The sequence below is a fragment of the Streptomyces sp. WAC 04229 genome, assembly GCF_003947455.1.
GTDB lineage: Bacteria > Actinomycetota > Actinomycetes > Streptomycetales > Streptomycetaceae > Streptomyces.
Genome location: NZ_QHJH01000008.1, coordinates 1 through 56,934, shown reverse-complemented (window position 1 = coordinate 56,934; position 56,934 = coordinate 1). Strand labels below are relative to the sequence as shown.

The window sequence follows — 56,934 nt, the reverse complement described above, 5'->3', positions numbered from 1 at the left end:
GCAGGAATGATCAACGCCACGGCCCGACACGGCGTAGTCCTCCTGCGCGGTCAGGAGAACACGTCCTCGCTATGACGAGGAGCGGAGGCATCCCTGAAAGGTCCCGGCCACCCCCGGTCCAGAGACGCGTCCATGTCGGCGTTGTCACATACGGTCTCGGTCATGGAGCGGAAGGTCGCAGCCAGCCGCTCAGCACCCAGGCCGCGGCCGTCGACTCCACGATCGCGCGTGGGCTCACCAGCACGTGGCAGGGAATCTCGGACGGGGCTCCTGCCGGAGTGTCAGACGACCATGCCATCGGTCGTGTCGGCCCCGCAGCGAACTGACCACGAAGTTCCGCTTGAGACCGACAGCCTCTGCCGACTACTCGCGTTGGCGCTCAGTGCCGGCCAGGTCGGCCACGCACCGCCCTCATGAAGGTCACGGACCGCCTGCGTGACCCGTCACCGGGCTGGTCCAGGCACCGGGAACGCGATGTCCGAGCGGTGACCCCCGTTCCGACCGGCCGGCGTGGCCATCGACTGCGTCGGGGCGGCCGTGGCGGCAGACAGAGGTACCTCCCTCTGGTCCGCCAAGCAATACCAACGAACTACCTAGAGTTCCTCGTCGGAACGACCACGCACGCCGTTCGAGCCCAGAGCTTGTAGGGTGCGACTCGGTCAGTGAGGACCACGTCGACACCGGCGGATTTCGCCGTCTCCCAGGCCGGTTCCCAGTTCGCTGTCCACACGTACACGCGCAGCCCCGCCGCGTGCCAGTCTTCGACAGCTTCCGGAGTGGCCAGGAAACGAGACACGTTCAAGGAAGTGCCGTACCGGGCCGCCTCCGCACCACTGATGGCCGTCTTTTCGTGCGTCAAGGCAGTGCGAAGCTCGGGTGCCGCTCGGCGTACGGCATCGACCGCCGCCCGATTGAAGCTGTGCACTACGACGTACTCAGCAGTCCCGGTCTTCCGGATGAGCGCCAGGAGCGACTGCACCTGCGCGGGTGTCGGCGTCGGCTTCAGCTCGACCATGCCCGTCATCCGCTGCTCCGCCACGTAACGCAGCGCCTCCTCAAGCGTGGGAACGGGCTGCCCCCTCTTGGTGCGCAACAGCCTGACTTGCGCGGCAGTCATGTCGGAGATCGCCCCGTGCCCCGTCGTGGTGCGGTCGACCGTCGCGTCGTGGGAGAGGACCGGCACACCGTCACTCGTCCACCACACGTCGAACTCAACGCCCCCAGCGCCGGCGCCCACTGCGTCCCGAAGCCCCTTCAGGGTGTTCTCGTCCTCTGGGGTGCCTCGGTGTCCGATCACCTCCGGTACGACGCATTCCGGCGCGACTGCTGCCGCCGCCGAGGCCGCGGCCGGAACAGTCTGTTCCGCACCCGGCCCCGCACAGGCACTCACAACAAGGGCCACAAACGCCATAAGAGTCGCTATTCGAACCGACTTTCGCTCTGTCACCAGAAGAGAGTAACGGCAGCCTCATGGCGCACACGAAGAACTCTTGAGATTGTCCGACCTGCCACCCACCCCACGACCGGACCGCCGAAGTTGGGGCGCACGATCGCATCGGTGATCACGCCCCTCCGCCCAAGTGAGGCCCGACCACGCTCTACCTCCGCACACTGCCCTCCAGTGCCCGAGTCCCAGACTGCAACACCGGGCGCATCACAGCGCTGACGCCTCCGAAGCTCAGCGAGCCAGGCCCGTCCCTGCTCATCGTCGTGCAGTGTCCGCGGCCCATAGCCGCGGGGCCCCAGGGCTGTTCGCCCCAAACGCGTTCGTCTGCAGTGCGGCGAGCAGCAGTCCAAACTGATGGATCGAAAGTTGCTCAGCCCCGAGTTGCTCGAGCCCGGTGTGTTGCCACCGTCGAGGGCTCGGCGGCGGTCGACGAGGTGACGAGCAGTAGGACCGCCACGTCGCGGTGCTCGTCGTCGATGAGATCGTCGCCCTCGTCGTCCCCGGACCCGCAACTGCCCCAGCAGACCACCCTAGTCAGGCGTACGAACCGTCAGCCGAACGTCAAATGACGGGAAACCAGGACGACAAGCGCTTTGCAATGACCGGTATATCGACGTTGTCCTGCGCGACGTCCTCGACGAACGGGCCGGCAACGGAGACGGGCGGCGGGACGGTGCCGGCGCTCACGCCGTTGAACCGCAGGAAGACACGCATGGCGAGCCAGGCGGTCCGCTTGTTGCCATCGATCAACGCGTGATTACGGGCTACGGAGTGCAGCAGTGCCGCAGCCTTCTCGTGCAGCGTGGGATACAGCTCGGCCCCGAACACATTCGTGCGTGGTCTCTCGATCGCCGAGACCAGAAGCCCCATGTCACGCACACTGTGCTCGGTACCGTTGACCGCGCGGGCGATGGCCAGGATCTCGTCGATCTGGAGGTAGCGCACGTCCGTCACTTCAGGTAGTCCAGAATCTCCGCATCACTGTCCATCAGCTCGGCCAGAACGTCATCGACCTTCAGCTCGGCCCGGTCCTGGGCATCACGGATGGCCTCGATAGCAAGCTCCTGCTTGCTACGGCCTTCCCGACGAGCCCGCTCGGACAGCTTCGCGTCAAGGTCATCAGGCAGTCGGAGTGTCATCGCCATGCATGCATGATACCTGACCGGTATCACGACTGTCTCGGTCGAGTCGCGATCCCCGAAGACCTAGGGCCCAAGGCGGCGCACAGCGCCTCAGGAGGGGCAGCAGAGGCTTCTGCTGCGAGCGTCATCCGAGCGTCAAGAATCTCCGAACGCCCCTCAAAGACGTCGCCGGTGCAACGCACCTCGCTCACGAATCTGCAGGTCAGCGAGTTATAGAGATCGATCCGCCCACTCGAACCGCTGCGCTTCGGAAAACAGGTCGAGTATGTCCAGCCGCGTATGAGAAACCCAGGAAAACAGCAGGTCAGAGACCCTTTGCAGCAGGCTCCAAGATAGCCACGCACTCCACGTGCGCAGTCATCGGAAACAAGTCGAACACCCGCAACATCCGCACCCGATACCCCCCATCCCGGAAGTACCCCAGATCCCGGGCCAGCGCAGCCGGATCGCACGCCACGTAGGCGATCCTCCTCGCTCCCAGTGACGCGAGGTGTTGCACCGTCTTCTTGCCCGCCCCCGCGCGCGGCGGGTCCAGGACGACGAGGTCGACCTCGTCGATGCCCGTCCGGGGCAGGACCGCCTCGACCTTGCCCTGCTCGATCCGCACCCGGTCGAAGGCCGCCAGGTTGTGCCGGGCGTCCTCGACCGCGCGCTTGCCGGACTCGATGCCGAGGACCGCGCCCTGGTCGCCGACCCGGTCGGCGAGGGCGCCGGCGAAGAGGCCCACGCCGCAGTACAGGTCGAGGGCCATGTCGCCCTTGCGCGGGAGGAGGCCCTGCATGACCGCGGTCACCAGGGTGTCGGCCGCCTTCGGGTGGACCTGCCAGAAGCCGCCGGAGCCGACCCGGTACGTGCGGCCGTCGGCGCGTTCGCGGACGAAGGGGCGGCCGTGGACGCGGTGGACGCCGCCGTCCTTCTCGCCGACCCGCATGACCGAGACCGGGCGGTCGAGTTCCACGATGGGGAGCCGTGCGCCCGGCCGCGGGGTCAGGATGACCTGGCGGTCCTGGGAGCCGGTCGCCGCGATCGCCTCGATCGACGCCATGCCGGGCCACTCCCGGGCCTCGATGCCCAGCTCGCTGACGCCCTCCGCGGCGATCATGCAGTGGTCGATCGGCTCGACCTCGTGCGAGCGGTGCTTGCGCAGGCCGGCACGGCCCTCGGTGTCCACCGCGTACTGCACGCGGGTGCGCCACGACGGGACCTGCCCGGCCGGCAGCTTGTCGCCCTCGGCGGGCATCACCGTGCCGTCCCAGCCGGCCTCCTCCGGAGTGAGGCCCGCCAGCCGCTTCAGCTGCTCGGCGACGACCTCGCCCTTCAGGCGGCGCTGGGCGCCCGGCTTGGCGTGCTGCCAGTCGCAGCCCCCGCAGCGGCCGGGACCGGCGAAGGGGCAGGGAGCCTCGACGCGGTCCTTGGAGGCGTCCAGGATCTCGACGGCGTCGGCGCGCAGGAAGCGGGCGCCCTCCTCGCCCTCCGTCACCCGGGCCACGACGCGCTCGCCGGGCAGCGCGTGCCGGACGAACAGCACCTGCCCCTCGGACGTACGGGCGATGCAGTGGCCGCCGTGCGCGACGGGGCCGATCTCGACCTCGTACTCCTCGCCGACGAGCGAGACCGCTCCGGACTCCGCCTGCGATTTCTTCGGTTCTGCCTGCATGGCGGGGTGGCTCCAGAGAACGGGGGTGTGAGGGACGGCGGGTAGGGACCGCAGCCGTCCACTCTACTTCGACGGCGAGGAGTCCTTCGCCCGGTCGTGGTGGAGCGGGCCGCGCCGCACCGCGCCGGGCGCGTTCCAGTCCTGCCGCTTGCGGGCCCGCTTCTTCGCGGCCTCCGAGGACTGGAGCTGGTACGGGACGGACGTGACCATGACGCCGGGCGTGAACAGGAGGCGGCCCTTGAGGCGCAGGGCGCTCTGGTTGTGCAGCAGGTGCTCGTACCAGTGGCCGACCACGTACTCGGGGATGACGACCGAGACCGCGTCGCGCGGGGACTCCTTGCGCAGGCTCTTGACGTACTCGATGACCGGCCGCGTGATCTCGCGGTAGGGCGAGTCCAGGACCTTCAGCGGTACGGCGATGCCGCGCCGCTCCCACTCGTCGCGCAGGGCCTTGGTCTCGGCCGGGTCGACGTTGACGCTGAGCGCCTCCAGGGAGTCGGAGCGCATCAGCTTGGCGTAGGCGAGCGCGCGCAGGGTGGGCCGGTGGATCTTGGAGATGAGCACCACCGAGTGGACCCGGGACGGGCGCACCATGTCGTCGCTCTGCGCCTCCTCCGGGTCCTCGGGGGCGGCGATCTCCTCGGAGACCCGGTCGTAGTGCTTGCGGATCGCCGTCATCGTGGCGAAGAAGATGCACATGCCGAGCAGAGCGACCCAGGCGCCGTGGGTGAACTTCGTGGCCAGTACGACGACCAGGACGAGTCCGGTGAAGAAGGCGCCGAAGGCGTTGATGGCCCGGGAGCGGATCATGCGGCGGCGCGCGGCCTGGTCCTTCTCCGTGGCCAGGTGGCGGTTCCAGTGCCGGACCATGCCGATCTGGCTGAGCGTGAAGGAGACGAAGACGCCGACGATGTAGAGCTGGATCAGGCGCGTGGAGTCGGCGCCGTAGATGAAGACGAGGAGTATGGCGGCGCCGGCCAGCAGGACGATGCCGTTGGAGAACGCCAGGCGGTCACCGCGCGTGTGCAGCTGGCGCGGCAGGTAGCGGTCCTGGGCGAGGATCGAGCCGAGCAGCGGGAAGCCGTTGTAGGCGGTGTTCGCGGCGAGGAAGAGGACCAGCGCGGTGGCCGCGGCCAGCACGATGAACAGGAAGCTGCCCTCGCCGAAGACGGCCTCCGCGACCTGCGAGATCACCGGATGCTGGACGTAGTCCGCGCCGACGGCGACACCGTTGTGGAAGAGGTCGGTGGCCGGGTTCTCCGACATGCGCACGTCCGTCGCGGACGCGAGCGCGATGATGCCGCAGAACATGGTGACGGCGAGCAGGCCCATCATCGCGAGGGTGTTCCCCGCGTTCTTCGACTTGGGCTTGCGGAAGGCCGGGACGCCGTTGGAGATCGCCTCGACACCGGTGAGCGCGGCGCAGCCGGAGGAGAAGGCGCGCAGGAGGAGGAAGATCAGGGCGAATCCGGCGAGACCGCCGTGTTCCGGCTTGATCTCGTAGTCCGCCGTCGGCGCGCGCATGGTGTCGCCGAGCACCAGGGACCGGAACGCGCCCCACGCGATCATGATGAAGACACCGCCGACGAAGACGTACGTCGGGATCGCGAACAGCTTGCCCGACTCCTTGACGCCGCGCAGGTTCATCAGGGTCAGCAGCAGGATCACGGCGACCGCGCAGAGGACCTTGTGCTCGACCACGAAGGGGACCGCGGAGCCGAGGTTCTCGATGCCGGAGGAGATCGAGACGGCGACGGTCAGCACGTAGTCGACCAGCAGGGCGCTGGCGACGGTCAGGCCCGCCTTGGGTCCCAGGTTGGTGTTGGCCACCTCGTAGTCGCCGCCGCCGCTGGGGTAGGCGTGCACGTTCTGCCGGTAGGAGGCGACGACCGTGAACATCAGGACGACGACCGCGACCGCGATCCAGGGGCTGAAGTGGTACGCCGACACGCCCGCGATGGACAGCACGAGCAGCACCTCGCCGGGCGCGTACGCCACCGAGGAGAGCGGGTCGGATGCGAAGACGGGGAGGGCGATCCGCTTCGGCAGGAGCGTTTCGCCCAGCCGGTCGCTGCGCAGTGCGCGCCCGATCAGGATCCGCTTGGGCACGTCGGTCAGTTTGGACACAACAGAGGATCGTAAGCGTTCGAACGGGCGCGCGCCCACCCGCCACCCCCGATCCACCCGCCGTCTGCTCTACGGGTGAATTCGACGGGTGGTCGGGCTGCGGATTCCGCAGGTCCGGGGCCTGGCATGCCTATATGACGAACACCGCGCAAACACCGCCCGATGCCCGGCCGTTGCCACCCTGGAGGTCTCATGCACCTGTCCGCGGAGCTGATCGGCGGCCTTCTCTCACTCGCCGGCCTCGGAATCCTCACTTTTGCCAGCATCCGCAGCATCGGGCGCCGGGGGTCGTCGGTGGAGAGCTGAGGCGGGACGCCCGGCCCTCCGCGTCAGTAGGCTCGGCCGTCGACGGGGCGTCGGGGGCCACCCGGACGGGGGCCGGACCCGCCGGACCGGCATGATGGTGGCCGGCGCCCCCGGACAGGGGCCGCACGTGTTGCCCGTCGAGCCGAAAGAGGAAAATGAGCGGGACGTACGCCTACGTCAGAGGGCTCGGAAGAAGAGTGGTGTAGAGCCGTGCACATTGTCATCATGGGCTGCGGGCGGGTGGGCTCCGCCCTCGCCCAGGCCCTGGAACAGCAGGGGCACACGGTCGCCGTGATCGACCGGGACCCCACCGCCTTCCGACGTCTCGGTTCCTCGTTCGGCGGCCGCCGGGTCACCGGCATCGGCTTCGACCAGGACACCCTGCGCGAGGCGGGCATCGAGGACGCGGGCGCCTTCGCGGCCGTCTCCAGCGGCGACAACTCGAACATCATCGCCGCCCGCGTGGCGCGCGAGATGTTCGGCGTGGAGAACGTCGCCGCCCGCATCTACGACCCCCGCCGCGCCGAGGTCTACCAGCGCCTGGGCATCCCCACGGTGGCCACGGTCCGCTGGACGGCCGACCAGATGCTGCGCCGGCTGCTCCCCTCGGGCGCCGAGCCGCTGTGGCGCGACCCCACCGGCGGGGTCCAGCTCGCCGAGGTGCACACGTCACCGTCCTGGGTCGGCCACAAGATCAGTCGGCTCCAGGAGGAGACGGGTGTGCGGGTGGCCTTCCTCACCCGGCTCGGGGAGGCGATCCTGCCCTCCTCGCAGACCGTGTTGCAGGAGGGTGACCTGGTGCACGTGATGATGCGCACCGACGAGGTCGACAAGGTCGAGGCGGCGTTCGCCAAGGGGCCCGAAGAAGGGGGCGGTCACTGATGAGGGTCGCCATTGCCGGAGCCGGCGCGGTCGGCCGCTCGATCGCGGGCGAGCTGCTGGAGAACGGCCACGAGGTCCTGCTCATCGACAAGGCGCCGACCGCGATCTCGGTCGAGCGCGTCCCGATGGCGGAGTGGCTGCTCGCCGACGCGTGCGAGATCACGTCCCTGGACGAGGCGGCCCTGCAGCGCTGCAACGTCGTCATCGCCGCGACCGGCGACGACAAGGTCAACCTGGTCGTCTCGCTGCTGGCCAAGACGGAGTACGGCGTCCCGCGCGTCGTCGCCCGGGTCAACAACCCGAAGAACGAGTGGCTGTTCAACGAGTCCTGGGGCGTGGACGTCGCCGTCTCCACCCCGCGGCTGATGTCGGCCCTGGTGGAGGAGGCGGTGAGCGTCGGCGATCTGGTCCGGCTGCTGCGCTTCAGCCACGGCGACGCCAACCTGGTCGAGCTGACGCTGCCGGAGGAGTCGGCCCTGGCCGGGATCCAGGTCGGTGACGTCGAGTGGCCCGAGGACACCTCGCTGGTGACGATCATCCGCGGCACCCGGGTGCTGACCCCGTCGCGGGAGGACTCGCTGGAGGCGGGCGACGAGCTGCTGTTCGTCGCGGCTCAGGCCCGCGAGGAGCAGCTGGAGGACCTGCTGTCGGCGCGGCGCGGCGATCCGGCGCGCTGACGGGTACGGCGGTACGACGGTGGGGGCGCCCGGAGATCTCCGGGCGCCCCCACCGTCGTACCGCCACAGGTTGGACGGCGCCGGACCGTCAGCTCTTGCGGTGTCTGCCGCCGTGCGTGTCGGCGGCGTCGCTCCCGGCTTCCGCGGGCTGCCACACGGCGGCCTTCTCGCGCTCCGCCCGCTCCTTCTCGGCCTTCTCCGCCTCCTCGGCGGCCTCCATCTCGGCGAAGACGTCGATCGGGGCGGGCGCCTTGGCCAGGAAGACCCAGGTCAGCCAGACGGCGAGCAGGAAGGGCGGGATCTTCAGGGTGACCAGGACCCAGCCGAGCTGCTCGGTGTCCGCCCACCAGTACAGCGGGAAGAGGATCGCGGATTTGGCGAGCAGGATGAGGCCCCAGGCGTAGCTGGCCTTGGTGTACGCCTTCTTGCGGCCCGGGTTGCGGGTGCGCCAGGAGAGGTTCTCCTTGAAGACCGGGCCGAGGATCAGGCCGATCAGCGGCACTCCGGCCAGCGAGGTGACGATGTACGCCATGGCCAGGCCGAGGGTGTAGAGCATGCCCGGCAGATAGAAGTTCTTGGCGTTGTCGGTCATCATCGCGAAGACCACACCGAAGGCGACGCCGAAGACGCCGCTGAAGGCGTGCTTCACGGTGTCCTTCATCACCAGCCGCACCACGACCAGGACCAGCGACACGGCGAGCGCCGCGATCGCGGACATGTGCAGGTCGTTGTTGAGCGTGAAGATGGTGACGAAGAGGAGGCCCGGCAGCACCGTCTCGACCATGCCCCGCACGCCGCCGAACGCCTCGAACAGCGCGGCCTCGGTCACCGCCCGGGAGTCGTCCGCCTCTTTCTCTTCGGTCGGCTTGTCGAGCGACGTCACCGGCTACTCCCGTCCGAGGGGTCTCAGTTCGTATTTCGGGTTGAAGAGCACCCGGCGGCCCCGGCTCATCGAGATCCGGCCCGATGCGATGAGCTTGCGCCCCGGCTCTATGCCCACGATGGAGCGTCTGCCCAGCCACACCACGTCCAGGGCCGCGGAACCGTCGAACAGCTCGGCCTCAAGGGCCGGAACGCCCGCGCGCGGTCGCAGGGTGACCGTGCGCAAGGTACCAGTAACCGACACGACCTGCCGGTCCTGACAGTCTCCGATGCGGGTGCAGCCGGCGGTGTCGGCGTCCTCGCGCAGTTCCTCCGACTCCAGGTCCTCCTGCGAGGAGGAGAGCCGGTCGAACATGCGCCGGAACCGGCCCACCGGCTTGTCGGAACGCGGAGCAGCACTCATATGTGAAGCGTACCGGGGCCCGCCGACAGGCACGCACCCTCCGGGGAAGGGATGGCGAGGCTCACTTCTCGAAGCGGTATCCCATGCCGGGCTCGGTGATGAAGTGCCGCGGGTGCGCGGGGTCCGCCTCCAGTTTGCGGCGCAGCTGGGCCATGTAGACGCGCAGGTAGTTGGTCTCCGTCCCGTACGACGGCCCCCACACCTCCTGGAGCAGCTGTTTCTGGCTGACCAGGCGCCCCGTGTTGCGCACCAGCACCTCCAGCAGGTGCCACTCGGTGGGCGTCAGGCGTACGTCCCTCCCGTCCCGGTGGACCTTCTTCGCGGCCAGGTCGACGCTGAACCGTTCGGTCTCCACGAGCACGTCGTCCCCGTCGCCGGGGACCGGTTCGGCGCGGCGTACGGCCGCCCGCAGCCGGGCCAGCAGCTCGTCCATGCCGAAGGGCTTGGTGACGTAGTCGTCGGCGCCCGCGTCCAGCGCCTCGACCTTCTCGTCGGAGGAGTGCCGGGCGGACAGCACCAGGATCGGTACCCGGGTCCAGCCGCGCAGGCCCTTGATCACCTCGACGCCGTCCATGTCGGGCAGGCCGAGGTCGAGGACGACCACGTCGGGGTGGCGGGCGGCGGCCAGCTGGAGGGCGCCCGCCCCGTCGTGGGCGGCGTCGACCTCGTAGTGGCGCGCCTTGAGGTTGATCACGAGGGCCCGCACGATCTGCGGTTCGTCGTCGATCACGAGCACCCGGGTCATCGGGCGGCCTGCCTTTCTGCCGGCGTGGGGCGCGGGGGCGCCGCGGGGGCGCCCGCCGCGCGGAGGGTGAGAACCATGGTGAGGCCGCCGCCGGGGGTGTCCTCCGCGTTCAGTGTGCCGCCCATCGACTCGGCGAAGCCCCTGGCCACGGCGAGCCCCAGCCCGACGCCCGCTCCGCGCGGGGCGTCGCCGTAGCGCTGGAAGGGCTCGAAGATGCGCTCCTTCGCCTCGTCCGGCACCCCGGGCCCCCGGTCGACGATTCGTACCTCGACGCGGTCCGCGAGGGCGCTGGCGGCGACCAGGACGCCCCGGTCGTCGGGGCTGTACTTGACGGCGTTCTCCACCAGGTTGGCCAGCGCCCGCTCCAGGAGCCCGGCGTCCACGGCCACCATGGGCAGCGTCTCCGGGATGTCCAGCTCCGCGCTCCCCTCGGGCACCCCGCCGAGCGCCATCGGCGCGACCTCGTCCACGTCGATCTCGCGGATCAACGGGGTGACCGTGCCGGTCTGGAGGCGGGACATGTCGAGCAGGTTGCCGACGAGGTGGTCGAGGCGGTCGGCGCCGGCCTCGATGCCCTCCAGCAGCTCCGCCTGATCCTCCTGGGACCAGGCGACGTCGTCGGACCTGAGACTGGTGACCGCGGCCTTGATGCCGGCCAGCGGGGTGCGCAGGTCGTGGCTGACGGCGGCCAGCAGCGCGGTGCGGATGCGGTTGCCCTCGGCCAGCGCCCTGGACCGGTCGGCCTCCTCGCGCAGCCGGCGCCGGTCCAGCACGACGGCGGCCTGAGAGGCGAAGGCGGCCAGCACGCGGCGGTCCTCGGCGGGCAGCACGCGGCCGGTCAGCGCGAGCGCCATGTGGTCCCCGACCGGCATGTCGACGTCCGCGTCCTCCGGGCGCTCCACCGGGGGCCCCGACCCGGCACGCCCGGCGCAGGTCCAGGGCGCCACGTCGCTCTCCCGTTCCAGCAGCGCGGCCGACTCCATGCCGAAGGTCTCGCGCACCCGTTCCAGGAGCGTCTCCAGGCTGGTCTCGCCGCGCAGGACGTCGCCGGCCAGGAAGGAGAGGATCTCGGACTCGGCGCGCAGCCGGGCGGCCTGGTGGGTGCGGCGGGCCGCGAGGTCGACGACCGAGGCGACGGAGAGCGCGACGCCGACGAATATGGCGAGCGCAAGGATGTTCCTGGGGTCGGCGATCGTGATCCGGTTGACGGGCGGTGTGAAGAACCAGTTCAGCAGGACCGAGCCGACCGCGGCCGAGGCCAGGGCCGGGTACAGCCCGCCGAGCAGCGCGGCGGCCACCGTCAGGGCGAGGTAGAGCAGGACGTCGTTGGCGAGCCCGAGGTTGACGGTGTTGAGCAGGAGGGTCAGCAGCACCGGGCCGACCAGGCCCACGAACCAGCCCCAGACGCTCCGGGAGCGCCCCAGGCGTGCGCCCCTGGCCACCGGGAGTCCGCGGCCCTTGGCGACCTCCTCGTGGGTCACGATGTGGACGTCCAGGTCGGGGCCGGACTCGCGGGCGACCGTGGCGCCGACGCCGGGGCCGAAGACGTACTGCCACGTCTTGCGGCGCGAGGAGCCGAGGACGATCTGGGTGGCGTTGACGCCGCGCGCGAAGTCGAGGAGGGCGGCGGGTATGTCGTCGCCCAGGACGTGGTGGAAGGTGCCGCCGAGGTCCTCGACGAGGGTGCGCTGGAGTGCCAGCTCCTTCGGGGACGCCGAGGTCAGCCCGTCGCTGCGGGCTATGTACACGGCCAGCACCTCGCCGCCGGCGCCCTTCTCCGCGAGGCGCGCGGCCCGGCGGATCAGCGTGCGGCCCTCGGGACCGCCGGTCAGGCCGACCACGATGCGCTCGCGCGAACCCCAGATCTTGGAGACGCGGTGCTCGCTGCGGTACTGCTGGAGGTACTCGTCGGCCCGGTCGGCCACCCAGAGCAGGGCCAGTTCCCGCAGGGCGGTGAGGTTGCCGGGGCGGAAGTAGTTGGACAGCGCCGCGTCGACCTTGTCGGGCTGGTAGATGTTGCCGTGCGCCATGCGCCTGCGCAGCGCCTGGGGCGACATGTCGACCAGTTCGGTCTGGTCGGCGCGCCGCACCACCTCGTCCGGCACGGTCTCCCGCTGCCGTACGCCGGTGATCGACTCCACGACGTCGCCGAGTGACTCCAGGTGCTGGATGTTGACGGTCGAGACCACGTCGATCCCGGCGGCCAGCAGCTCCTCGACGTCCTGCCAGCGCTTGGCGTTGCGCACGCCGGGGACATTGGTGTGCGCCAGTTCGTCCACCAGGGCGACCTGCGGTTTCCGGGCCAGTACGGCGTCCAGGTCCAGCTCCGTGAAGGTTCCGCCGCGGTACTCCAGCTCGCGGCGCGGCACCTGCTCCAGGCCGCGCAGCATCACCTCGGTGCGGGCCCTGCCGTGGTGCTCGACGAAGGCGACCACGCAGTCCGTGCCCCGCTCGACGCGGCGGTGCGCCTCGGCGAGCATGGCGTACGTCTTTCCGACGCCGGGGGCCGCCCCCAGGTAGATCCGAAGCTTGCCGCGTCCCATGGCCTCATTGTCTTCCGGTCACCGCTGACTGCGCAGCGTCGACCCTACGGCCCACAAACGCGACATAACGGGGCGGGGTGCGGCCGCGGGCCGTCTTTGACGGAACCCTGACGCCCGGTGTCACTGCCCGACGATCTCCCCGTCCCGCAGTTCGAGCACCCGGTCGGCGAGGTCGAGGAGGGTGGCGTCGTGGGTGGCGACCAGGGCGGTGACCCCTTCGCTGCGTACGACGGCCCGCAGCAGCTCCATCACGGCGTGCCCGGTCTCGGCGTCCAGCTGGCCGGTGGGCTCGTCGGCGATCAGCAGTGCGGGGTCGTTGGCGAGGGCGCGGGCGACGGCGACCCGCTGCTGCTGCCCGCCGGACAGCTCGCCGGGCCGCTGAGCCGCGTGGTCGGCGAGGCCCACCAGGGCGAGCAGGAGGGCGACGCGCTCCTCGCGCTCGCGGGGCGCGGCCCGGCGCAGCCGCATCGGCACGCCCACGTTCTCGGCGGCCGTGAGGATCGGGATGAGCCCGAAGGACTGGAAGACGAAGCCGACGCGGTCCCGGCGCAGGGCGAGCAGCCCGTCCTCGTCCAGGTCCGCCAGGTCGCGGCCGTCGACCTCGACCCGTCCGGCGTCCGGTACGTCGAGTCCGCCGACGATGTTGAGCAGCGTGGTCTTCCCCGACCCCGACCGCCCCTTGAGGGCGACCAGCTCGCCCCGCGGCACCTCGAAGGAGACGCCGCGCAGGGCGTGCACGACGGCGGTCCCCTGGGCGTACGACTTGCGCACGTCCTCGACCCGCACCATGGTCTCGGTGACCACCACCTGGCTCATGAGCCCCTCCCCCGCCGGACGACCGGGCGCCAGTATCGCCAGCGGAGGCCGCCGGATTCAACGGCCCGGCACCGCGGTCCGCCGGGCGGGCCGGCAGCACGAAGGGCCGCGTCCCCCTGGGGAAGCGGCCCTGGTGGCGCGCGTACGGAGAAACCGCACGAAGTTTTTACCTAGCGGACCTCGGTGATCTCCGGTCCGCGCTGGAGCTGGCCCATGCCTCCGGAGAAGCGGGAGCCCTCTTCCTGCTGGACACCCTCGGGCACCATCTGCGCGTCATCCGGCAGCTTGAGGACGATGGGGTCGCGGGGGGCCATGGGGCCGTCGCCACGGACCACGACCGTGTCCCGGAAGATCTGCTCCAGCAGGCCCGCGGCCTGCGGCTGCACCGCGCCCTGACCCGAGATCACGCCCCGCAGGAACCATCGGGGGCCGTCCACGCCGACGAACCGCACGACCTGGAAGCCGCCCGTGCCGTCCGGCAGCTGCACCGGCACCTGGGCCCGCAGCTCCCAGCCCAGCGGACCCTCGACCTCGTCGATGATGCCGCCCTGCTGGGTGATGCCGGCGCCGATCTCCTCGCGCACCTCGCCCCAGATGCCCTCGCGCTTGGGCGCGGCGAACCCCTGGAGCTGGATGGCGCTGTCGCGCAGCACGACGGTCGCGGCGACGATCGCGTCTCCGGCGACCTCCACCCGCAGTTCCATGCCCTCTACCCCGGGGATGAACATGCCGCCCAGGTCCACGCGCCCCTCGGCGGGGTCGCGGACCTCGGTGCTGTCCCAGGGCCCGTCGGGCCGGGGCTCGGGGTCGAGCCGCACGCGCTCGCGCTCTTCGTCCGCCTCGGTGTCGACGCTGTCGACGACCTGCTCGGTCTCGCCGGCCGCGTCCTCGGCGGCATCCCTCTTCTTGCGACGTCCGAACACGTCACTGTCCTTCCCGGTCGGATACGACCGAAGCGTATCGATTCCCACCCGTCGGGCCGCCCTCGGCGACCTGACCGCTTGTGCCGCTTGCACGGTCCGTCCCGGCGTGGCCGCCGGTGGACCCGAAGCCCCCCTCGGCCCGCGCCGAGCCGGGAAGCTCCGCGACCTGCCGGAAGCGGACCTTCTCGACCTGCTGGACGACCAGTTGGGCAATCCGGTCGAAGCGCTCGAACCGCACCGTCTCGCGCGGGTCGAGATTCACCACGATCACCTTGATCTCCCCACGGTACCCGGCATCAATCGTCCCCGGGGCATTCACGAGGGCGACACCGCAGCGCGCGGCCAGTCCGGAACGTGGGTGCACGAACCCCGCGTACCCCTCCGGGAGCGCCACAGACACGCCGGTGGGCAGTACGGCGCGCTCACCGGGGGCCAGCGCGCAGTCGACGGTGGTGCGCAGGTCGGCGCCCGCGTCACCGGGCTGCGCGTACGCCGGAAGCGGTACGTCGGGGTCGACGCGGCGGATCAGCACCTCGAGCTCGGCGCGGGTCATGGGTTCACCTCGAAGGCACGGGTGCGGCGGATCTGGTCGGGGTCGTCCATGGCCGCGCGGATCTCCTCCTCGCGGCCGTGGTTCACGAAGTGGTCGACCTTGACCTCGATGAACAGGGCGTCGGCACGGACGGCCACGGGGCCGTCCGGCCCGCCGATCCGGCCGGTGGCGGTGGAGTAGATCTTCCGGCCGGCCACCGCGGTCACCTCGGCCTCCAGGTACAGCGTGGTGTCCACGGGCACCGGCCGCCGGAAGTCGGTCTCCAGCCGTCCGGTCACCGCGATCGTCCGCAGCAGCCAGTTCAGCGAGCCCAGGGTCTCGTCCAGGGCGGTGGCGAGCACGCCGCCGTGCGCCAGACCGGGCGCGCCCTGGTGGGCGGGCCGGACCAGGAACTCGGCGGTGATCGACACGCCCTCGCCGGCCCGGGCCTGGAGGTGCAGTCCGTGGGGCTGGTCGCCGCCGCAGCCGAAGCACTGGCCGTAGTGGGCGCCGAGCAGCTCGCCGGGGGCGGGCGCGTCGGGGTGCCGTACGGGTTTCACGGCGTCGGCGGGAGGCTGAAGACCTGGGGAAATACCACTCACAGGCGCAGACCTTACCCGCGCGTCGGCCGAACACCGCCACCGTGCCAAGCTTGTTGCATGCAGCCCTCCCCCGCCCCGTACGAAGAACGCCTCACCGCGCCCCGCTCCTGGTGGCTGGTCTCCTTCCTGGTGGGGCTCGCGTTCGCGCTGATCCTGCTGCCCTTCGGCACGCTGCCGATGCTGGGCGGCCTGGCCGGCGGCACCGCGGTGGCGGCGGTGGCGGCCAGCTCGTACGGCGCGGTCCGTATCCGTGTCGTGGGCGACTCGTTGATCGCGGGCGAGGCGCGGGTGCCGCTCGCGGCGCTGGGCGAGGCGGAGGTCCTCGATCCGGAGGAGGCCCGCGCCTGGCGCACGTACAAGGCCGACACCCGGGCGTTCCTGCTGCTGCGCGCCTACATCCCGAGGGCCGTGCGCGTGGTCGTCACGGACCCGCAGGACCCGACTCCGTACCTGTATCTGTCGACGCGTGAGCCGGAGCGGCTGGTCGAGGCCCTCACGGCGGCGAAGGCGGCCGCGTAGCCGGATCGCACGCGCGCGCAGGCGCGCGTGGTCAGTGGTCCGGCCGGCCGACGGGTCCGGTGCCCAGCTCGCCCATCTCGAGGGCGTCCTTGGGCCGTTCCAGGGCCGGGAGGTCGCCGAGGGCGCTCCAGGGGACCTGGCGCTTGCGCAGGTCGTTGCGGATCTTGTCGGCGAGCTTTCTGGTGTCACGGCGGTTCATGACGGCTCCTACGGCCGCTCCCACCATGAAGGGCATCAGGTTCGGCAGGTTGCGCACCATCCGCTTCATGATCTGCTGGCGCAGCTGGCGCTTCATGTGGCTGTTCATCGCCGCGCCGAGGGTCGACGGCTTGGACACGTCGACGCCGCGTTCGTCCGACCAGGAGTTCAGGTACGCGGTGCTGCGCTGCCCGAGGCCACCGGGCGGGCGTACGCCGTAGACCTCGTGGAGTTCGGCGATCATCTTGAGCTCGATCGCCGCCACGCCGGTGACCTCGGCGGCCAGTTCGGTGGGCATCGCGGGCGGTACGGGCATCATCGCCGCAGCGCCGATCCCCGCTCCCACCGTCGCGGTGCCCTTGGCGGCGCCGGCCACGAGGCGGTCGGCGAGCTCCTCGGGGCCGAGGCCCGGGAACTGTCTGCGCAGCGTCGCGAGGTCCCGTACGGGCACGCGCGGGGCCAGATCGATGATCCGGTCGGCGAGGTGCCCCAGGGCGGCTCTTGCGCGGGTGCCGCCGTTGCGGACGCTCTGTCCGGCCTTTTCCCGGAAAGCCGCTGCCCGGCGCCGGGCAGCGGGCGCCGGGGTGTTCGTGGTCGCCGGGAGGTCACTCCGGCCGGCCACTGCTTCGAGCGAGGCCGTACCGGTGTCGGTCGTGCCTCGCTCGTCGTCACGCGCGCTGTGCGGACCGTCGGACGGTCCTTGGTCCGCTCCCCGCTGGGGGAAGCGGCGCTTCCAGGGAGGGGTCGAGCCGGTCACGGCCGACCCCGCCTCAGTCGCAGTCGCGGCAGATGGGCTGGCCGTTCTTCTCCCGGGCCAGCTGGCTGCGGTGGTGCACCAGGAAGCAGCTCATGCAGGTGAACTCGTCCTGCTGCTTCGGCAGTACACGGACCGCCAGCTCCTCGTTCGAGAGGTCGGCGCCGGGAAGTTCGAGGCCTTCCGCGGCCTCGAACTCGTCGACGTCGACGGCCGAGGCGGACTTGTCGTTCCGCCTCGCCTTCAGCTCTTCGAGGCTGTCCGAGTCGACGTCGTCGTCGGTCTTGCGTGGAGTGTCGTAATCGGTTGCCATGGTCGCTCTCCCCCTCTGGGTGTCTGCGGTGTCTCCAGCGCACGTAACGCGTGAGAGGCCGGACTTGTGCCCGACCTGAGGCGGAGATTTTGCCTCACATCAAGGTCTGTTACTCAATCGACACCCAACCGGACCCCTCATGAGTGATCGGCTTGGATGGCGATGGGGACCGTACACGGTCCCAATACCGCACTTCAAAGGCGTCTCACCGTGTACTTCCCGTGATCAAGACCCCTGAAAACCGGGATTTTCCCGGCTTTCCGACAGGGTGCATGATCACGGAGAGTAGATGGCGCGAAAGCCGCTGCTGTGATCGATCACACAGGCGACTCCAGGGCCGTTGGCCTGGAAATTCCGCTCAAAGCGAACATCCTCGGTTCTCGGTGAGATGTCGGGGGTCATGATCTCAGACGGGCAGCGTGACGCGCATGACGAGTCCCCCGCCCTCGCGCGGCTGCGCGTAGATGTGCCCGCCGTGCGCCCGGGCCACGGACCGCGCGATGGAGAGCCCGAGCCCCACGCCCTTGTCGCTGCCCGTCCGCTCGGTGCGCAGCCGCCGGAACGGCTCGAAGAGGTTGTCCACCTCGTACGCCGGTACGACCGGGCCCGTGTTGGTGACCACCAGGACCGCCTGGCCGCCCTCCACGGCGGTGGAGACCTCGACCCAGCCCTCTTCCGGCACGTTGTAGCGCACGGCGTTCTGGACGAGGTTCAGGGCGATCCGCTCCAGGAGGACGCCATTGCCCTGGACCACCGCGGCCTCGCGGGCGCCGCGGACCTCCACGCCCTTGCTCTCCGCCTCGGCGTGCACCTGGTCGATGGCCTGACCGGCCACCTCGGCGAGGTCCACCGGTTTGCGCTCGACGATCTGGTTGTCGCTGCGGGCGAGGAGCAGCAGGCCCTCGACCAGCTGCTCGCTGCGTTCGTTGGTGGCCAGCATTGTCCTGCCGAGCTGCTGGAGCTCCACCGGGGCGTTCGGATCGGACAGGTGCACTTCCAGGAGCGTGCGGTTGATCGCCAGGGGCGTGCGCAGCTCGTGGGAGGCGTTGCCGACGAAGCGCTGCTGGGCGGTGAACGCCCGCTGCAGCCGCTCCAGCATGTCGTCGAAGGTGTCGGCCAGCTCCTTCAGCTCGTCGTCCGGTCCGTCCAGCTCGATCCGGCGGGAGAGGTCGGAGCCCGCCACCGCACGGGCGGTGCGGGTGATCCGGCCCAGCGGCGACAGGACGCGCCCGGCCATGGCGTAGCCGAAGGCGAAGGCGATCACGGCGAGGCCGAGCAGCGCCAGCAGCGAACGGCTGAGCAGGTTGTCCAGGGCGACCTTGCGCTGGTGGTCTATGCAGTCGCTGATCGCGGCGTTGAACGCGGACAGCGACAGGTTGCCGTTGTCCACGACCGGACAGTCGCTGCTGGAGACCCTGAGGTCGGTGAAGTCGACGATCTTGTACAGGGGTTCGTTGCCGGTGCGCACCGCCTGGGCGGCGAGCAGATAGATGATCGACAGCAGCAGGATGCCGGCGATCAGGAACATGCCGCCGTAGAGCAGCGTGAGCCTTATGCGGATGGTGGGGCGCAGCCACGGCAGGGGCGTGGCCGAGCGCGGGTCCCACGTGGGCTTGGGGGGCGCCCCGGGGGGCGCGGGTGTCGTCGCCACGGCCGGTCAGATCCGGTAGCCGGAGCCGGGGACGGTGACGATGACGGGCGGCTCGCCCAGCTTGCGGCGCAGGGTCATGACGGTCACGCGTACGACGTTGGTGAACGGGTCGGTGTTCTCGTCCCAGGCCTTCTCCAGGAGCTGCTCCGCGGAGACCACGGCGCCCTCGCTGCGCATGAGCACCTCCAGCACGGCGAACTCCTTGGGGGCGAGCTGGACCTCCTTGCCGTCGCGGAAGACCTCCCGGCGGTTCGGGTCGAGCTTGATGCCGGCGCGCTCCAGGACGGGCGGCAGGGGCACGCTGGTGCGGCGGCCCAGGGCGCGCACCCGGGCGATCAGCTCGCTGAAGGCGAAGGGCTTGGGGAGGTAGTCGTCGGCGCCGATCTCCAGGCCCTCGACGCGGTCGCTGACGTCGCCGGAGGCCGTGAGCATCAGCACGCGCGTGGGCATGCCCAGTTCGACGATCTTGCGGCACACGTCGTCGCCGTGCACGAGGGGGAGGTCGCGGTCGAGGACGACCACGTCGTAGTCGTTGACGCCGATGCGCTCCAGGGCGGCCGCACCGTCGTACACGACGTCGACGGCCATGGCCTCCCGGCGCAGTCCGGTGGCCACCGCATCGGCGAGCAGTTGCTCGTCCTCGACGACGAGTACGCGCACGTCGCTTGTCCTTCCTGTGTCCACCCGCGTAGCGCCGGTCGGCGCACGAGGGCAGGGGCCTGGTGGGTGTGTTGCCTCCATCCTGCCCTTTTCGGCCATAAGTCGGCTGTAAGGCGGGAGACGGGGCGGCGACGCGGAAAGTCCCGCGGGCGGGAATGAAGGATTTTCTCGCGTGGTTGAGGTTTCCGCGAAGAGGAGCGGGGGGAGGACGGCTTTACACCCCGCGATCACGCTCTGCCTGTACCGCGTCACCGCGCGGTACGCCGCGGTCCGCTTCCGCAGAGCGGGCGTGGGTGTCCGGCACCGTCGCCGCCCAGCAGGGCAGCGCTGGGCACTCCACCGGAGACGTGATCGCCCCTTCCGAACGGCACACCCCCGTGCCAACGACCCACGACCCAGGACGAGGGGGCGCAGCATGGACGCTTTCACCGCAGGACTTCTGCAGCGCATACAGACGACCGAGTCCGACCTGTCCCGGGCCCGAGACGAGGGCGACGAGTTCCTTGTCGACGTGGAACTGGGAGAGCTCGACGACCTGCGCCGACTCGCCGCCGAGCACGGCGTGGAGGTAAGGGCGACCAACGCCTGACCGACCCGGGAATGACGAAGCCCCGGCGATCCAGCGCCGGGGCTTCGTCGTGTCCGGGTGCGCTGCCGGGCGGCCCCCGGGTCATGCCTTGCCGCGCCGATGGGCCCGGGGCCGACCGCCACCCCTGATCCACCGCCGGAGGCCTACGCCCCGAAGTCCGTCAGCAGGCGCTGGAGGGGTTCGAAGACGGACGGGGTGGCCGCGATGGTCAGGGTGCCGGAGGGGCGCTCACCCGGGCGTCCTCCGGTCACCGCGCCCGCCTCACGGGCGATCAGGTCGCCCGCCGCGAGGTCCCATGGGTGCAGCCCGCGTTCGTAGTAGCCGTCGAGGCGTCCCGCGGCCACGTCGCACAGGTCGATCGCGGCCGAGCCACCGCGCCGGATGTCCCGCACCAGCGGGATGAGCCGCCGCGCGATCTCGGCCTGCTCCGCGCGGACGTCGGCGACGTAGTTGAAGCCGGTGGAGACCAGCGCCTGGTCCAGCGGGGCCGCGGGCCGGCAGGCGAGCGCGCGTTCGCCCTCCCAGGCTCCGGTCGCCCAGGCTCCGCCGCCCAGCACCGCGTGGTAGGCCTCGCCCCGCATCGGGGCCACGACCGCAGCCGCCACCCGCTCACCGTCCTGCTCGGCGGCGATGGAGACCGCCCAGGTGGGCAGCCCGTACAGGTAGTTGACCGTGCCGTCGAGCGGGTCGATGACCCAGCGGACGCCGCTCGTGCCCTCGGCGGCGGCGCCCTCCTCGCCGAGGAAGCCGTCCTCGGGGCGGCGCTCGGCGATCAGCCCGGTGATCAGATTCTCCGCCGCGATGTCCATCTCGGTGACCACGTCGATCGGGCTGGACTTGGTCGCGGCGACCGCGAGGTCGGCCGGCCGGCCGTCGCGCAGCAGCGCGCCCGCGCGGTGGGCGGCCTCCCGGGCGATCGTCAGCAGCTCGGCGTGGAGCGGGTCGGTCCTCAGGTCGGTCACGGGCTTCCTCACGCGTAGGGGCTGTCGGCGCCCGCCGCGGCGGGCCGGGGTGCGCGGGCGGGGCAGCAGCCGACCGGGCACAGGTTGTGGCTCGCGCCGAGCGCGCCGAGCGCGCACGGGGCGGCCTCCTCGCCGCGTTCGTCGGCGGCCCGCTCCACGACGAGGTCGCGGACCGCAGCGGCGAACCGCGGGTCGGCGCCGACGGTCGCGGAGCGCCGCACCGGCAGCCCCAGCTCACCGGCCTTGGCGGTGGCCTCGGTGTCGAGGTCGTACAGGACCTCCATGTGGTCGGAGACGAACCCGATGGGGGCCATCACCACCGCCGGGGCACCGGCCGCGTGGCGCTCCTCCAGGTGGTCGCAGATGTCGGGCTCCAGCCACGGGATGTGCGGGGCGCCGGAGCGGGACTGGTAGACGAGCTGCCAGGGGTGGTCGACGCCGGTGCGCTCGCGGACGGCGTCGGCGATCACCTGGGCGACGTCGAGGTGCTGGCGGACGTAGGCGCCGCCGTCGCCGTGGGCCTCGACCGGACCGGAGGTGTCCGCGGCCGAGGTGGGGATCGAGTGGGTCGAGAACGCGATGTGCGCGCCGTCGCGGACCTCCTCGGGCAGCTCGGCGAGGGACCGGACCACCCCGTCGACCATGGGCTCCACGAAGCCGGGGTGGTTGAAGTAGTGCCGGAGCTTGTCGACCCGGGGCGGCGCCAGCCCCTCGGACTCCAGGGCGGCCAGCGCGTCCGCGAGGTTCTCCCGGTACTGGCGGCAGCCCGAGTACGAGGCGTAGGCGCTGGTCGCGAGGACCAGGACCCGGCGGCGGCCGTCGCGGACCATCTCGCGCAGGGTGTCCGTCAGGTACGGCGCCCAGTTGCGATTGCCCCAGTAGACCGGCAGGTCCAGGCCGTGCTCCGCGAAGTCCTTGCGGAGGGCGTCCAGCAGGGCGCGGTTCTGGTCGTTGATCGGGCTGACCCCGCCGAAGAGGAAGTAGTGCTGCCCGACCTCCTTGAGGCGTTCCTTCGGGATGCCCCGCCCGCGCGTCACGTTCTCCAGGAAGGGGACCACGTCGTCCGGGCCCTCCGGGCCGCCGAACGAGAGCAGGAGCAGGGCGTCGTACGGACTGACATCGAGCACGTCTGGCATGTCTCGATCCTGCCACCAGGCACTGACAGCGAGGAAACGGCGGGGTACCGACCGTGCGTTCCACCAGGTCCGCGGGGGTGTTTCCGGGCGTTTCGGCGAGTAATCTGTATCGACTGTGTTCGCACCTTACTGAGCGCGTTGCCGAGCCTTTTCCGGAGACCTCGTTGGCCAGCCCCTACCGCGCCCTGTTCGCCGCCCCCGGCAGCAAGGGCTTCTCCGCCGCGGGCTTCCTCGGCCGGATGCCGCTGTCGATGATGGGCATCGGCGTGGTGACCATGATCTCGCAGCTCACCGGGCGGTACGGACTGGCCGGGGCGCTGTCGGCCACCATCGCGCTCGCCGCCGCCGTGGCCGGACCGCAGGTCTCCCGCCTGGTGGACCGCTACGGGCAGCGGCGGGTGCTGCGTCCGGCGACCCTGGTGTCGCTGACCGCGGCGGCGGTGCTGCTGCCGGCCGCGCACTACGGGTGGCCGGACTGGGTGCTGTTCGCGGCCTGCGTCGGCATCGGCTGCGTGCCGAGCCTCGGCGCAATGGTCCGGGCCCGCTGGGCGGCCCTGTACCGGGGCACCCCGCAGCTGCACACCGCGTACTCCTTCGAGTCCGTGGTGGACGAGATCTGCTTCATCTTCGGGCCGATCATCTCCATCGGCCTGTCCACGGCGTGGTTCCCGGAGGCCGGGCCGCTGCTCGCCGCCTGCTTCCTGGCGACCGGCGTCTTCTGGCTCACCGCGCAGCGGGCCACCGAGCCGGTGCCGCACCCGCGTGAGCACAAGGGTGGCGGCACCGCGCTGCGCTCGCGCGGCCTCCAGGTCCTGGTCGGCACGTTCGCGGCCACGGGGACGATCTTCGGGGCCATCGACGTCGTCACCGTGGCGTTCGCCGAGGAGGAGGGGCACAAGGCCGCCGCCAGCCTCGTCCTCGCCCTGTACGCGGCGGGGTCGTGCACGGCGGCCATGATCTTCGGGCTGCTGCGCTTCGCCGGTCCGCCCGAGCGTCGCTGGTTGCTGGGCGTGTGTGCGATGGCCGTGAGTATGATCCCCCTGCTACTGGTCGGAAACCTGCTGTTTCTGGCCGCGGCGCTGTTCGTTGCGGGTCTGTCCATCGCTCCGACGATGATCACGACGATGTCCCTCATCGAAGAGCACGTACCACGCGCGCAGCTCACCGAGGGCATGACCTGGGTGAGCACCGGACTCGCGGTCGGGGTCGCGCTCGGCTCCTCCGGCGGCGGCTGGGTGATCGACGCCTCCGGGGCACGTGCGGGGTACTGGGTTCCGGCGGTGGCCGGGGCCGTCGCGGTCGCGGTCGGTTTCCTCGGGTACCGCCGGCTCAAGCGGCCGGATCCGCGTCGGGGAGGCACCGTTGAGCAGCACACGCACGGCGAACGGCCGGAACGGCACATGGCGTAACTGGGGCGGCAACGTCTCCGCGCGTCCCGCGCGGGAGGTCGCTCCCGCCTCCGTCGAGGAGCTGGCCGACGCGGTCCGCGCGGCGGCCGGGGAGGGGCTGCGGGTCAAGGCGGTCGGCACCGGGCACTCCTTCACCTCCATAGCGGCGACGGACGGCCTGTTGATCCGCCCTCAACTGTTGACGGGCATCCGCGACATCGACCGTGCCGCCATGACGGTCACGGTGGAGGCGGGCACCCCGCTCAAGCGGCTCAACCTGGCCCTCGCGCGTGAGGGGCTGTCGCTGACCAACATGGGCGACATCGTGGAGCAGACCGTCTCCGGGGCCACCAGTACCGGCACCCATGGCACGGGCCGCGAGTCGGCCTCGATCGCCGCCCAGATCCGGGGGCTGGAAATGGTCACCGCGGACGGCTCGGTGCTGACCTGTTCCGAGCGGGAGAACCCCGAGGTGTTCGCCGCCGCCCGGGTCGGCCTGGGCGCGCTGGGCGTCGTCACCGCCCTCACCTTCGCCGTGGAGCCGCTCTTCCTGCTCACCGCGCGTGAGGAACCGATGCCCTTCGAGCGGGTCCTCGCCGACTTCGACGAACTGTGGACCGAGAACGAGCACTTCGAGTTCTACTGGTTCCCGCACACCGGCAACACCAACACCAAGCGCAACAACCGCAGCGCCGGACCGGAGCAGCCGGTCGGCCGGATCCGGGGCTGGTTCGAGGACGAGTTCCTGTCCAACGGCGCCTTCCAGGCCGCCAACTGGATCGGCCGCGCCGCCCCCGGCGCCATCCCGGCGATCGCCCGCTTCTCCAGCAAGGCGCTCTCCGCGCGGACGTACACGGACACCCCGCACAAGGTCTTCACCTCGCCGCGCCGGGTGCGGTTCGTGGAGATGGAGTACGCCGTGCCGCGCGAGGCGGTCGTCGAGACGCTGCGCGAACTCAAGGCGATGGTCGACCGGTCACGGCTCAGGATCAGCTTCCCGGTCGAGGTGCGCACGGCCCCGGCCGACGACATCACGCTGTCCACCGCCTCGGGACGCGACAGCGCGTACATCGCCGTGCACATGTTCCGGGGCACGCCCTACCAGGCGTACTTCACCGCGGCCGAGCGCATCTTCACGGCGCACGAGGGACGGCCGCACTGGGGCAAGGTGCACACCCGGGACGCCGAGTACCTTTCCCGGGTCTACCCGCGCTTCGGCGAGTTCACTGCGCTGCGGGACCGCCTTGACCCTGACCGTCTGTTCCTGAACGACTACTTGCGCCGGGTTCTGGGGCCGTAGCCGAGTCGTCGGGGGCGGGGGTCGCGGAGTCGCCTGAGCCCTCGTCCCCGGTGGCGTCAGGGGTGGGCGTCGGGCTGGTCGCCGTACCGCCGTCCTGCCCGGCGTCGCCGCCCGGGAAGGTGTCGTCGCCGGTTCCGCTCGGGGTTCCCGACGGCGTGGCGGCCGGGGTGTCGCTCCCCGACCCGTTGTCCCCGGCGTTCCCGGAACCGCCCGGGTCGCCCTTGCCGTTCCCGGAGTTCCCGGAGTCCCCGGAATCGCCGGAATCGCCGGAATCATCGGAGTTTCCCGAGCCCGAAGCGGACTTGTTGTGACCGGAGAGGGCGTTGCCGACCGTCGTGCGGTGGCCTCCGCTCAGGTTCTCGCCGGAGGCGAGCTCGTACGTGGTGATCCCGGCCATGGCGACCCCGAAGACGAGGGCCGCCGCGAGCACCGGGCGCTTCCAGCCCGTGGTCCGCGCGCGGTAGACGGTGCCCTCGGAGAACTCGCCCGGCGCCGGAGCCGGTTCCGCTCCGCGCCCCGCCCCCTGGGCGACGGCGGCCGTGCGCTTCACCCGGAGCTGCTCCCCGGTGCGCTTGAAGAAGTGCTGGAGGACCGAGCCCCCGCACGTGGCGACCACGCTGATCACACCGGCGCCCAGGATCGTGCCGTAGACGCCGAACGAAGAGGCGAGTTTGGCGGCCACCACGGCGGCCAGCGCGCTGCCCGCGACCTGGGCGACGCTCAGGTCGATCCGCCTGGTTTCCCCCTCCGTACGCACGTCCGCCTCCCCGGCGCCACCGGACTTTTCACGCATCCTCTGACCTTGCCTGCCTTTCCCCTACGGGACCGATCAACTGCACGAGAAAGGGACGTGCGGCCGAAACCATTAGTTCCGTTTCTGGTGATTGCGTGAAGTACGCCACGTCCAAGATCGCGCAATTCACGGCGGGGACGGCCAAGCACCCCCTCTTGTCAGAAGTTGGGCGGCGTGCCAATCCACGCACGTGGCCCGAATGGAGTACTGTTGCGAGCCCTGGGTCCGGTCTCCCGACAGGGGGTTCGGCGCCTTGAAGGACCGCCGGGAGGGGGCTAGTTGCACAGGGTGACGGAGTTGGTCACTTAGCGTTGCGAACAGGTAACCGTGCCATAACGGCGATCCAGGGCCCGCGCCCGACACGCCGGGCAACTCGGCAAGGTTGTGGCAGGCTGCACCCGGGCAGGCCACACTCGACAGAGCGGAAGCAGCGACGCACGTGACGTCGGCAGGCACCACCCGGGAGGTCCCCATGCCCGAACTGCGTGTCGTGGCCGTCTCGAATGACGGCACACGGCTGGTGCTGAAGGCTGCGGACAGCACGGAGTACACGCTTCCGATCGACGAACGACTCCGGGTCGCCGTGCGCGGCGACCGTCCCCGCCTCGGCCAGATCGAGATCGAGGTGGAGAGTCATCTCCGCCCCCGCGACATCCAGGCGCGTATACGTGCCGGCGCGACCGCGGAAGAGGTCGCCCAGATGGCCGGCATCCCCGTCGACCGCGTACGGCGCTTCGAGGGCCCCGTGCTGGCCGAGCGCGCCTTCATGGCGGAGCGGGCCCGCAAGACCCCCGTCCGCCGCCCCGGCGAGAACTCCGGGCCGCCCCTCGGCGAGGCGGTCCAGGAGCGGCTGCTGCTGCGCGGCGCCGACAAGGACACCGTCCAGTGGGACTCCTGGCGCCGCGACGACGGCACCTGGGAAGTACTCCTGGTCTACGTGGTCGCCGGCGAACCGCACTCGGCGAGCTGGACGTACGACCCGCCCCGGCGGCTCGTCCAGGCCGTCGACTCGGAGGCACGCGCGCTGATCGGCGAGTCCGACGACCTCGCCGCGGCCGAGCCCAGCTTCCCGTTCGTGCCGCGCATCGCCCGGCTGCCGCGCGACCGGCCGCTTGACCGCTCCCTCGACCGGGAGCAGCGGGAGCGGCCGAGCCTGCCCCCGCCGCCGTCCGAACCCGCCGAGGAGACCGCGGTCACCGCCTCCGCCGAACGCGAACGGGACTCGCTCACCAGCCTCCTGGAAGCCGTACCGAGCTTCCGCGGCGACCTGGTGGTGCCCGAGCGCGCCCCGGAACCGGTGGTGGAGGAACCGGCCGAGGAGCCCGAGGTGGAGGAGCCCCCGGCGCCCGCCGCGTCGGCCGGTTCCGCCTATGCCGACGTGCTGATGCCGCGCTCGGTGGCCAGTCACCGCGACCGGCTCACCGGCTCCACCGACCGCCAGGCGGAGGCCGACGGCGTCCGGCCGGGCCGCCGCGCGGCGGTGCCGAGCTGGGACGAGATCGTCTTCGGCACCCGCCGCAAGAAGCAGGAGTAGGGCCCGGGCACCGCACCCTTACGTCCCGGACCGGGGCCGTACCCACGCGGGTGCGGCCCCGGTGCCGTGCGCGGGACCCTTGTGCTGTTCGGTCGCGGGGCCGCCCGGTCACCCGTCGGGTGCGCCCCGGCCGCCCCGCCCGCGCCCGCCTCCCTCGGCCGAGCGCGCACACGGCCCGTCCGCTCCGGTCGCCACCACCGAGAGGCGTCACCGGGGCCCGGCGTCCACCCCGCTCCGAGACCCGGCGACCGGACCCGCCCCGTACATGCCTTCCGCGCCCCTACTGCGGATCCGGTCCCACCGCGACCGGCCGGGACGGGTCCGAGGACCACTCCGACCACGAACCCACGTACAGCGCCGCCGGGATGCCCGCCACCGCCAGGGCGAGCACCTCGTGGGCGCCCGACACGCCCGAGCCGCAGTAGACGCCGACCTCGTCGCCCTCCGTGGCGCCGAGTGTCCTGAAACGCGCCCGGAGTTCCCCGGCGGGCAGGAAGCGGCCGTCCGCCGTCACGTTGTCCGTCGTCGGTGCGGACACGGCACCCGGGATGTGACCGCCGACGGGATCGATGGGCTCGACCTCGCCCCGGTAACGCTCCCCCGCACGGGCGTCGAACAGCACCCCGGAGCGGGCCAGCGCGGCGGCACCGTCCGCGTCCAGCAGCCCCGACGCGCCCGGCGACGGGGCGAAGTCGCCCTCCTCGGGGACCGGGACGTCCGTCGACAGCGGCGCCTCCCAGGACGGCAACCCGCCGTCGAGAACCCGCACGTTCGGGTGACCCGTCCAGTGCAGGAGCCACCACGCGCGGGCCGCCGCCCACCCCTGCCCACCGTCGTAGGCGACGACCGGCCGGCCCGACGACACGCCCGCCCGGCGCATCGCCGCGCCGAACTCGGCCACGTCCGGCAGGGGATGCCGACCGCGCCCGCCGGGCGCGGAGGCGAGTTCCCGGTCCAGGTCGACGTAGACGGCGCCGGGAAGGTGCCCGGCGGCGTACTCGGCCCGGCCGTCGAAGGGCGGGGCGCCCGCCGCCCCGGCCGTGCTCAACTGCCAGCGGACGTCGAGCAGGACGGGCGGGTTGGAGCCCGCCAGCTCCTTCATGAGTTCGGATGCGGAGATGATGGCGTTCATGGCCCCATCCTGGCGTACCGAGTGGCCGAGGCGTCGATGTCGGGCTACTCTGCCCGCCGGACAGTACCGATCACGAGGCGTGCGGGTTCGGGCACATGCTGTACCACCCGGGCGGCCGGACTGCCCCACGAGCGCACCCGGGGCGCACGGCGCCGGGACCGGCGCGGGGTCCGTCGGAGTGAAAGCGGACGCACGGCCCGCGCAAGGGCCGAGAAGAGAGTGACGATGACGGACGCACGGGGGTCGGTCGGCCGGAACGGTGGGACGAACGCCCGGCGCACACCCGGCGCACCCTGCTGGGTGAGTCTGATGGTGCACGGACCGGCCGCGACCCACGACTTCTACGGGGGCCTGTTCGGCTGGGAGTTCCGGCCCGGACCCCAGCAACTGGGCCCTTACGTGCGGGCCCTGCTCGACGGGTACGAAGTGGCGGGAATCGGCCAACTGCCGCCCGACCGCCAGCTCCCCATCGCCTGGACGCCCTACTTCGCCTCCGACGACGTGAACCGCACCGCCGAGACGGTGCGGCTGTGCGGTGGCACGGTCGGCGTCGGCCCGCTGGACGCGGGCGAGGCCGGCCGGCTGGCCATCGCCTCGGACCCTTCGGGTGCCGTCTTCGGCGTCTGGCAGGCGGCGGAACACCTCGGCACCGCCGTCACGGGCGTGCCCGGCACACCGGCGTGGAACGAACTGATCACGTTTGAGACGGCGAACGTCGCCAAGTTCTACGCAACGGTGTTCGGCTTCGAGCCGGCGCCGTCGGTCTCGGCCGGCTTCGACCATGTGACCCTGCGCCTCGACGGCCGCCCGGTCGCCGGCATCCACGGCCTGGGCAGCGCGCTCCCCCGGGACCGGGGGCCGCACTGGCTGACGTACTTCGAGGTGGCCGACGCGGACGCGGCCCTGGAGCGGCTCGTCGGCCTCGGCGGCCATGTGCTCGAGCCGGTCCAGGACTCGCCCCGGGGCCGGACGGCCATGGTCGCGGATCCGGAGGGGGCACGGTTCTCGCTGCTCCAGGCCGAGTGGTGACGTCGCGGTCCTCGGCCCGCACGACACGGCCGACAACCGCGCGGCGCACGGTCAGGGTGCCTCGTCCGTCCGCACGCCGTCGGCGGATCCCGTCTCGGCTCGTGTACCGGTTTCTTCGCCGGTCCTCTTCCTCAGCAGGGCGGCCAGTTCCCGCTTGAGGACCTTGCCGCTCGGCCCCAAGGGGAGGGCGCCGACGAACTCCACGCGGCGCGGGTACTTGTAGGCGGCCATGCGCTCACGGGCCCAGGCGATCACGTCCCGTGCCAGCGACGCGTCCGGCGCGGTGTCCGGGCGGGGGACGATCACCGCGCAGACCTCCTGGCCGTAGCGGGCGTCCGGTAGGCCGATCACCGCGGCCCGGGCGACGCACGGGTGGCGGGACAGCGCCTCTTCGACCTCGCGCGGGTACACGTTGTAGCCGCCCCGCACGATCATGTCCTTCTTGCGGTCGACGATGGTCAGACAGCCCTCGCCGTCCTTCGTGCCGAGATCGCCCGAGCGGAACCAGCCGTCCACGAACACGGCCTCGGTGGCCTCGGGGTCGTCCAGATAGCCGGCCATCACGTTGTGGCCGCGAATCACGATCTCGCCGATCTCTCCCGGCGGGAGCAGCACGACGCGGTCCTCGGTGTCCGCCCGGGCTATCTCCGCCTCCACGCCCCTGATCGGCCGGCCGACGGTGCCGGGCCGCCGGGGCCACGCCTTCTGGTTGTAGGCGACGCAGGGGGAGGTCTCGGTCAGTCCGTAACCCTCGTAGACGGGGCAGCCGAAGGTCGTCTCGAAGTCCTCCAGCACCCGGACCGGGAGCGCCGAACCGCCGGAGTACGCACGGGCGAGCGGCGGGCGGCGGGCGTCCCGGGCCGCGGCCTCGAGGAGCGTGATGTACATGGTCGGCACGCCCATGAGGACCGTGCAGCGTTCGCGCACCATCAGGTCGAGCGCCGCCTCGGGGGTGAAGCGGGGCATCAGGACGAGGGTCGCGCCGGCTCGGAAGCACGTCCCCATGCCGCAGACCTGGCCGAAGGTGTGGAACAGGGGGAGGCAGCCGAGGAGGACGTCGTCGGGACCCATGTCGAAGGGCGAGAGCATCGTCGTGTCGATGTTCGACAACAGGTTGAGGTGGCTGATCATGGCGCCTTTGGCACGGCCCGTGGTGCCCGAGGTGTACAGGATCAGCGCGATGTCGTCCGGCGCACGGGGCACCGGTGCCTCGATCGGCGCGGCCCGTGCCACGAGCCGGTCGAGCGCCGACCCGCCCGTGGCGCCGGCCTCCGAACCGACCGTCAGCAGCGGCACTTCGGCGCGCTTCGCCGCCGGCTCACCCTCACCGAGGAGCGACCCGGAGCACAGCACCGCACGCGCCCCCGAGTGCCGGAGTACGTACGCGATCTCCTCCGCCTTCAGGAGCGCGTTCACCGGTACGACGGTCGCGCCGAGCGCGAGGACGCCGAAGTACGCCGCGGGAAACACGGGTGTGTTGGGGAGCAGCAGCGCGACCCGGTCGCCGGGGGCGACGCCTCGCTCGCGCAGCGCCGCCGCGTACCGTCGCGCCGCCAGCCACAGGTCGCCGTAGGAGACGCGCTCGGGACCGGCCACCACCGCCGTGCTTCCCGGGGTGCGCCGCGCGGTGTCCGCGAGCACGTCCGCTGCCGAGAGCGTGGCACCGCCGGTCATCGGACCGGCCCGCCCATTCCGGCACGACCGGAAAAGGAACGGTGAAACCGCGAGAAGGAGATTTCACATTCGGTCATCGATACTCCGCTTTCACGCGAAGGCGCACTGTGCAGGGACCTCGGCGCATCCTACGATGAGGCCCGTCGAAGGGAAAGCGACAGAGAGCGAGCACAAGACATGTCGGAGTACCTGGACTTCTTCGCACGCCTTGCGCAGGAAACATCCGAGCGTAAACGGGAGTTTCTGGAGCTCGGCCGCATTGCGGGCCGCTTCCCCGCGGCCGACACGGCTCAGCATGGCGAAATATCGATCTGGTGCAGCAACGACTATTTGGGTATGGGGCAACACCCGGACGTGCTGGCGGCGATGAAGCGCGCCGTCGACGAATGCGGGGGCGGGTCAGGCGGTTCCCGCAATATAGGCGGGACGAACCACTATCACGTCGCCCTGGAGGCGGAACTCGCCGCGCTGCACGGAAAGGAGGACGCGGTGCTGTTCACCTCCGGTTATTCCGCGAACGAGGGCGCGCTCTCCGTGCTCGCCGGACACATCGACGACTGCGCCGTGTTCTCCGACCAGTTGAACCACGCGTCCATCATCGACGGCCTGCGGCACAGCGGGGCCGAGAAGTTCATCTACCGGCACAACGATTGCGCGCATCTGGAGGAACTGCTGTCCGGGGTGGATCCGCAGCGGCCGAAACTCGTCGTGACGGAGTCCGTGCATTCGATGCGCGGCGACATCGCGCCACTCGCGGAGATCGCCGACATCGCCAAGCGGTACGGCGCGGAGACGTTCATCGACGAGGTTCACGCGGTGGGCATGTACGGTCCCGAGGGCGCCGGCATCGCGGCGCGGGAGGGACTCGCGCCCGCGTTCACCGTGATGATGGGGACGCTGGCCAAGGGCTTCGGGATGACCGGCGGTTATGTCACCGGGCCCACCGTTCTCATGGACGCGGTGCGGGCCTTCGCCCGGTCGTTCATCTTCACCACGGCCCTGCCGCCCGCCGTGGCGGCCGGCGCGCTGGCCGCCGTACGGCATCTGCGCGGTTCCGAGCTGGAACGCGAGCGGCTGGCCGCCAACGCCGGCCTCCTGCACGGCCTGTTGCGGGAGCGGGGCATTCCGTTCCTGTCCGACCAGACCCACATCGTCTCGGTGCTGGTCGGTGAGGACCGCCTCTGCAAGCGGCTGTCGGCGCTGCTGCTGGAGCGGCACGGCGCCTACGTGCAGGCGATCAACGCGCCGAGCGTGCCGACCGGCGAGGAGATCCTGCGGGTCGCCCCCTCGGCCGTCCACGAGGCCGCCGAGGTCCGCGGGTTCGTCGAGGCGCTCGACGGGATCTGGTCCGAGCTGGGCGCGCCGCGGGGTGAGCGGCTGTCCTGATCGAGGAGCCGCCCGGTCGCCGCGTCACGGCAGGGCTCCGTCGGAAGGGCCCGGCCTCGGCTCCGGGTCCTGATCGGCCCAGATCCGGCGCATCTCGGCGGAGGCGTCGAGTACTTCGGGCAGTGTCCCGACCGCGTCCACGCGCCCGTCCTTCAGCACCACCACCCGGTCCGCCGCGCGCAGCAGCGTGGGCCGGTGCGACACCGCGAGGACGGTTACCGTGCCGTCCAGCAGCCGGTCCCACAGGACCTGTTCGGTGGCCGGATCCAGGGCACTGGACACGTCGTCGAACACGAGGAGTTCGGGGCGCCGGGCCAGCATCCGGGCGATGGCCGTCCGCTGGAGCTGGCCACCGGAGAGCCTGAGGCCCCGCGGACCCACGACGGTGTCGGCGCCGTCCTTCATGACCGCGACGTCGGGGGCCAGGACCGCGGTGCGAGAGGCGGCCTCGAAGATCCTCGGCCCGCCCTCACCGTCGCCGTCCTCCTCGCCGAGCCCCAGCAGGACGTTCTCCCGCAGCGACCCGCTGAACAGTCGCGGCTCCTGGGGCGTGTAGCCGCAGCGCGGCGGCACCAGGAAGGCCGCGGGGTCGGCGACCGGCTCCCCGTTCCACACGATGGTGCCCCGTTCGTGCGGCAACAGCCCCAGGACGGCCCGGAGCAGCGTCGACTTGCCCGAACCGACGCCTCCGGTGACCACGGTGACGGACCGGCGTACGACCGTGAGGGAGACATCCTCGATGCCGCGCTCCGAGCCGGGGTGCCGTGCGGTCAGCCCGTGGACGGTCATCTCCCGCAGCGCGGGGCCCGGGTCGGGCGAGGGCGTGGGCGCGGGCCCGGCCTCGGGCGCCGGCTCCACGGATGGTGTCAGAGGCCGTCTCCCGAGGAAGGCCGTGATCCGGCCGAGAGCCACCGAGACGCGCTGCAGCCGCACCGAGAGGATGCCGATCGAGGCCAGCGCCTCGGCGAGGATCTGCAGGTAGAAGGCGAACAGCGCCAGATCCCCGACGCTGAACGCCCCGCTGTGTGCCTGCCCCGCCGTGAGCAGCAGGACCACGCCGATCCCGAGCGGGGTCGCGTTGCCGATCACGGTCCGCTGCACCCCGGCGAAGAGTTCCTCGCGCACCGCCAGGCGGGCCCTGGCGGCGTTCAACTCGACGACGTGGGCTGCCACATGGTCCTCGGCGGCTGCCGCCTGCACCGCCTTTACCGCCCCGAACGCCTCCCGCAGGGCGCCGGCGACCTCGGCGGACGCGGTCCGGGTGGCGTTGCGCAGGCGCAGGAACCGGCCGTGGACCGCGGCCGTGACCACCGTGATGAGGACCAGCAGGGCCAGCAGCGCGATCGTGACCACCGCGTCGATCCGCACCATCACGGTGACCGAGGCGACGACGAACAGCCAGTGCGCGAGGTTGGTCGGCGCCCAGGCCACGAAGAATCCCGTCTCCTCGACGTCCTCCCCCGCCACCCGCAGGGCCTCTCCCGGCGTCGTCCGGGACATGGCGCCCCGGCCGCGCAGGGCGGTGCCCAGCAGGTCCCGTCGCAGCCGCGCCGTCGTGCCGTACTGGACCCGTGGCTCCAGCCGGTTGATCATCACGCCGAACTGCAGGCAGAGCCGGGCCACCTCGATCGCGGCCACCCAGGCGATGAGCAGCCAGACCCCGCCGCCGGCCCCGATCTCGTCGAACAGCCGCTGGAACAGCAGCCCCACCGCCAGGGTTCCGGCCCGCAGCAGCACCCACAACCCCGTCAGCGCCCAGTAGGCACCGGCGGAGCCGCGCAGCACGGCCCCGAGTCGCCCGAGCGTGCCCCCTGCGTCGATGTCGGTCACCCTTGTGTCCCGTCAGCCGACGCGCAGCAGTTCGTGGAAGCGCGAGGTCGGGTCGGCCGCCAGCACCGTCTGCTCCCCGTGCTCGACCACCGTCCCCGCGTCGAGGACGAGGATGCGGTCGACGTTGCGCAGGGTGTGCGGCCGGTGCTGGACCACGACGGCGGTCCGTCCGGCCAGCAGCCGGTCCATCGCGGGCATGAGCTGCCGTTCGGTGTGCGGGTCGAGGCGGGCTGTCGGTTCGTCCATCAGGACCACGGCCGGGTCCCGCAGGAAGACACGTGCCAGGGCGAGGAGTTGTTCCTCGCCCGCCGACATCCCGCGCGCTCCGCCGCCCAGCACGGTGTCCAGTCCGTCGGGCAGCTCCCGCCACCAGTCGCCGAGTCCGGCCTCGTCCAGTGCGCCCCGCACCCGGTCGTCGTCGACGAGGCGGTCGAAGAAGGTGAGGTTGTCCCGGAGGGTGGCGTGGAAGACCTGGACCTCCTGGGTGACCAGGGCGACGCGGCCGCGCAGCGCCTTGGTGTCGAGACCGGCGACGTCCTGGCCGCCGACGGTGACACTGCCGCTCGTGGCGTGGTGCAGCCCGAACAGCAGCCGTACGACGGTCGACTTGCCGCTTCCGGTCCGGCCGACGATGCCGAGCCGCTCCCCGGGGCGCAGCCGGAAGGACACGTCCCGCAGCACGGGCTCGCCCGGCTCGTACGAGAAGGACACGTGGTCCAGCCGGGTACCCAGCGGCCCGGCGGGCAGGCGCAGGGTACCGGTGCGGACGACGTCGTCGTCCTGGTCGAGCAGTTCCTTCAGGCGCCGCACACTGACCGCGGCCTCCTCCAGGTCGTGGAATCGGGTGGTCAGGGCGAGCAGCGGACGGCGCAGCAGCATGGCGTACGACAGACAGGCGAAGGCGGTCCCGATGGAGAGCTGTCCGCGGTCGTGCAGCCATACGCTGACCGCCAGGGCGAGGACCACGCTGGCGGTGGACAGGCCCTGGACGGTGGCGGGCCAGCGGGCCGAGACCCGCGCCGCGCGGCGGGCCCGCCCGTACAGGTCGGCCTGCCGTGAATCCAGCGTGCGCATGGTGTGGCCGAAGGCCCCGTTGGTCCTCAGGTCCTCGACGCCGGCCAGCCGTTCTTCCAGGAAGCCCAGGAGGTCGGCGGACGAGGCCTGCCGGGCGGCGACGAAGGGCATGGCCCGGCCCACGAGCCGGCGCAGCAGCAGCAGCGTGCCCGCGGCGAACGGCGCGAAGACCAGGGCCAGGCGCCAGTCGAGCTGGAAGAGGGCGCCGATGATCCCGACGACCAGCAGCATCTGGGCGAGGACCTCCAGGACCAGCGCGGACATCACCGCGGCGAGCCGGGTGACGTCGCCGTCGACGCGGTCGACGAGTTCGCCGGGCGGATGGCGCTGGTAGAAGCGGGAGGGGCGGCGCAGACAGTGGGCCACCAGGTCGGCGCGGAGCCGGTTGGTGGTGCGCCAGGCGAGCCGGGCGGCCACGGCGTCGCAGCCGATGGTCACCACCAGCAGTCCGAGGGCCGCCGCCAGATACCAGACGGCGACCGCGAGCAGCAGGTCCGAAGGGCTTCGGGAGAGCGTGTGGTCGATGAACCTGCGCATCATCTGCGGTGCCACGAGCTGGAGCCCGATGCCGAGCGGGACCAGCACCGAAAGAAGCAGGACGGAGGGGCGTTCGCCGCGCAGATAGCGGAAGAGTACGGACAGCTGCCGCAACGGACTGCCTGCCAACGCGTCCCTCCCCCCAAGGCGGCGGAAGGCCTCAGCATAAAGTCCTTGCCGACGGTTGGGAATGACGCGTGGAGTCCGTGCGGGAGTCCGGAAATGGCACGTCCGCATGCGGAATATGGCCCGCCGCTTGTTCCGGAGCACGGGGACCGGTAAGCCGTTGCTGCGGATTCCTCGCACTGTTAGACTCCACGGGTCCTCTGGGCAATTCGCCCTGCGCGCCATCGTCGTGCGCCAGCACTTCTCGGCCACATTCTCCGCACCCGCGCTTCGCAGGGGTCCGGCACCCGAGGGCAGCACCAGCACATAGCACCGCCTTGAACGACCGGATACCAACGGACCAAGGGGGATTCGCAATGTCGGGTGACACGCACGACGGTGTCGATAACACAAGAAAAGTCGTGGTCACCGGTGCCGCGGGTTTCATCGGTTCCCATCTCGTCGAGGCGTTGCGACGCGAGGGCGCGAACGTGACGGGCATTGATCGTAAATCGAGTTGGGCCACGGGTGAAATCGCGCCATCCGCGGATACGGGATCTCTCCACGCGATCCGCGCCGATCTCGTATCCGCCGATCTTTCGACCTGTCTCGAAAATGCCGAAACTGTCTTCCACTTAGCCGCGCTGCCTGGTGTGCGTCCGTCCTGGACACAATTCCCCGAGTATCTCCACTGCAACGTCCTGGCCACCCAGCGCCTCATGGACGCGTGTGTGCGCGCCGGGGTCCCCCAGGTGGTCATGGCCTCGTCCTCCAGCGTCTACGGCGGCGCGGAGGGCACGATGCACGAGAACGACCTCCCCCGTCCGTTGTCCCCGTACGGGGTCACCAAGCTCGCCGCGGAACGGCTCGCCCTCGCCTTCGCGGCGCGCCTCGACACCGCCCTGTCGGTGAACGCCCTCAGGTTCTTCACGGTCTACGGCCCCGGCCAGCGCCCGGACATGTTCATCGGCCGGGTCATCCGCGCCGCCCTGGAGAACAAACCGATCGAGGTCTACGGCGACGGCACCCAGCTCCGTGACTTCGTCCACGTGTCGGACGTCGTGCGCGCGCTGATGCTCGCGGCGGCGCCCCGGGGTCGGGGTACCGGTGTCCTGAACATAGGAACCGGCCAAGCCGTGTCGATGAACGAGGTCCTTGCCCTGACCGGCGAGCTGACCGGCCGGACCCCGGACGCCAGGTACGGCCCCGCACGCATCGGTGACGTCCGGGCCACCACGGCCGACATCGAGTGCGCCAGGCGCCGCCTCGGCTTCACCGCGCGGAAGGATCTGCGCGCCGGGCTGGCCACGCAGATCGAGTGGGCCAGGCGATCGCTCGCCCGGGCGGCGTCGCCCAGAACCGCCTCGCCGGCCGGTATGGCGCCCACCCGCCGGTCGTAGCCGTATGTGCGGCTTCGTGGGGTTCAGCGACCCCGGCGGTCCGGAGTCCGGACGTGCCACGGCCGAACGGATGCTGGCGGCGGTGGCGCACCGCGGCCCCGACGGCAGCAGCCGGTGCCACCACCACGGCGTGACCTTCGCGCACTGCGCCCTGACCTTCGTCGGCCCCGGCCGGCAGCCGTTCGTCTCGTCGAGCGGTGCCGTCGCGCTCGTGCTCAACGGGGAGATCTACAACCACCGGGAGCTGCGCCGCGAACTGCGCGCCGCGGGAGCCCGGCTGCGCACCGAGAGCGACACCGAGGTGCTGGTGGAACTGTACGAGCGGCACGGTATGAAGGTGCTGGACCGGGTGCGCGGCATGTACGCCTTCGTCCTGCACGACGCGCGTACGCGGACGACCGTCCTGGCCCGCGACCCGATGGGCAAGAAGCCGCTCTACTACACCCGCGTGCCCGCCGGGATCGCCTTCGCCTCCGAACTCACCGCGCTGCTGCGCCATCCCGACGCCCCGCGCACCCCCGACGTACGCGCTCTGGCCGGCTATCTGACCCTCCAGGCCTTCTGCGCACCCGGGTCGGCCGTGACGGGTGTGCACAAGGTCCGTCCCGGCAACTGGCTGGAGTACGCCGAAGGGCGACTGCGCGAAGTGGAGTTCTGGCGGCCCCGGCTGGAGACGTCCGGACGGGGTCCGGGCCGGAGAGAGGCGGCCGCGCGGTTCGAGGAACTGTTCCGCACGGCGGTCGCCCGACGGGTGACGAGCACGGAGCGCCGGCTCGGGGTGCTGCTGAGCGGGGGTCTGGACTCCAGCGCGGTGGCCGCCGTGGCCCAGCAGCTCTCGTCGGGGCGGCCGGTGCTGACGTTCAGCGCGGGCTTCGAGCAGTCCGACTTCGACGAGAGCGCGCACGCCGCCGCGGTGGCCCGGCACATCGGCGCCGAACACCACGTGGTCCGCATCGGCGGCCGCGACCTAGCCGAGGTGGTGGAGTCGGAGTACGCCCGGGCCGACGAACCCCTCGCGGACCCCTCCCTGCTGCCCACCCGCATCGTCTGCCGGACGGCACGGCAGCACGTGCGCGGGGTGCTCACCGGGGACGGCGCCGACGAACTCCTGCTCGGCTACCGCTACTTCCAGGCCGAGCGGGCGATCGAGATCCTGCTGCGGCTGATGTCGGCGCCCCGGCTGGAGGCCCTGCTGCGCACCCTCGTGCGCCGGCTGCCCGCGCGGTCCGGCAATCTGCCCGCCGCCGCGGCCCTGAGCCTGCTGGCGCGCGGACTGCGGGCGGCCCCGGAGCACCGCTTCTACCTGTCCACGGCCCCCTTCGGACCGGCCGAGCTTCCCGGCCTGCTGCGGCCGGACGCCCGTGCGGCGCTGACCGGTCACGACCCCTTCACCGAGATCTCCCGGCTCCTCGACGGCCCGTCGGGGCTGACCGGCGTCCAGCGCAGCCAGCTCGGTGTCGTCGCCCACTTCCTGCGCGACGTGATCCTCACCAAGGCCGACCGCGGCGGCATGCGCAGCGCCCTCGAACTGCGCTCCCCCTTCCTCGACCTGGATCTCGTCGAGTACGGCAACGCGCTGCCCACGGCGCTCAAGCTGCGCCGCTTCACCGGCAAGTTCCTGTTGCGCCGGATCGCGGCCGACTGGCTGCCGGGGGACATCGTCCGGCGGACCAAGCTGGGCTTCCGCGCCCCGCTGGCCGCCCTGCTGCGCGAGGAACTGCGCCCGCTGCTGCTGGACACGCTCTCCGCGTCCGCACTGGACCGCGGCGGGCTGTTCGACGCGAGTGCGGTGCGGAGGCTGGCCGACGACCATGTCAGCGGCCGGCGTGACACGTCCCGCAAGCTGTGGGCGCTGCTGACGTACCAGCTCTGGTACCAGGCGCTTCCCGCGCACGCGCCCGCTACCGCCCCAGCCTGCCTCGACCTCACCGAGGAGCCCCGCCATGCGCCGTGACCGTCCACACATCCAGGTGCTGTCACCGAGGACCTGGGGGGAGTTCGGCAACTACCTCGCCGCCACCCGGTTCTCCCGGGTACTGCGCGGGTCCGTCGACGCGGACGTGACGCTGCTGGAGGCCGAGCCGATCCTGCCCTGGCTGGGCGAGGCGGGGGCCGAGATCCGCACGATCTCCCTGGAGAGCCCCGACGCGACAGTGCGCACCGAACGGTACATGGGCCTGATGGCCCGCCTCCAGGAACGCTTCCCCGCCGGTTTCGAGGTCGGCCCCACCCCCGTTCAGCAGGCCGCTCTCGCCCCGCTGACCGAGCACCTGCGCAGCACCGCCCCGGACGTGGTGGTCGGCACGAAGGGGTTCGTGGCGCGGCTGTGCGTGGCGGCCGTAGGACTGGCGGGGGTCCGCACCCGGGTGGTCAGCCATGTCACCAACCCCGGACTGCTCCAGCTGCCGCTGCACCGCAGCCCGCACCCCGATCTGACCCTGGTGGGCTTCGCATGGGCCAGGGACCGTCTCCTGGCGAGCACGGGCGGGGATCCCGACCGGGTGCGGGTGGTGGGGCCGCTCGTCGCCCAGCACGACCTGCGGGACTTCATGACCAGCGAATCCGCCGCTCCGACGGCCGGGCCCTGGGGCGGGGCCCAGGACTCCGGCCGGCCCCGTCTGATCATCTTCTGCAACCGCGGCGGTGACGTCTACCTGGAACTGCTGCGGCACATCGCCGCCCGCCACCCGGACACGGACCTGGTGTTCGTCGGCTACGACGACCCCGGCCTCGCCCGTCGCGCCGCGGCGGATGCCGAGCGGCTCGCGCACTGGCGGTTCCACAGCCGGCTCACGCAGGCCGAGTACTTCGACTACATCGACCGCGCGTCCAGGTCGCCGTACGGCCTGCTCGTCTCGAAGGCGGGCCCCAACACCACCCTGGAGGCCGCCTACTTCGGGATCCCCGTGCTGATGCTGGAGTCGGGGCTGCCGATGGAGCAGTGGGTGCCGGGGCTCATCCACGACCACGGTCTCGGCCGGGCCTGTGCCGAGCCCGAGGACCTGTTCCGGACCGTCGACGACTGGCTGGCACGGCCGTCGACGATCGAGGAGCACAAGAAGACCACCATCGGCTTCGGCGAGTCCGTGCTCGACCAGGATGCGGTGGCCCACCGGATCGGGGACGCCGTGCGGCCCCTGCTGGACGCCCGGTGAAGCCCCGTATCCGGCTCGTCGCAGGCCCGGGCGGGGTCCGGGCCGAGGGCGAGGGGCAGGCACGGCTCGGACACGCCCTCGGCGCGGATCCACTGGCCGGGGGGCCACCGCCCGAGGGGGTCTTCGCCGCCTGGAACTGGGACGGCGAACGCCTCCTGGTCCGCACCGACCGGTACGGCATGCACCCCCTGTACTACCGCTCGGACGCCAACTCGCTGACGCTCTCCCCCGATCCGCTCGCCCTGCTCAGGCCCGGTGAGCACGCCGCCCTCGACCACGACGCGCTGGCCGTCTTCGTCCGGCTGGGCTTCTTCCTCGCCGAGGACACCCCCTTCGCGGCGATCCGGGCGCTGCCCCCCGCCGCCACGCTGACCTGGACCCGCGACGGACCGCGCCTCGACGCTCCCGCCCTTCCCGTGCCCGGCCCCGCCGACCTCACCCGGGGCGAGGCGGTGGACGGCTTCATCGACCTGTTCCGCGCCTCCGTGGCCCGCCGGCTGCCCGCCCGGCCGTATGACCTGCCGCTGAGCGGCGGCCGGGACTCGCGCCACATCCTGCTGGAGCTGTGCCGCCAGGGCGCCCCGCCGCGACTGTGCGTCAGCGGCGCGAAGTTCCCGCCCGATCCGGGCGCCGACGCGCGTGTAGCCGCCCTCCTCGCAGGGCACCTGGGACTGCCGCACCGCACCGTCGGCCGGCCGCGCTCGCAGTTCCACGCGGAGCGCGCCGCGGGCCCGGCACAGGGCATGGGCACGCTGGACGGCGCCTGGGCCCTGCCCCTGCTCAGCTTCCTGCGCCGCCGGAGCGGACTGTGGTACGACGGGCTCGGGGGTGGCGAGCTGGCCCAGAACCCCAGCATCGAACTGATCCGGAAGAACCCCTACGACGCGACGGACCCGCCGGGGCTGGCGGACCGGCTGCTGACCGCCGGCCGCACCGGCGGGCACGTCGAGCATCTCCTCGGCCCCCGCACCCGCGGCCTGTGGAGCCGGGAGAGGGCCCGCGCCCGGCTCGTGCGGGAACTGACCCGGCACGCCGACGCGCCCCTCCCGCTCGGCTCGTTCTTCTTCTGGAACCGGACGCGTCGCTCCATCGCCCTCGCCCCCTTCACGCTCGGCGGCGGACAGGCGTTGATCCACACCCCGTACCTCGACCACGCCCTCGTCGACCACCTCGCCTCCGTGCCGGGACGGTTCCTGGTCGACGGCACCTTCCACGACCAGGCGCTGCACAAGGCGTTCCCCGAGCACGCGGGCCTGGGATTCGCCGCGGCCGTTCCGCAGCGCCACGGGCTCGTCCTGGTCGGGCACCGGCTGGCGTACCTCACCCGGCTGCTCGGCCACACCCTGCACTCCGGACGGGGCTGGTGGCACAGCCGCGACCGGGTCCTGCAACGTCTGCTGGCGGCGGGCCGCGGCCCGGGGGCGCCGCAGCGCGTCAGCCGGCTCCAGCCGCTGGCCCTGTACCTGCTCCAGCTGGAGTCCCTCGCTGCCGGAAGAACCCCCTGAGTCCCCAGAACACCACTGCCCGCACGACCCCAGAAGGAGGGGACCTCATGCGGAAGACACTGCCCGTCATAAGTACCGGTACGGCGGCCGGGGCCGCGTCGGGCGGTTGCTCGACCGCCGTCGCCGAGAAACCGGGCCGCCCCGGCCTGCCGCGCTGGCGCAGGCGGAAACTGCGCATCGCGCTGGTCCGCCACCACGACCTGTGCCTCAACACCCGCCAGATCACCCAGATCCAGCGGCGCGCCGGCGTCCTGCCCCACCTCGGTCTCGGCTACATCCACACCGCGCTGAAGTCCGCCGGCTTCCACGACGTCATCCAGGTCGACACTCCGGCCCTCGGTCTGGACAGCGAGGGCCTGCGCGAACTCCTCGCCGACTTCGAGCCGGACCTGGTCGGCGTCAGCACCACAACTCCCGGACTGCCCGGTGCCGTCGAAGCCTGCCAGGCGGCGAAGAGCACCGGCGCCAAGGTCATCCTCGGCGGGCCACACACCGAGGTCTACGCGCACGAGAACCTCTTCCACGACTGCATCGACTACGTCGGTGTCGGCGAGGGCATCACGATCATGCCGGAGCTGGCCGAGGCCCTGGAGCAGGGCGAGAAGCCGGAGGGCATCCGGGGTCTGGTCTCCCGCGAGCACGACGGTGGGGCCGCGCCGATGGTGAACCTGGAGGAGGTCGGCTGGCCCTCCCGCGACGGGCTGCCGATGAACAGCTACTACTCGATCATGGCTCCCCGGCCGTTCGCGACGATGATCTCCAGCCGCGGCTGCCCGTTCAAGTGCAGCTTCTGCTTCAAGCAGGCCGTCGACAAGAAGTCGATGTACCGCTCCCCCGAGGACGTCGTCGGCGAGATGACGGAGCTGAAGAAGCGGTTCGGGGTGAAGGAGATCATGTTCTACGACGACGTGTTCACGCTGCACCGCGGCCGGGTCCGGGAGATCTGCGCGCTCATCGGCGAACAGGGCCTGAAGGTGCGCTGGGAGGCACCGACCCGCGTCGACCTGGTGCCGGAACCGCTGCTGAAGGCGATGGCCGGGGCGGGCTGCGTGCGGCTGCGGTTCGGCATCGAGCACGGCGCGCCGGAGATCCTCGAGCGCATGCGCAAGGAGAGCAACATCGAGAAGATCGAACGGGCCGTCACCTCGGCGCACGAGGCGGGCATCAAGGGCTTCGGCTACTTCATCGTCGGCTGGCTGAACGAGACCCGGGAGCAGTTCCGCGCCACGGTCGACCTCGCCTGCCGGATCCCGCTGGACTACGCGAGTTTCTACACCGCGACCCCGCTGCCGGGCACCCCGCTGCACACCGAGTCGGTGGCCGCCGGGCGGATACCCTCCGACTACTGGGACCGGTTCGTGCGGGGCGAGTTCGACGCGCGGATCGGCTATCTGGTGCCCGACGCCCAGCGCCGCGCGCAGGCCGCCTACCGTGCGTTCTTCCTGCGCCGCTCCATGGCCAAGCCGCTGCTGACCCACATGGCGACGACCGGTCAGTGGCGCAACACCGTGGACGGCCTGCGCAGCCTGGCCCGGTCGACCTCCAACACCGACCGTGACTTCTGAGACCTCCCGCCCGGCCGCGTCCCTGCGGCCGGGCCCCGCCGTCCGCCTCAACGAGCCGCTGCCGGACCGCGGCCGGCGTCGGCTCGGCGAGCCCTTCCTGACCCACCACGTCCGCCGCACCATGGCGCGGGGACTCCGTCCACAGCCGTCCTGGGCCGTGCCGGTGCGCTACGTCCTGCCCGACGGTCCGGCGGGGGAGGCGGTCGAGCTCTCCGACGCCCGGAGCGCCGCCGCCGCTCTGCGCCCCGGTTCACCGGCCCTCGCCCTGATCGCCCCGACCTATGTCGCCCGTGGCCCCCTCGCCGGGCAGCAGGAGCGGTTCGACGCCCTGCTGGACCGGATCGGCGAGCTGGCCGAGGAGCGTCCGGAGGCCCCCGTCGTGCTGTTGGTGGGCATGCAGTGGGCGTCGGCGCGGGAGGCGGGCGAATCCGTGGCGCGGCTGCGGGCGCTGCTGGGAAGGGCCCGCGCCCGGCTGCCGGACGTACCGGTGTGCGGCCTCTCGCTGCCGGGCCCGGGCAAGCCGCGTACGCTCAACGCCGCCATCGAGATCGCCGAGTCGCTCGGCTGCCTCGGCGTCGGCTGGGTCGACGACGACGTGCACCTCGATGCCGGCTGCCTGGCGCGCCTGGCGCGGGACTTCCTGGCGGCCGGCTGCCGGGGCGCGGTGGGCGCCACGAAGATCCCGCACACCAGGGAGTTCGCCACCTCGCACCTGCTGGCCCGCGCCAAGGCGATCGCGGCACCCGCGACCAACTACCCGCACGGCTGCTGCATCCTGGTGGCGACCGACGTCCTGGCCGGCGGCATGCCCGGCCGCTACGTGTCGGACGACGGCTACGTCTGCTTCCGGCTCCTCGACCCCGGCCTGCCCGATCCGCTGGCCCGGCTGCGTCTCGTACCGGACGCCCGCTGCCACTACTACGTCGCCGGTCCCGCGGGCGAGACCCGCCGCAGGATCCGCCGGATCCTCCTCAACCATCTCGTCGACCTCGCCGACTGGCCCCTGCCGGTGGTCCGCCACTACTTCCGCCACATCCTCTTCGCCGGCCTCTGGCCGCTGACCGCCTTCGACGCGAGCGGCGGGCGGCGCCGCGGGCTCCAGAAGGCGCTGATCAAGTGGCTCTACTTCGCGTGGTTCGCCGGGGTGGGGACGGAGCTGTACCTGCGCGGGCTCACCGGCCGGCCGCTGCGTGCCGTCGAGTGGGCGCCCTACTCGGCCGTTCCGACCCTCACACCCCCTGCCCAGGAGCGCTGATGAAGGTACTGTCTCTCCACTCCGCCGGCCACGACACCGGAGTCGGCTACTTCGAGGACGGACGGCTGGTCTTCGCCATCGAGACCGAGCGCCTCACCCGCGTCAAGCACGACCACCGCTCCGACATCGCGCTGGAGCACGTGCTCGCCCAGGAGTGCGTGGACGCGGACGGGATCGACCTGGTGGCGGTCAGCACGCCGGTCCGCAGCGCCCTGCTGCGGATCCCGGACCTGGACCACGCGATGGAACGGATCGGCGCCGGAGCACCGCACCACCGCACCACCTGCGACCTGCTGGGCCGGACCGTGGACTGCGTGGTCGTCACCCACGAGGTGTCGCACGCCGCGCTCGCCGCCCACTACGCGGACCACGAGGACGGCACCCTCGTCCTCGTCAACGAGGGCCGCGGACAGCTCACCCGCAGCTCCCTGTTCCGGGTCGAGGACAACCGCCTGGAGTGGATCGCCAAGGACCCGCTCCCCTGGTACGGCAACGGCTTCGGGTGGACCGCGATCGGCCACCTGCTGGGCTTCGGCAAGAGCCCCAGCGTTGCCGGGAAGGTGATGGCCCTCGGCGGCTACGGACAGCCCGACGCCCGGATACGCGAGCAGCTGACGGCGGTGGACCCCCGGGTCATGCACGACCTGGAGCTGGCCGAGCGGGTGCGTGCCGAGCTTGCCGGGCGCCCCGAGTTCAACCCCGAGTTCGAGACGGCGGCCCATGTCGTCGCCACCTTCCAGGAGCTGTTCACCGAAGCGGTTCACGCCGTTCTCGACCGGCACGTCACCCGCACCGGCGGGGGCGTCGGCCCGATCGCACTCGGTGGCGGCTGCGCGCTGAACATCGTGGCCAACTCGTCGCTGCGCGAGGCCTTCGGCCGGGAGATCGCCGTCCCGCCGGCCTGCGGCGACGCGGGCCATCTTGCGGGCGCCGGCGTCTACGCCCTCACCTACGTCCTCGGCAGGCGGCCCGAACCGCTGAGTGTGTACGCCAACGGCACGGGCGAGGCCCGCACCGATGTCCTGGCCGCCCTGGACACCGCGGGCCTCAAGGCCGTTCCCTACGACGGCCCGGTGGTCGCCCGCCTGCTCGCGGACGGAGGTGTCGTGGCCCTCACCGAGGGCGCCGCCGAGCTCGGGCCGCGCGCGCTGGGGCACCGCTCGCTGCTGGGCAGCCCGGCCGTGTCCGGGATGCGCAAGCGGATGAGCGAGAAGCTCAAGCAGCGGGAGTGGTACCGCCCGCTGGGCGCGGTGATGCGCGACGAGCGCTTCGCCGAGCTGTATCCGGGCGGCCGGCCCTCCCCGTACATGCTCTTCGAGTACCAGTTGCCGGAGGGCACCGCCCCGCAGGCCCGGCACGTCAACGGGACCTGCCGGATCCAGACCCTGGGCGCCGACCAGCCGCTGCTGCACTCCCTGCTCGCCTCCTTCGAGGCGGAGACGGGTGTTCCGGCCCTGATCAACACCTCGCTCAACGGCCCCGGCCGGGCCATCGCGCACACCGCCCGGCACGTGCTGGACGACTTCGCGGACAGCGACGTCGACCTGTTCGTCTTCGACGACCTGATGGCCTACCGGGGCGAGCCCCGGTAGGCCGTCGGTCGTCGGTCAGCGCCCCGGGTGCCGCGGCAGCAGCCGGTCCAGTACGTCGTCGGTGTACACGTCGACGACGGGGACCAGCCCCGAGGAGGCCGGCTGCTCCCGTGCCGCGCCGAGCGCCTGGGCGCGCAGTCGCTCCAGCAGCGCCTCGACGTCCCGTGCGGGTACGGCCCCGGTGCGCATCAGGTGGCCGAGGTTCCCCTCCCGCTCGCCGTTGCGGTCGTAGTCGGTCAGGTCGTCGGCGATGGTGATGATCGTGCCGAACGCCTCGGCGAACCGCCGCGCGGGATCGACGGCGGGCTCCTCGCGGCCGCAGAGCGCCGCGAGGGAGCCGTAGCAGCCCAGGAAGGTGGCGCCGTAGGTGCTGGCGTTGGCGCACCACTCGTCGAGGGTCCGCGCCCGATGGCTCTTGGTGCGGATCTGTCCGGTGCAGACTTCGGTGAAATCGCGTTCGACCAGGTCGGTCACGGAGCGGGCGTCCTCGGCCAGCGCGCACATCTGCTTCAGCGCGGTCAGGTGCAGGTGGAGGCAGAGACAGGCGAGTTCGATGCGGTTGAGGCCGGTGTCGTCGTCCATGAGGTCGTCGAGCAGCTTCATGGCCACGATGTCCATGGCCAGGGCGCGGGCCACTTCGGCGCGCCGCTCCGGGTCGGTGATCCACTCGGTGAGGAAGTGCGGCACCCGCAGGTAGAGGCGCAACGCCGCGGTGTGCGCCACGAGGTCGGGTGAGCCGCCGCCCCGGGCGACGAACGCGGTGACGTGATCGCGGTTGGCGGACTCGGTGACCAGCATCGAGGCGGTGTAGTCCGCGGGCAGTGCCGCGGTCACGGGCGGGCCGCCGTCATCTCGGCCAGCGTCGAGCGCCAGTCGCCCTGTTCCAGTGCGCCGGCGAAGCCCACGTAGTCGGCGCCCGCCTCCAGGTACGCCGCGACGTGCTCCCGCCGCCGGACGTTGCCGCTCACGAACAGGATCTGGTCGGGGTCGAGCCGGCGGCGGAAGTGGCGGACCACGTCGGGGGGAACCTGTGCGTAGCGGGAGTACAGGTAGACCATGTGGAAGCCGAAGCTGCGGGTGACCGCGATGTACCGGTCCATCTGCTCGGTGGTCGTGGTGGCCACGGGCACGGTCCTGAGCAGATCGCCGGTCTTGTGGTCCTCGCCGAAGGTGAGGGCGACGGTGAGCAGGAGTTCCGGCCAGGCGTCGTCCCGGCCGGGCAGGTTCACCAGGGTCTCCAGGTAGCTCTTCCACACGTAGTAGTCGTCGCGGGAGCCGAGCAGCGCGGGCAGCATGACGGCGTCGGCGCCCCGGGCCAGAGGGAAGCCGGAGCCCCTGCGCGGCGGGAAGTGCAACAGCACCGGCAGCGGGCTGACCTCCTTGATCGCGGCCACGTAAGGGTCCATGTGGGACTCGAAGGACTCGTAGTCGGTACTGGCGAGGATGAGGGCGGGACAGCCGAGATCGCTGAGGACCTTCGCCTTCTCCACGGCCTCGTCGAGCGGCACCTTGAACGGGTCGATGATGTGGACCGGCCCCCGCGGGTGGCTCCGGAGCCGGGTGAGGACGGCTCCCGGGTCCAGCAGGTTCGGTGCCGGGACTTCCGTGCGCTGGACCAACTGCGGTGAGGTGTTCACCAGCGTTCCCCCTGGTTGTCCGGTCGTGGCGCGTCGCGCGCCGTCATACGAGGTCCGCGCGGCGCTGCTCGGCCGCTGCCGCGGTGCCCGACCTGGCCAGTGCGGCGACGACGGACGCGGTGGTGTAGAGCGCTTTCGTGTCCAGGACGACGGAGCCCAACGCGGCCTTTCCGCGCCGCCCCCGTTCCCAGTCCTCGCGTGCGTCGGGATCGAACTCCATGGGGCCGGGCACCCGGCACCACGCGGACGGCCGCCAACTGCCGTCCCGCTCCTGGGAGTCGATCAGACAGGAGACGGCCCGGCGGACGGCGTCGGCGTGCCGGCCGTCCGGCAGGTCGGCCGCCACGACGGCCCTCAGGGCGAAGGCGGTGGCGAAGGCGGAGCCGTCCTGCTCCCACTCGGTGCGCACGGCACCGTCGGCGCCGATCCTGGCGGTTGCCCAGTCGGCGGCCGCCCGCGCCTCGGGGAGGTCCGTTCCGGCGCGGCCGGCGGTCAGCGCCTCCGCCGCCAGTGCCGTGGAGTACTCGCGGTCCGGCCACCAGTACGCCGGCCACGCCCCGTCAGCCCGCTGGATCTCCCGGAGCCTGCCCAACAGCCTGTCGCGTACGGGGAGTCGGAGCAGTCCGGCCGCGGCCGTGGTCACGCACGCGTGACTCGCGTACCAGGCGTCCCAGCGGGGGGCGACCCGGTCCAGGAAGGGCCCTGCGATGTGGGGCAGATAGCTGGAGATGCCGCCGTCCGGTTGCAGGTGGCCCGCCACGAACCGGTAGCCCTCGTCGGCACGGGGGTCGTGTTCGACGCCCAGCGCCTCGGCCAGGCGGAGCGCCCAGGAGGTGATGTCGGCGTCACCGGGGACCTGGGGGCAGTAGCCCCAGCCGTCGGAGGGGCCGCGGGCCTTTCTCAGCACTTCCCAGGCGGACGTCGCCGCCGCGCGCCCCGGGCCCCCGGGCAATTCCGCGAGCGAGGCGCCGACATACGCGGTGACCCAGAACTGGCCCGGGCCGCGCACCTCGTAGTCGTTCCACCAGCCGTCCGCGTCGCGGGCGGTGAGGAGGAATTCCGTCGCCTTCGAGAGGGCTTGTCCGGCGGATTCATCGAGTGGTAATCGCTGCGCACCGTTCACGAACTCTCCTTTCTGGGGAGAGACGACGAGCCGGGACACCACACCGGCACGCGAACGGCGCGTCGGCAGGACGATTACTCAACCCTACACGCGTTCGTATCGACGAGACAGAGTCACTTTTCTCTCGACGGGTGGATCACGCGTCGGGGGGCCGAGATCAATCCGGCCCCCCGACGTACCGCGGAATCGCGGTGGATTCACACGAATTGCATGTGGGCACGCCGTCGCAATCGCACCGACATCACGCCGCCGCTCGCCAGGACCAGCAGCCCGGTCGCCACGAGGGCATGCGTCACGCCCGAGGTGAGGGAACCGCTTCCGGCACCGTCGACGGCGTAGGTGATGATCTCGCGGGTGGACCAGAAGGGCAGCGCCTTGGCAGCGTCGTTGGCCGGGTCGATCACCATCTGGGCGCCGATGACGGAGATGAGCAGCAGCGTGCCCTCCAGGTCCCGGGACACGGCGAGGCCGAGCAGCAGCCCGAGCGGGACGGCCACCAGGGTGGTCAGCGCCAGTTCCAGTGCGACCGCCCGCGGGTCGGCCACCTCCTGGTCCACGATCACGACCACGGCGTACAGCGCGGAGATCAGCAGCCCGGCGGTGAGCAGGGCGAGCATGCGGCCCAGGTACAGGTGCCGGGGCCGGAAGCCGGACAGGGTCAGGCGGGGCTCGATCTCGCGGCCGCCGACGGCCGAGAAGAGGGCGGCGGTGCTCACCGCGAAGCCGACGCCCAGGCTCGCGAACCGGATGGCCTGGCCCGCCTGGTCGTGCCGGCCGAGGTAGAAGACCAGCGGCACGAGCAGGAGCAGGCTCAGCACACCGCGCCGGCGCAGCAGTTCGCGCAGGGTCATCTCGGCCATGCGCAGGGTGCGGATCATCGGCCGGCCCCCTGCGTGCGGGGGCTGAGGTCGAGCACGTGGTCGACCCGGTCGAGCTCGTTCAGCATGTGGGTCACGACGACGACCGCCTTGCCCTCTTCGCGCCAGCCCCAGACGTTCTGCCAGAAGTCCACGTAGGAGCCCCGGTCGAAGCCCTGGTAGGGCTCGTCGAGCAGCAGGACGTCAGGGTCGCCGAGGGCGGAGAGGACCACGTTCAGCTTCTGCCGGGTGCCGCCCGAGAGGTCCTTGGCCAGGGTGCGGCGCGCGACGGACCAGTCCAGCGCGGAGGCGAGTTCGCGGCCCCGGCGGTCGGCGTCGCGGCCCCCCATGCCACGGCCGGCGCCGAACAGCGTGAAGTGCTCGCGCGGCGTCAGGAAGCCCATGACGCCGGCGTTCTGCGGGCAGTAGCCGAGGCGTCCGGTGACGGACACCCGGCCCGCGTCCGGCGCGAGCAGCCCGGCACAGATCTTGATCATGCTGGACTTGCCGGCGCCGTTGCTGCCCACGATCGCCGCGACCTCACCGGCGCGCACGACGAGATCGACTCCGTCCAGGACGCGGCGGCGGCCGTAGCTCTTCACGATCCCGTGCGCGTTCAGCCGGACGTCCTGCCCGGACGGCGGCCCGGACACCCCGCCCACCTGCTGTTCCGCGTGTGCGGAAAACCTCATGTGCGACACCTTCCTTCCGCCGCCCGCGACGAATGGCGTGGAAAACCGTGCCGATAGCCTGCCACAGACGGGCGAGCGCACCGAACACACCACCTCCGCGCGCGGCGGGCGGATGAATCCGGCCGACCGTATCCGGTCGCCCTCGGATGCCATCCGGGGAGAACTGTGAGCGGCAGCGCCTGAATTCGGCCAGGCCACCCACCGAATCACACGCCGCTGCCCGGGGCATTCACCGAACCAGTGCAAACGGAACCCTGGCGTTTCAGCCATTCCTGGAAACGGGGCGGCCCGTCTCTGGAAACAGGCTGTCGGTCTTGTGATCACTTCCGAGCGCCGGTTAGAGTGCGGCCCGCCCAAATCAGCGTGCTTCCACGCATTGCGCGGCAGGTTGATCAACGGCGAATTCCCCTTCGTCCACGAATTTCCGACGGAGGGCCGGGACGGGTGGTGCACGGGTCGGCCGACGAAGGGACGCGGATGCGCGGGGGCACCGACGGCGAACGCATGTGGTGGCAACGCGCGGTGGCCCGCGGCTTCGACCCCCTGCCGCCGCCTGCCGCCCCGGTGACGCTGGTCAGGTCGGGAGAGGTCCGGGGGGACCCGGCGGACCAGGAGACCGGTCTGCCCTCCGGAGGTCTCGGGGTGCTGCTTCCGACCTATGTGGCGCGCTGCGGCCCGACGGCCCACGAGACCGCGCTCCGTCACCTCCTCGACGCTCTCGCCGACGTCCGCGCCGCCCGTCCCGGCCTGCCCCTGACTCTCTGGCTGGGCATGCAGTACGGCCCCGGCGAGCGGGCGGAGGCACTCGACCGGCTGCGCGGGCTCACCCGGGCCGCCTCCTCCGTGCCCGTCGTCGGATTCGCGCTGCCGGGCCGGGGAAAACTCCGGACCGTCAACACGGCGCTGCGGCTCTCCCGCCCGCTGGGGCATGTCGGCTGGCTGTGGACCGACGACGACGTGGAGTTCGCCCCGGGCTGCCTGGCCCGGCTCGTCGACCGCTTCCACGAACGCGGCCGCACGGGCGCGGTCGGCGCGCACCTCGTCGCCCTGCCCCGTCCGTCGGCCGCCTCGCGGATGATGGCCCGCGTCTCGGGCGTCACCGTGCCGCCGGGCGCCTGTCCGGCGGCGGCCTGCATGCTCGTCGCCGCCGACGTCATCGCCGACGGCATTCCGGCGCGCCGGCTGGCCGACGACGGCCACGTGCTCTTCGAACTGCTCGATCCCCACGCGGCCGACCCGCTGCACGACCTGGAGGTCCTGCCCGACGCCCAGGGCAGCTTCTACCGGGTCGGCCGGGCCCACGACACCCTGAACCGGCTGCGCCGCTCGCTCTACAGCCATGTGACCTGCACGGCCGACTACCCGTGGCCGACCGCGCGGACCTACCTCTCGGGCACGCTGTTCCACGGACTGTGGCCGCTCGCCGCCTGGGACGGCAGCGGCGGGCCGGTCCGGGGACTGAAGCGCTGGACCGTCAAGGCCGTGCACCTCACCTGGTTCTGCGCGGTCGCCGCGGGTCTCGCCGCACGCGGCGCGGCCGGCCGGCCGCTGCGGCACGTGTCGTGGGGCGACGACGGCGACTTCCGCAGCCCGGCCGCCGAGGGGCGGCGGACGGCGCGCACCGGACGCTGACAGGACGGCGGCCGTCCGGCACGACGGCCGTCCGGACCGACATCGGGCGCCGCCCGCCGCGGCGGCCACGGAAGGGAGACGCCGTGCGGACACCGGCACACGGCACGGGAGCGGCGGTCACCGTCGTCCTGCCGCACTACGACTGCGCGGACTACCTGGGCACCGCGGCCGCCTCGGTCCTCGCCCAGGACCGGACCGACCTGCGGTTGATCGTGGTCGACGACTGCTCCCCCGACGACGACTGGACCGCCGCGCTGCGTCCGCTGGCCGGAGATCCGCGCCTGACCGTGCTGCGCACCTCCGAGAACGTCGGGCATCTGCGCATCAAGAACAAAGTCCTGGAGCGCGTGGACACCACGTACGTCGCCTTCCAGGACGCGGACGACATCAGCATGCCGGGACGGCTGCGTCATCAACTGGCCCTGCTGGAGCGGGACAAGGCCGACCTCGTGGGCTGTGCCTACGAGTTCATCGACGCCGCGGGGCAAGGCACCGGCCGCCGCCGGATGCCACGCAACGGCAACCTGTGGATGCGACTGGGCCGTTCGACGGTGGTCCTGCATCCGTCGTCGGTGGTGCGCCGCGAGGTGCTGCAGCGGCTCGGAGGCTTCGACGGCACGGTCCGGCTGGGCGCCGACACCGACTTCCATCTCAGGGCGGCCCGGTTGTACCGGCTGCGCAGTGTGCGCCGAGTTCTCTACCGGTACCGGATCTGGCCGCGGTCGCTGACCCAGGCGCCCGAGACGGGCTTCGGTTCCGCCGAGCGGCTCTCCTACACCCGGGCCATGAACACCCGTGAACGTCAACGCCGCGAGGCGAGGACCCGTGAGGAGCTGCTGCCTCTGCTGGTCGCACCGCCCAACGACATCGACTTCCGCCTGGAACCGGTAGCGGTGGGCGGATGACGGAGGTGGCACCGCGCCCGCCCGCATTCGGTGTCGTCGTCGCGGCCCCCGACGGCGACTGGGAGCCCGCGGTGCGCAGTCTGCGGAACCAGTCCCTGCCGGCCGCCTCGATCACCGTGGTAGCGCCGACCGGCCCGCCGCCGGCCCCGGACCTGCGCCACGCGCCCTGCACCCCCGGGACGGCCGCCGAAGCCTGCGTCGGGGCCGCGCGCGCCGCACCGGTCCCCTACGTGGCGTTCCTGCACGGCCGCGACGAAGCACTCCCCGGCTGGCTGGCCGACCTGGCCCGGGCCGCCCACGGCGGTGCCGGTCTGGTCCAGTGCGGCACCCTCCGGCTGCGGACGGACGACCTGGTCGACGGCATCACCCTGACCCCCGCCCTCGACGGCGCCGCCTATGCCGTGCGACGTGGACTGCTGGGCGCGGAAGGCCGTACGGCCGCGCGAGTCACCGTGCCGCGGCTGCTGGTGCGGCGCCGGGCCGACGACACGGCCGCCACCGGGAGCGCCGCCCGGGCCGCGGGAACCGCAGTCCTGCGGGACAACCACCTCACCTCCTCGGTCGGCCGGTCCCCTGCGGCAGCGGCCGGACGCGGGCGGGTGCCGGATTTCGTCTCGGTCGTCATCCCCGTCCGCGACGGGGCACTGACGCTCCCGGCCCAGCTGCGTGCCCTCGCCGCCCAGACGTACGCCGGCGGCTGGGAGGTGCTGGTCGTCGACAACGGCTCCGCCGACGCGACCCGCGAGGTCGCCGAGAAGCACCGCTGCGGTCTTCCCGGCCTGCGCGTCGTCCGGGCCACCGAGCGGGCCGGGGAGAGCTATGCCCGCAACCTCGGGGTCGCCGCCGCCCGCGGTGACTTCATCGCCTTCTGCGACGCCGACGACGTCGCGGACCCCGGCTGGCTCGCCGCGCTGGCCGAGGCGGCGCCGGAGGCCGACGTCGTCGGCGGCGGCCTCGACAGCAGTGTGCTCAGCCCCGCCTACGCCGACGAGCAGCCGATGCCGATGACCGAGCAGACGGACTTCCTGCCCTTCGCACGCGGCGCGAACTGCGCCGCCTGGAAGGAGGTGCTGGTGACGATCGGCGGCTGGGACGAGCACTACCGGGGCGGCGGCGAGGACATGGACCTGTCCTGGCGGGCCCATCTGTGCGGGTACCGGGTCGGTTACGCCCCCGAGGCCCGCATGCACTACCGGCTGCGCGCCGAACTCTCCTCCCTGGCCCGGCAGAAGTGGAACTACGGCCGCTCCGGCGCGCGCCTGTACGCCGCCTACCGCCACGCCGGCTTCGAGCGCCGTGACAGCCGGACGGTGCTGATGAACTGGTCCTGGCTGGTGCTGCACGCCCCCGACCTGGCCCGCTCCCCGACCCTGCGCCGGCGCTGGATCCGCTACGGAGCCCGTCTCTCCGGCTTCCTGGCCGGCAGCGCGGAACAGGGGGTCAGGTATCTCTGACGGCGCCGGGGCAGACGGTCAGCCCGAGGTGACCGGCAGCACGTCGGGCGAGAGCGCCGCCGCGTGGGCCGTCGCAGCGGTCGTACGGCGACGGTGGTGGCGTCGGCACAGCACCTCGTAGCCGATCTCGTCGGGGGACTGGGCGACATCGCCGACGACCACCTGGGCGCCCTCGACGACCATGACGCCGCCCACGGTGCGGGCGTTGTGCGTGGCGCGGGCGCCACACCAGCACAGGGCCTCGACCTGGAGCACCTCGACCCGGTCGGCGAGTTCGACCAGGCGCTGGGAGCCGGGGAAGAGCTTGGAGCGGAAGTCGGTGGTGATGCCGAAGGCGTACACGTCGATGTCGAGATCGTCGACCACGCGCGCGAGCTGGTCGATCTGGTCCGGCGCGAGGAACTGCGCCTCGTCCGCGATCACGTAGTCCACGCGCCCGCCCTGCGAGAGGTGGTCGACGACGTGGGCGTACAGGTCCTGCCCGTCCTTGACCTCCGCCGCGTCGGTGACCAGGCCGAGGCGCGAGGAGAGCTTGCCCTCGCCCGCGCGGTCGTCGCGGGTGAATATCATCCCGGCGAGTCCGCGCGCCGAGCGGTTGTGCTCGATCTGGAGAGCCAGTGTCGACTTCCCGCAGTCCATCGTTCCGGAGAAGAACACCAGCTCGGGCATGAGGGGTCGGGCACCTTTCGGCAACGGGGTCGGGTGTGCGGCGGGGCGTCAGGAGCGTACTTCGAGCAGGGGGACGAGCTGCTCGGCAGGGGTCATCGAACCGTGGTTGCCGACCATCGCCGACTCCTTCGGCTCGCGCTCGGAGGCGATGAGCAGGACGTCGTCCCGCGCGGCGGCGACCACGTCGCCGATGCGGTCGTACACCCGGTCGTCGATCCGGGGGCCGAACCAGCCCGCCTCGATCGCCTCCTCCCGGGACGCCACCCAGAACTGCTCGCCCAGCACCTCGCGCCAGCAGGCCAGGACGTCGTCCCGGGCGCCCGGGACGGCGTACACGTGCCGGGCGCGGCCCTCGCCGCCGAGGAGGGCGACGCCCGCCTTCAGCTCCCAGTCCTCGTCGAAGTCGATGCGGTGGTCCTCGTCGAAGGGCACGTCGACCATGCCGTGGTCGGCGGTGACGTAGAGGGCGCTGCGCGGTGGCAGCTGCTCGGCGAGGCGCTGGACGAGCCGGTCGACGTGCCCGAGCTGGCCGCGCCAGGTGTCGGAGTCGACGCCGAAGCGGTGGCCGGCGCCGTCGACCTCGGAGTAGTACGTGTACACGAGGGCGCGGTCGGCTCCGGCCAGCTGCGCGGCGGCGCTGTCCATCCGGTCCTCGCCGGACAGCTGTCCCACGAAGGTGCCGCCGCTGAGCGCGACCTTGGTCAGCGGGGTGTTCGCGAAGGTCGGGGAGGAGACCTGCGCCGCGTGCACACCCGCCTGCTGGGCGAGTTGGAAGACGGTGGGGTACGGCTGCCAGACGGCCGGCGCGGTCCACGGCTGCCAGCGCAGCTGGTTCATCAGCGCGCCGGTGGCCGGGTCGCGCACGGTGTATCCGGGCAGGCCGTGGGCGCCCGGCGGCAGGCCGGTGCCGACGGAGGCGAGCGAGGTCGCCGTGGTCGCCGGGTAGCCGGCGGTGATCGGACGTCCGGTGCCGCCGCGCGAGGTGCCGAGGAGCGAGCACAGGAAGGGGGCTTCGTCCGGGTGGGCCCGCAGTTGCTCCCAGCCGAGGCCGTCGATCAGGAAGACGCAGTTCCGGTCGGCCGGCGTCAGTTCGGTGATGCCCGCGGTCATGCCGGGGACGCCGAGTCCGGCGGCCAGGGTGGGCAGCAGGTCGGCGAGGGAGCCCCTGCCGTACTCGGGTACGGGGGCGGAGTCGACGGGGAGGGGTTCCGGGTCGGTGTCCCAGGCGGCGGAATCGAGAGGGGC

General features: G+C 71.9%; 51 protein-coding genes. 20 read left to right on the top strand and 31 right to left on the bottom strand.

The annotated features are described in order from the left end of the window. Positions 1-589: 589 nt before the first annotated feature. The 5 genes from DMH12_RS03890 to DMH12_RS03870 all read right to left on the bottom strand — a co-directional run bounded on the left by DMH12_RS03890 (position 590) and on the right by DMH12_RS03870 (position 6,373). A complete protein-coding gene (locus tag DMH12_RS03890) occupies positions 590-1,447 on the bottom strand; it encodes a glycerophosphodiester phosphodiesterase (RefSeq protein ID WP_125490115.1) in 858 nt (285 codons plus the stop codon). 561 nt (positions 1,448-2,008) lie between these two features. Next, positions 2,009-2,401 carry a type II toxin-antitoxin system death-on-curing family toxin gene (locus DMH12_RS03885; protein ID WP_125490114.1) on the bottom strand — a complete coding sequence of 131 codons (393 nt, stop codon included), beginning with the start codon at positions 2,399-2,401 and terminating at the stop codon, positions 2,009-2,011. Next, a complete protein-coding gene (locus DMH12_RS03880; RefSeq protein ID WP_125490113.1) occupies positions 2,398-2,592 on the bottom strand; it encodes a ribbon-helix-helix protein, CopG family in 195 nt (64 codons plus the stop codon). The genes DMH12_RS03885 and DMH12_RS03880 overlap by 4 nt, the downstream gene beginning before the upstream one ends. A gap of 301 nt (positions 2,593-2,893) precedes the next feature. Beyond that, positions 2,894-4,246 carry a class I SAM-dependent RNA methyltransferase gene (locus DMH12_RS03875; RefSeq protein WP_125490112.1) on the bottom strand — a complete coding sequence of 451 codons (1,353 nt, stop codon included), beginning with the start codon at positions 4,244-4,246 and terminating at the stop codon, positions 2,894-2,896. A 63-nt stretch (positions 4,247-4,309) separates the two neighbouring features. Continuing rightward, positions 4,310-6,373: an APC family permease gene (locus tag DMH12_RS03870; protein WP_125490111.1), complete on the bottom strand. Its 2,064-nt coding sequence runs from the start codon at positions 6,371-6,373 to the stop codon at positions 4,310-4,312. A 516-nt stretch (positions 6,374-6,889) separates the two neighbouring features. On the opposite strand from DMH12_RS03870, the gene DMH12_RS03865 reads away from it, so the two are divergent. Next, entirely contained in the window at positions 6,890-7,561 is a 672-nt protein-coding gene (locus tag DMH12_RS03865) for a TrkA family potassium uptake protein (RefSeq protein ID WP_125490110.1), read from the top strand. Next, entirely contained in the window at positions 7,561-8,238 is a 678-nt protein-coding gene (locus DMH12_RS03860) for a TrkA family potassium uptake protein (RefSeq protein WP_064730242.1), read from the top strand. Before DMH12_RS03865 ends, DMH12_RS03860 begins: the two co-directional genes overlap by 1 nt. A gap of 88 nt (positions 8,239-8,326) precedes the next feature. On the opposite strand, the gene DMH12_RS03855 is transcribed toward DMH12_RS03860, so the two are convergent. The 8 genes from DMH12_RS03855 to DMH12_RS03820 all read right to left on the bottom strand — a co-directional run bounded on the left by DMH12_RS03855 (position 8,327) and on the right by DMH12_RS03820 (position 15,684). Continuing rightward, complete coding sequence (locus DMH12_RS03855) at positions 8,327-9,121, bottom strand: DUF3159 domain-containing protein (protein ID WP_125490109.1); 795 nt, start codon at positions 9,119-9,121, stop codon at positions 8,327-8,329. Between the two features lie 3 nt (positions 9,122-9,124). Continuing rightward, the gene (locus DMH12_RS03850) at positions 9,125-9,523 is read right to left on the bottom strand and encodes an OB-fold nucleic acid binding domain-containing protein (RefSeq protein ID WP_114529494.1); all 399 of its coding nucleotides are present in this window, start codon (positions 9,521-9,523) and stop codon (positions 9,125-9,127) included. A 61-nt stretch (positions 9,524-9,584) separates the two neighbouring features. Then, positions 9,585-10,268, bottom strand: coding sequence for a response regulator (locus DMH12_RS03845; protein WP_125490108.1), 684 nt, complete (start codon positions 10,266-10,268; stop codon positions 9,585-9,587). Next, positions 10,265-12,811: a sensor histidine kinase KdpD gene (locus DMH12_RS03840; protein ID WP_125490107.1), complete on the bottom strand. Its 2,547-nt coding sequence runs from the start codon at positions 12,809-12,811 to the stop codon at positions 10,265-10,267. The genes DMH12_RS03845 and DMH12_RS03840 overlap by 4 nt, the downstream gene beginning before the upstream one ends. A gap of 120 nt (positions 12,812-12,931) precedes the next feature. Further along, positions 12,932-13,627, bottom strand: a complete 696-nt coding sequence (locus DMH12_RS03835) for an ABC transporter ATP-binding protein (RefSeq protein ID WP_125490106.1) — start codon at positions 13,625-13,627, stop codon at positions 12,932-12,934. A 170-nt stretch (positions 13,628-13,797) separates the two neighbouring features. Beyond that, positions 13,798-14,550 carry a DUF3710 domain-containing protein gene (locus tag DMH12_RS03830; protein ID WP_125490105.1) on the bottom strand — a complete coding sequence of 251 codons (753 nt, stop codon included), beginning with the start codon at positions 14,548-14,550 and terminating at the stop codon, positions 13,798-13,800. Between the two features lies 1 nt (position 14,551). Then, complete coding sequence (gene dut, locus DMH12_RS03825; RefSeq protein WP_125490104.1) at positions 14,552-15,103, bottom strand: dUTP diphosphatase; 552 nt, start codon at positions 15,101-15,103, stop codon at positions 14,552-14,554. After that, positions 15,100-15,684, bottom strand: coding sequence for a PaaI family thioesterase (locus DMH12_RS03820; RefSeq protein WP_125490103.1), 585 nt, complete (start codon positions 15,682-15,684; stop codon positions 15,100-15,102). Before DMH12_RS03820 ends, dut begins: the two co-directional genes overlap by 4 nt. Positions 15,685-15,741: 57 nt before the next feature. Here DMH12_RS03820 and DMH12_RS03815 point away from each other — a divergent pair, with 57 nt between their 5' ends. After that, positions 15,742-16,203, top strand: a complete 462-nt coding sequence (locus DMH12_RS03815) for a DUF3093 domain-containing protein (protein WP_125490102.1) — start codon at positions 15,742-15,744, stop codon at positions 16,201-16,203. Positions 16,204-16,234: 31 nt separating this feature from the next. Here DMH12_RS03815 and DMH12_RS03810 read toward each other — a convergent pair whose 3' ends face one another. The 4 genes from DMH12_RS03810 to DMH12_RS03795 all read right to left on the bottom strand — a co-directional run bounded on the left by DMH12_RS03810 (position 16,235) and on the right by DMH12_RS03795 (position 19,779). After that, positions 16,235-17,158, bottom strand: a complete 924-nt coding sequence (locus DMH12_RS03810; RefSeq protein WP_125490101.1) for a hypothetical protein — start codon at positions 17,156-17,158, stop codon at positions 16,235-16,237. Positions 17,159-17,171: 13 nt separating this feature from the next. Beyond that, positions 17,172-17,468: a DUF4193 domain-containing protein gene (locus DMH12_RS03805; protein WP_003993510.1), complete on the bottom strand. Its 297-nt coding sequence runs from the start codon at positions 17,466-17,468 to the stop codon at positions 17,172-17,174. Between the two features lie 406 nt (positions 17,469-17,874). Then, a complete protein-coding gene (locus DMH12_RS03800) occupies positions 17,875-19,119 on the bottom strand; it encodes a HAMP domain-containing sensor histidine kinase (RefSeq protein WP_125490100.1) in 1,245 nt (414 codons plus the stop codon). 6 nt (positions 19,120-19,125) lie between these two features. Then, the gene (locus tag DMH12_RS03795) at positions 19,126-19,779 is read right to left on the bottom strand and encodes a response regulator transcription factor (protein ID WP_003993508.1); all 654 of its coding nucleotides are present in this window, start codon (positions 19,777-19,779) and stop codon (positions 19,126-19,128) included. A gap of 415 nt (positions 19,780-20,194) precedes the next feature. Between DMH12_RS03795 and DMH12_RS38925 the strand changes: the two genes are divergently transcribed. After that, positions 20,195-20,368: a hypothetical protein gene (locus tag DMH12_RS38925; RefSeq protein ID WP_163016070.1), complete on the top strand. Its 174-nt coding sequence runs from the start codon at positions 20,195-20,197 to the stop codon at positions 20,366-20,368. Between the two features lie 143 nt (positions 20,369-20,511). Here DMH12_RS38925 and DMH12_RS03785 read toward each other — a convergent pair whose 3' ends face one another. Then, complete coding sequence (locus tag DMH12_RS03785; RefSeq protein WP_125490099.1) at positions 20,512-21,330, bottom strand: inositol monophosphatase family protein; 819 nt, start codon at positions 21,328-21,330, stop codon at positions 20,512-20,514. An 8-nt stretch (positions 21,331-21,338) separates the two neighbouring features. After that, complete coding sequence (locus tag DMH12_RS03780; protein WP_125490098.1) at positions 21,339-22,466, bottom strand: ferrochelatase; 1,128 nt, start codon at positions 22,464-22,466, stop codon at positions 21,339-21,341. Between the two features lie 164 nt (positions 22,467-22,630). On the opposite strand from DMH12_RS03780, the gene DMH12_RS03775 reads away from it, so the two are divergent. Further along, complete coding sequence (locus tag DMH12_RS03775; RefSeq protein ID WP_125490097.1) at positions 22,631-23,875, top strand: MFS transporter; 1,245 nt, start codon at positions 22,631-22,633, stop codon at positions 23,873-23,875. Further along, positions 23,829-25,154, top strand: a complete 1,326-nt coding sequence (locus tag DMH12_RS03770; RefSeq protein WP_125490096.1) for a D-arabinono-1,4-lactone oxidase — start codon at positions 23,829-23,831, stop codon at positions 25,152-25,154. Before DMH12_RS03775 ends, DMH12_RS03770 begins: the two co-directional genes overlap by 47 nt. Here the strand turns inward: DMH12_RS03770 and DMH12_RS03765 are convergent. Next, the gene (locus tag DMH12_RS03765; protein ID WP_125490095.1) at positions 25,078-25,947 is read right to left on the bottom strand and encodes a hypothetical protein; all 870 of its coding nucleotides are present in this window, start codon (positions 25,945-25,947) and stop codon (positions 25,078-25,080) included. The two genes, DMH12_RS03770 and DMH12_RS03765, sit on opposite strands and share 77 nt — an antisense overlap. A 472-nt stretch (positions 25,948-26,419) precedes the next feature. Here DMH12_RS03765 and sepH point away from each other — a divergent pair, with 472 nt between their 5' ends. Next, on the top strand, positions 26,420-27,481 hold the full coding sequence (sepH, locus tag DMH12_RS03760) for a septation protein SepH (protein WP_125490094.1): 1,062 nt from the start codon (positions 26,420-26,422) through the stop codon (positions 27,479-27,481). A 280-nt stretch (positions 27,482-27,761) separates the two neighbouring features. Here the strand turns inward: sepH and DMH12_RS03755 are convergent, their stop codons facing one another. Further along, the gene (locus DMH12_RS03755) at positions 27,762-28,613 is read right to left on the bottom strand and encodes a sulfurtransferase (protein WP_125490093.1); all 852 of its coding nucleotides are present in this window, start codon (positions 28,611-28,613) and stop codon (positions 27,762-27,764) included. Positions 28,614-28,838: 225 nt separating this feature from the next. On the opposite strand from DMH12_RS03755, the gene DMH12_RS03750 reads away from it, so the two are divergent. Further along, entirely contained in the window at positions 28,839-29,642 is an 804-nt protein-coding gene (locus tag DMH12_RS03750) for a VOC family protein (RefSeq protein WP_125490092.1), read from the top strand. Positions 29,643-29,693: 51 nt separating this feature from the next. Here the strand turns inward: DMH12_RS03750 and DMH12_RS03745 are convergent, their stop codons facing one another. After that, positions 29,694-31,316, bottom strand: a complete 1,623-nt coding sequence (locus DMH12_RS03745; RefSeq protein WP_125490091.1) for a long-chain fatty acid--CoA ligase — start codon at positions 31,314-31,316, stop codon at positions 29,694-29,696. Between the two features lie 177 nt (positions 31,317-31,493). On the opposite strand from DMH12_RS03745, the gene hemA reads away from it, so the two are divergent. Next, the gene (hemA, locus tag DMH12_RS03740; protein WP_125490090.1) at positions 31,494-32,702 is read left to right on the top strand and encodes a 5-aminolevulinate synthase; all 1,209 of its coding nucleotides are present in this window, start codon (positions 31,494-31,496) and stop codon (positions 32,700-32,702) included. A 24-nt stretch (positions 32,703-32,726) separates the two neighbouring features. Here hemA and DMH12_RS03735 read toward each other — a convergent pair whose 3' ends face one another. Together DMH12_RS03735 and DMH12_RS03730 are read right to left on the bottom strand one after the other, a co-directional pair. After that, positions 32,727-34,532 carry an ABC transporter ATP-binding protein gene (locus DMH12_RS03735; RefSeq protein ID WP_260474026.1) on the bottom strand — a complete coding sequence of 602 codons (1,806 nt, stop codon included), beginning with the start codon at positions 34,530-34,532 and terminating at the stop codon, positions 32,727-32,729. A 12-nt stretch (positions 34,533-34,544) separates the two neighbouring features. Beyond that, positions 34,545-36,272 (bottom strand): ABC transporter ATP-binding protein, encoded by a 1,728-nt coding sequence (locus DMH12_RS03730; protein ID WP_125490089.1) that lies wholly within the window; start codon positions 36,270-36,272, stop codon positions 34,545-34,547. A 353-nt stretch (positions 36,273-36,625) separates the two neighbouring features. Between DMH12_RS03730 and DMH12_RS03725 the strand changes: the two genes are divergently transcribed. The 7 genes from DMH12_RS03725 to DMH12_RS03695 are packed head-to-tail and all read left to right on the top strand — an operon-like array spanning position 36,626 to position 46,720. After that, the gene (locus tag DMH12_RS03725; RefSeq protein WP_125490088.1) at positions 36,626-37,648 is read left to right on the top strand and encodes an NAD(P)-dependent oxidoreductase; all 1,023 of its coding nucleotides are present in this window, start codon (positions 36,626-36,628) and stop codon (positions 37,646-37,648) included. A gap of 4 nt (positions 37,649-37,652) precedes the next feature. After that, a complete protein-coding gene (gene asnB / locus DMH12_RS03720; RefSeq protein WP_125490087.1) occupies positions 37,653-39,602 on the top strand; it encodes an asparagine synthase (glutamine-hydrolyzing) in 1,950 nt (649 codons plus the stop codon). Beyond that, positions 39,592-40,803, top strand: coding sequence for a Moenomycin biosynthesis protein MoeGT1 (locus tag DMH12_RS03715; protein ID WP_125490086.1), 1,212 nt, complete (start codon positions 39,592-39,594; stop codon positions 40,801-40,803). The genes asnB and DMH12_RS03715 overlap by 11 nt, the downstream gene beginning before the upstream one ends. Beyond that, positions 40,800-42,308, top strand: a complete 1,509-nt coding sequence (locus DMH12_RS03710; RefSeq protein WP_125490085.1) for an asparagine synthetase B family protein — start codon at positions 40,800-40,802, stop codon at positions 42,306-42,308. The genes DMH12_RS03715 and DMH12_RS03710 overlap by 4 nt, the downstream gene beginning before the upstream one ends. Before the next feature lie 47 nt (positions 42,309-42,355). Further along, on the top strand, positions 42,356-43,873 hold the full coding sequence (locus tag DMH12_RS03705) for a B12-binding domain-containing radical SAM protein (RefSeq protein WP_125490084.1): 1,518 nt from the start codon (positions 42,356-42,358) through the stop codon (positions 43,871-43,873). Next, the gene (locus DMH12_RS03700; protein ID WP_260474025.1) at positions 43,863-45,128 is read left to right on the top strand and encodes a hypothetical protein; all 1,266 of its coding nucleotides are present in this window, start codon (positions 43,863-43,865) and stop codon (positions 45,126-45,128) included. The genes DMH12_RS03705 and DMH12_RS03700 overlap by 11 nt, the downstream gene beginning before the upstream one ends. Then, positions 45,128-46,720, top strand: a complete 1,593-nt coding sequence (locus tag DMH12_RS03695; RefSeq protein WP_125490083.1) for a carbamoyltransferase C-terminal domain-containing protein — start codon at positions 45,128-45,130, stop codon at positions 46,718-46,720. The genes DMH12_RS03700 and DMH12_RS03695 overlap by 1 nt, the downstream gene beginning before the upstream one ends. Before the next feature lie 15 nt (positions 46,721-46,735). On the opposite strand, the gene DMH12_RS03690 is transcribed toward DMH12_RS03695, so the two are convergent. From DMH12_RS03690 to DMH12_RS03670, 5 genes are all read right to left on the bottom strand, one after another. Next, entirely contained in the window at positions 46,736-47,554 is an 819-nt protein-coding gene (locus DMH12_RS03690) for a class 1 isoprenoid biosynthesis enzyme (protein WP_260474023.1), read from the bottom strand. Continuing rightward, the gene (locus DMH12_RS03685; protein WP_125490082.1) at positions 47,551-48,357 is read right to left on the bottom strand and encodes a geranylgeranylglyceryl/heptaprenylglyceryl phosphate synthase; all 807 of its coding nucleotides are present in this window, start codon (positions 48,355-48,357) and stop codon (positions 47,551-47,553) included. The genes DMH12_RS03690 and DMH12_RS03685 overlap by 4 nt, the downstream gene beginning before the upstream one ends. A 43-nt stretch (positions 48,358-48,400) precedes the next feature. Next, the gene (locus tag DMH12_RS03680; RefSeq protein WP_125490081.1) at positions 48,401-49,480 is read right to left on the bottom strand and encodes a hypothetical protein; all 1,080 of its coding nucleotides are present in this window, start codon (positions 49,478-49,480) and stop codon (positions 48,401-48,403) included. A 197-nt stretch (positions 49,481-49,677) separates the two neighbouring features. After that, positions 49,678-50,358: a hypothetical protein gene (locus tag DMH12_RS03675; RefSeq protein ID WP_125490080.1), complete on the bottom strand. Its 681-nt coding sequence runs from the start codon at positions 50,356-50,358 to the stop codon at positions 49,678-49,680. Continuing rightward, positions 50,355-51,029, bottom strand: coding sequence for an ABC transporter ATP-binding protein (locus tag DMH12_RS03670; RefSeq protein ID WP_125490079.1), 675 nt, complete (start codon positions 51,027-51,029; stop codon positions 50,355-50,357). Before DMH12_RS03670 ends, DMH12_RS03675 begins: the two co-directional genes overlap by 4 nt. On the opposite strand from DMH12_RS03670, the gene DMH12_RS38920 reads away from it, so the two are divergent. From DMH12_RS38920 to DMH12_RS03655, 4 genes are all read left to right on the top strand, one after another. Beyond that, complete coding sequence (locus DMH12_RS38920; RefSeq protein WP_185832132.1) at positions 51,028-51,198, top strand: hypothetical protein; 171 nt, start codon at positions 51,028-51,030, stop codon at positions 51,196-51,198. The genes DMH12_RS03670 and DMH12_RS38920 overlap by 2 nt on opposite strands. 308 nt (positions 51,199-51,506) lie before the next feature. Beyond that, positions 51,507-52,661: a glycosyltransferase family 2 protein gene (locus DMH12_RS03665; RefSeq protein ID WP_125490078.1), complete on the top strand. Its 1,155-nt coding sequence runs from the start codon at positions 51,507-51,509 to the stop codon at positions 52,659-52,661. 83 nt (positions 52,662-52,744) lie between these two features. Beyond that, positions 52,745-53,566 (top strand): glycosyltransferase family 2 protein, encoded by an 822-nt coding sequence (locus DMH12_RS03660; RefSeq protein WP_125490077.1) that lies wholly within the window; start codon positions 52,745-52,747, stop codon positions 53,564-53,566. Then, positions 53,563-55,020 (top strand): glycosyltransferase family 2 protein, encoded by a 1,458-nt coding sequence (locus DMH12_RS03655; protein ID WP_125490076.1) that lies wholly within the window; start codon positions 53,563-53,565, stop codon positions 55,018-55,020. The genes DMH12_RS03660 and DMH12_RS03655 overlap by 4 nt, the downstream gene beginning before the upstream one ends. An 18-nt stretch (positions 55,021-55,038) precedes the next feature. Here DMH12_RS03655 and DMH12_RS03650 read toward each other — a convergent pair whose 3' ends face one another. After that, positions 55,039-55,689, bottom strand: a complete 651-nt coding sequence (locus DMH12_RS03650; protein ID WP_125490075.1) for a thymidine kinase — start codon at positions 55,687-55,689, stop codon at positions 55,039-55,041. Positions 55,690-55,737: 48 nt separating this feature from the next. Beyond that, the coding region (locus DMH12_RS03645; protein ID WP_148107518.1) for an alkaline phosphatase family protein at positions 55,738-56,934 on the bottom strand (1,197 nt) is incomplete at its 5' end.

Bases quoted from the DNA above. Each gene is read 5' to 3' on its own strand.
- DMH12_RS03880 (WP_125490113.1), bottom strand. From the start codon at position 2,592: ATGGCGATGACACTCCGACTGCCTGATGACCTTGACGCGAAGCTGTCC.
- DMH12_RS03875 (WP_125490112.1), bottom strand. From the start codon at position 4,246: ATGCAGGCAGAACCGAAGAAATCGCAGGCGGAGTCCGGAGCGGTCTCG.
- DMH12_RS03860 (WP_064730242.1), top strand. From the start codon at position 7,561: ATGAGGGTCGCCATTGCCGGAGCCGGCGCGGTCGGCCGCTCGATCGCG.
- DMH12_RS03850 (WP_114529494.1), bottom strand. From the start codon at position 9,523: ATGAGTGCTGCTCCGCGTTCCGACAAGCCGGTGGGCCGGTTCCGGCGC.
- DMH12_RS03845 (WP_125490108.1), bottom strand. From the start codon at position 10,268: ATGACCCGGGTGCTCGTGATCGACGACGAACCGCAGATCGTGCGGGCC.
- DMH12_RS03840 (WP_125490107.1), bottom strand. From the start codon at position 12,811: ATGGGACGCGGCAAGCTTCGGATCTACCTGGGGGCGGCCCCCGGCGTC.
- DMH12_RS03835 (WP_125490106.1), bottom strand. From the start codon at position 13,627: ATGAGCCAGGTGGTGGTCACCGAGACCATGGTGCGGGTCGAGGACGTG.
- dut (WP_125490104.1), bottom strand. From the start codon at position 15,103: ATGACCCGCGCCGAGCTCGAGGTGCTGATCCGCCGCGTCGACCCCGAC.
- DMH12_RS03815 (WP_125490102.1), top strand. From the start codon at position 15,742: ATGCAGCCCTCCCCCGCCCCGTACGAAGAACGCCTCACCGCGCCCCGC.
- DMH12_RS03805 (WP_003993510.1), bottom strand. From the start codon at position 17,468: ATGGCAACCGATTACGACACTCCACGCAAGACCGACGACGACGTCGAC.
- DMH12_RS38925 (WP_163016070.1), top strand. From the start codon at position 20,195: ATGGACGCTTTCACCGCAGGACTTCTGCAGCGCATACAGACGACCGAG.
- DMH12_RS03780 (WP_125490098.1), bottom strand. From the start codon at position 22,466: ATGCCAGACGTGCTCGATGTCAGTCCGTACGACGCCCTGCTCCTGCTC.
- DMH12_RS03765 (WP_125490095.1), bottom strand. From the start codon at position 25,947: ATGCGTGAAAAGTCCGGTGGCGCCGGGGAGGCGGACGTGCGTACGGAG.
- sepH (WP_125490094.1), top strand. From the start codon at position 26,420: ATGCCCGAACTGCGTGTCGTGGCCGTCTCGAATGACGGCACACGGCTG.
- DMH12_RS03755 (WP_125490093.1), bottom strand. From the start codon at position 28,613: ATGAACGCCATCATCTCCGCATCCGAACTCATGAAGGAGCTGGCGGGC.
- DMH12_RS03750 (WP_125490092.1), top strand. From the start codon at position 28,839: ATGACGGACGCACGGGGGTCGGTCGGCCGGAACGGTGGGACGAACGCC.
- DMH12_RS03745 (WP_125490091.1), bottom strand. From the start codon at position 31,316: ATGACCGGCGGTGCCACGCTCTCGGCAGCGGACGTGCTCGCGGACACC.
- hemA (WP_125490090.1), top strand. From the start codon at position 31,494: ATGTCGGAGTACCTGGACTTCTTCGCACGCCTTGCGCAGGAAACATCC.
- DMH12_RS03725 (WP_125490088.1), top strand. From the start codon at position 36,626: ATGTCGGGTGACACGCACGACGGTGTCGATAACACAAGAAAAGTCGTG.
- asnB (WP_125490087.1), top strand. From the start codon at position 37,653: ATGTGCGGCTTCGTGGGGTTCAGCGACCCCGGCGGTCCGGAGTCCGGA.
- DMH12_RS03715 (WP_125490086.1), top strand. From the start codon at position 39,592: ATGCGCCGTGACCGTCCACACATCCAGGTGCTGTCACCGAGGACCTGG.
- DMH12_RS03705 (WP_125490084.1), top strand. From the start codon at position 42,356: ATGCGGAAGACACTGCCCGTCATAAGTACCGGTACGGCGGCCGGGGCC.
- DMH12_RS03695 (WP_125490083.1), top strand. From the start codon at position 45,128: ATGAAGGTACTGTCTCTCCACTCCGCCGGCCACGACACCGGAGTCGGC.
- DMH12_RS03675 (WP_125490080.1), bottom strand. From the start codon at position 50,358: ATGATCCGCACCCTGCGCATGGCCGAGATGACCCTGCGCGAACTGCTG.
- DMH12_RS38920 (WP_185832132.1), top strand. From the start codon at position 51,028: ATGTGCGACACCTTCCTTCCGCCGCCCGCGACGAATGGCGTGGAAAAC.
- DMH12_RS03670 (WP_125490079.1), bottom strand. From the start codon at position 51,029: ATGAGGTTTTCCGCACACGCGGAACAGCAGGTGGGCGGGGTGTCCGGG.
- DMH12_RS03665 (WP_125490078.1), top strand. From the start codon at position 51,507: ATGCGCGGGGGCACCGACGGCGAACGCATGTGGTGGCAACGCGCGGTG.
- DMH12_RS03655 (WP_125490076.1), top strand. From the start codon at position 53,563: ATGACGGAGGTGGCACCGCGCCCGCCCGCATTCGGTGTCGTCGTCGCG.
- DMH12_RS03650 (WP_125490075.1), bottom strand. From the start codon at position 55,689: ATGCCCGAGCTGGTGTTCTTCTCCGGAACGATGGACTGCGGGAAGTCG.